The organism is Rhizobium sp. NFR07 (assembly GCF_900111905.1).
Taxonomy (GTDB): domain Bacteria; phylum Pseudomonadota; class Alphaproteobacteria; order Rhizobiales; family Rhizobiaceae; genus Neorhizobium.
In genome coordinates this window covers 165,721-221,058 of sequence record NZ_FOKM01000012.1, presented here as the reverse complement: position 1 = coordinate 221,058, position 55,338 = coordinate 165,721, and the positions used below count along the sequence as shown (strand labels likewise).

At 61.0% G+C, this 55,338-nt stretch carries 58 protein-coding genes, 1 tRNA gene and 1 pseudogene (2 of these 60 cut by a window edge); 41 read left to right on the top strand and 19 right to left on the bottom strand.

Features of this window, described 5'->3' with window-relative positions; all coding sequences use genetic code 11:
• Window positions 1-312: the 3' portion of a hypothetical protein gene (locus tag BM216_RS23730; RefSeq protein WP_093001688.1), read on the top strand. Its footprint begins 42 nt before the window's first position; 312 of the gene's 354 nt are visible here — the last part of the coding sequence; its start codon lies beyond the left edge, outside the window; its stop codon occupies window positions 310-312.
• A gap of 106 nt (window positions 313-418) precedes the next feature.
• A complete protein-coding gene (locus BM216_RS23725; protein WP_244530291.1) occupies window positions 419-1,264 on the top strand; it encodes an MBL fold metallo-hydrolase in 846 nt (281 codons plus the stop codon).
• A 20-nt stretch (window positions 1,265-1,284) separates the two neighbouring features.
• Here BM216_RS23725 and BM216_RS23720 read toward each other — a convergent pair whose 3' ends face one another.
• A complete protein-coding gene (locus BM216_RS23720) occupies window positions 1,285-1,797 on the bottom strand; it encodes a pyridoxamine 5'-phosphate oxidase family protein (protein ID WP_093001686.1) in 513 nt (170 codons plus the stop codon).
• Window positions 1,798-1,968: 171 nt separating this feature from the next.
• Here BM216_RS23720 and BM216_RS23715 point away from each other — a divergent pair, with 171 nt between their 5' ends.
• Complete coding sequence (locus BM216_RS23715; protein WP_093001685.1) at window positions 1,969-2,715, top strand: YebC/PmpR family DNA-binding transcriptional regulator; 747 nt, start codon at window positions 1,969-1,971, stop codon at window positions 2,713-2,715.
• A 60-nt stretch (window positions 2,716-2,775) separates the two neighbouring features.
• Here BM216_RS23715 and BM216_RS23710 read toward each other — a convergent pair whose 3' ends face one another.
• On the bottom strand, window positions 2,776-3,771 hold the full coding sequence (locus tag BM216_RS23710; RefSeq protein WP_093001684.1) for an LLM class flavin-dependent oxidoreductase: 996 nt from the start codon (window positions 3,769-3,771) through the stop codon (window positions 2,776-2,778).
• Window positions 3,772-3,885: 114 nt separating this feature from the next.
• On the bottom strand, window positions 3,886-5,226 hold the full coding sequence (locus tag BM216_RS23705; protein ID WP_093001683.1) for a methyl-accepting chemotaxis protein: 1,341 nt from the start codon (window positions 5,224-5,226) through the stop codon (window positions 3,886-3,888).
• Between the two features lie 174 nt (window positions 5,227-5,400).
• Between BM216_RS23705 and ruvC the strand changes: the two genes are divergently transcribed.
• From ruvC to BM216_RS23665, 8 genes are all read left to right on the top strand, one after another.
• Window positions 5,401-5,910 (top strand): crossover junction endodeoxyribonuclease RuvC, encoded by a 510-nt coding sequence (gene ruvC, locus BM216_RS23700; protein WP_093001682.1) that lies wholly within the window; start codon window positions 5,401-5,403, stop codon window positions 5,908-5,910.
• An 89-nt stretch (window positions 5,911-5,999) separates the two neighbouring features.
• Window positions 6,000-6,614 carry a Holliday junction branch migration protein RuvA gene (gene ruvA, locus BM216_RS23695; RefSeq protein WP_093001681.1) on the top strand — a complete coding sequence of 205 codons (615 nt, stop codon included), beginning with the start codon at window positions 6,000-6,002 and terminating at the stop codon, window positions 6,612-6,614.
• A 57-nt stretch (window positions 6,615-6,671) separates the two neighbouring features.
• Window positions 6,672-6,932 (top strand): AbrB/MazE/SpoVT family DNA-binding domain-containing protein, encoded by a 261-nt coding sequence (locus BM216_RS23690; RefSeq protein ID WP_093001680.1) that lies wholly within the window; start codon window positions 6,672-6,674, stop codon window positions 6,930-6,932.
• On the top strand, window positions 6,929-7,327 hold the full coding sequence (locus tag BM216_RS23685) for a PIN domain-containing protein (RefSeq protein WP_093001679.1): 399 nt from the start codon (window positions 6,929-6,931) through the stop codon (window positions 7,325-7,327). The genes BM216_RS23690 and BM216_RS23685 overlap by 4 nt, the downstream gene beginning before the upstream one ends.
• Window positions 7,324-8,364 carry a Holliday junction branch migration DNA helicase RuvB gene (ruvB, locus tag BM216_RS23680; RefSeq protein WP_093001678.1) on the top strand — a complete coding sequence of 347 codons (1,041 nt, stop codon included), beginning with the start codon at window positions 7,324-7,326 and terminating at the stop codon, window positions 8,362-8,364. The genes BM216_RS23685 and ruvB overlap by 4 nt, the downstream gene beginning before the upstream one ends.
• Window positions 8,357-8,887, top strand: coding sequence for an NUDIX hydrolase (locus BM216_RS23675; protein WP_093001677.1), 531 nt, complete (start codon window positions 8,357-8,359; stop codon window positions 8,885-8,887). The genes ruvB and BM216_RS23675 overlap by 8 nt, the downstream gene beginning before the upstream one ends.
• Before the next feature lie 53 nt (window positions 8,888-8,940).
• A complete protein-coding gene (locus tag BM216_RS23670) occupies window positions 8,941-9,162 on the top strand; it encodes a hypervirulence associated TUDOR domain-containing protein (RefSeq protein WP_093001676.1) in 222 nt (73 codons plus the stop codon).
• Complete coding sequence (locus BM216_RS23665) at window positions 9,155-9,553, top strand: hypothetical protein (protein ID WP_244530285.1); 399 nt, start codon at window positions 9,155-9,157, stop codon at window positions 9,551-9,553. The genes BM216_RS23670 and BM216_RS23665 overlap by 8 nt, the downstream gene beginning before the upstream one ends.
• On the opposite strand, the gene BM216_RS23660 is transcribed toward BM216_RS23665, so the two are convergent.
• The 3 genes from BM216_RS23660 to BM216_RS23650 form a co-directional block, all read right to left on the bottom strand.
• Window positions 9,537-10,418 (bottom strand): NAD-dependent epimerase/dehydratase family protein, encoded by an 882-nt coding sequence (locus BM216_RS23660; protein WP_093001675.1) that lies wholly within the window; start codon window positions 10,416-10,418, stop codon window positions 9,537-9,539. The genes BM216_RS23665 and BM216_RS23660 overlap by 17 nt on opposite strands.
• Window positions 10,415-11,227 carry a glycosyltransferase gene (locus tag BM216_RS23655; RefSeq protein ID WP_093001719.1) on the bottom strand — a complete coding sequence of 271 codons (813 nt, stop codon included), beginning with the start codon at window positions 11,225-11,227 and terminating at the stop codon, window positions 10,415-10,417. The genes BM216_RS23660 and BM216_RS23655 overlap by 4 nt, the downstream gene beginning before the upstream one ends.
• Window positions 11,228-11,338: 111 nt before the next feature.
• Window positions 11,339-12,559, bottom strand: coding sequence for an NAD-dependent epimerase/dehydratase family protein (locus BM216_RS23650; RefSeq protein WP_093001674.1), 1,221 nt, complete (start codon window positions 12,557-12,559; stop codon window positions 11,339-11,341).
• Between the two features lie 121 nt (window positions 12,560-12,680).
• Here BM216_RS23650 and ybgC point away from each other — a divergent pair, with 121 nt between their 5' ends.
• The 11 genes and pseudogenes from ybgC (at window position 12,681) to glmM (ending at window position 25,548) form a co-directional block, all read left to right on the top strand.
• Complete coding sequence (gene ybgC, locus BM216_RS23645; protein ID WP_093001673.1) at window positions 12,681-13,130, top strand: tol-pal system-associated acyl-CoA thioesterase; 450 nt, start codon at window positions 12,681-12,683, stop codon at window positions 13,128-13,130.
• Between the two features lie 31 nt (window positions 13,131-13,161).
• Window positions 13,162-13,961 (top strand): annotated as a pseudogene (locus BM216_RS23640) (endonuclease/exonuclease/phosphatase family protein).
• Between the two features lie 646 nt (window positions 13,962-14,607).
• Entirely contained in the window at window positions 14,608-15,327 is a 720-nt protein-coding gene (gene tolQ / locus BM216_RS23635; RefSeq protein ID WP_093001672.1) for a protein TolQ, read from the top strand.
• 24 nt (window positions 15,328-15,351) lie between these two features.
• Entirely contained in the window at window positions 15,352-15,843 is a 492-nt protein-coding gene (tolR, locus tag BM216_RS23630) for a protein TolR (protein ID WP_093001671.1), read from the top strand.
• Between the two features lie 5 nt (window positions 15,844-15,848).
• Window positions 15,849-16,967 carry a hypothetical protein gene (locus BM216_RS23625; RefSeq protein ID WP_093001670.1) on the top strand — a complete coding sequence of 373 codons (1,119 nt, stop codon included), beginning with the start codon at window positions 15,849-15,851 and terminating at the stop codon, window positions 16,965-16,967.
• Between the two features lie 11 nt (window positions 16,968-16,978).
• Window positions 16,979-18,283 (top strand): Tol-Pal system beta propeller repeat protein TolB, encoded by a 1,305-nt coding sequence (tolB, locus tag BM216_RS23620; protein ID WP_093001669.1) that lies wholly within the window; start codon window positions 16,979-16,981, stop codon window positions 18,281-18,283.
• 205 nt (window positions 18,284-18,488) lie between these two features.
• The gene (gene pal / locus BM216_RS23615; RefSeq protein WP_093001668.1) at window positions 18,489-19,022 is read left to right on the top strand and encodes a peptidoglycan-associated lipoprotein Pal; all 534 of its coding nucleotides are present in this window, start codon (window positions 18,489-18,491) and stop codon (window positions 19,020-19,022) included.
• A 207-nt stretch (window positions 19,023-19,229) separates the two neighbouring features.
• Complete coding sequence (gene ybgF / locus BM216_RS23610; RefSeq protein WP_093001667.1) at window positions 19,230-20,246, top strand: tol-pal system protein YbgF; 1,017 nt, start codon at window positions 19,230-19,232, stop codon at window positions 20,244-20,246.
• Window positions 20,247-20,260: 14 nt separating this feature from the next.
• Window positions 20,261-21,631 (top strand): tRNA lysidine(34) synthetase TilS, encoded by a 1,371-nt coding sequence (gene tilS, locus BM216_RS23605; protein WP_177230885.1) that lies wholly within the window; start codon window positions 20,261-20,263, stop codon window positions 21,629-21,631.
• A gap of 103 nt (window positions 21,632-21,734) precedes the next feature.
• On the top strand, window positions 21,735-23,669 hold the full coding sequence (gene ftsH / locus BM216_RS23600) for an ATP-dependent zinc metalloprotease FtsH (protein WP_093001665.1): 1,935 nt from the start codon (window positions 21,735-21,737) through the stop codon (window positions 23,667-23,669).
• A gap of 523 nt (window positions 23,670-24,192) precedes the next feature.
• The gene (gene glmM, locus BM216_RS23590) at window positions 24,193-25,548 is read left to right on the top strand and encodes a phosphoglucosamine mutase (protein WP_093001663.1); all 1,356 of its coding nucleotides are present in this window, start codon (window positions 24,193-24,195) and stop codon (window positions 25,546-25,548) included.
• On the opposite strand, the gene BM216_RS23585 is transcribed toward glmM, so the two are convergent.
• Complete coding sequence (locus BM216_RS23585; protein ID WP_244530284.1) at window positions 25,549-27,381, bottom strand: glycoside hydrolase family 15 protein; 1,833 nt, start codon at window positions 27,379-27,381, stop codon at window positions 25,549-25,551.
• Window positions 27,382-27,594: 213 nt separating this feature from the next.
• Between BM216_RS23585 and BM216_RS23580 the strand changes: the two genes are divergently transcribed.
• From BM216_RS23580 to BM216_RS23555, 6 genes are all read left to right on the top strand, one after another.
• On the top strand, window positions 27,595-27,843 hold the full coding sequence (locus BM216_RS23580; protein WP_093001662.1) for a tautomerase family protein: 249 nt from the start codon (window positions 27,595-27,597) through the stop codon (window positions 27,841-27,843).
• 231 nt (window positions 27,844-28,074) lie between these two features.
• Window positions 28,075-28,905 carry an outer membrane protein gene (locus tag BM216_RS23575; protein WP_093001661.1) on the top strand — a complete coding sequence of 277 codons (831 nt, stop codon included), beginning with the start codon at window positions 28,075-28,077 and terminating at the stop codon, window positions 28,903-28,905.
• 74 nt (window positions 28,906-28,979) lie between these two features.
• On the top strand, window positions 28,980-29,573 hold the full coding sequence (locus BM216_RS23570) for an NAD(P)H-dependent oxidoreductase (protein WP_093001660.1): 594 nt from the start codon (window positions 28,980-28,982) through the stop codon (window positions 29,571-29,573).
• Between the two features lie 204 nt (window positions 29,574-29,777).
• Window positions 29,778-30,959, top strand: coding sequence for a phosphoserine transaminase (locus tag BM216_RS23565; RefSeq protein ID WP_093001659.1), 1,182 nt, complete (start codon window positions 29,778-29,780; stop codon window positions 30,957-30,959).
• A 78-nt stretch (window positions 30,960-31,037) separates the two neighbouring features.
• Complete coding sequence (serA, locus tag BM216_RS23560) at window positions 31,038-32,633, top strand: phosphoglycerate dehydrogenase (RefSeq protein ID WP_093001658.1); 1,596 nt, start codon at window positions 31,038-31,040, stop codon at window positions 32,631-32,633.
• A 282-nt stretch (window positions 32,634-32,915) separates the two neighbouring features.
• Complete coding sequence (locus BM216_RS23555; protein ID WP_093001657.1) at window positions 32,916-33,980, top strand: Tim44 domain-containing protein; 1,065 nt, start codon at window positions 32,916-32,918, stop codon at window positions 33,978-33,980.
• Between the two features lie 10 nt (window positions 33,981-33,990).
• Here BM216_RS23555 and BM216_RS23550 read toward each other — a convergent pair whose 3' ends face one another.
• A complete protein-coding gene (locus BM216_RS23550) occupies window positions 33,991-34,425 on the bottom strand; it encodes a DUF1810 domain-containing protein (RefSeq protein WP_093001656.1) in 435 nt (144 codons plus the stop codon).
• Between the two features lie 98 nt (window positions 34,426-34,523).
• Between BM216_RS23550 and BM216_RS23545 the strand changes: the two genes are divergently transcribed.
• On the top strand, window positions 34,524-35,645 hold the full coding sequence (locus BM216_RS23545) for a mechanosensitive ion channel family protein (RefSeq protein ID WP_093001655.1): 1,122 nt from the start codon (window positions 34,524-34,526) through the stop codon (window positions 35,643-35,645).
• Between the two features lie 7 nt (window positions 35,646-35,652).
• On the opposite strand, the gene greA is transcribed toward BM216_RS23545, so the two are convergent.
• Complete coding sequence (gene greA, locus BM216_RS23540) at window positions 35,653-36,135, bottom strand: transcription elongation factor GreA (RefSeq protein ID WP_093001654.1); 483 nt, start codon at window positions 36,133-36,135, stop codon at window positions 35,653-35,655.
• A 303-nt stretch (window positions 36,136-36,438) separates the two neighbouring features.
• Between greA and BM216_RS23535 the strand changes: the two genes are divergently transcribed.
• The 4 genes from BM216_RS23535 (at window position 36,439) to BM216_RS23520 (ending at window position 40,046) form a co-directional block, all read left to right on the top strand.
• A complete protein-coding gene (locus BM216_RS23535; protein WP_093001653.1) occupies window positions 36,439-36,759 on the top strand; it encodes a hypothetical protein in 321 nt (106 codons plus the stop codon).
• Complete coding sequence (locus BM216_RS23530; protein ID WP_093001652.1) at window positions 36,759-38,378, top strand: methyl-accepting chemotaxis protein; 1,620 nt, start codon at window positions 36,759-36,761, stop codon at window positions 38,376-38,378. The genes BM216_RS23535 and BM216_RS23530 overlap by 1 nt, the downstream gene beginning before the upstream one ends.
• Window positions 38,379-38,615: 237 nt before the next feature.
• Entirely contained in the window at window positions 38,616-39,812 is a 1,197-nt protein-coding gene (gene mnmA, locus BM216_RS23525) for a tRNA 2-thiouridine(34) synthase MnmA (RefSeq protein WP_093001651.1), read from the top strand.
• Window positions 39,813-39,969: 157 nt separating this feature from the next.
• Window positions 39,970-40,046: transfer RNA gene (locus BM216_RS23520), tRNA-Met, on the top strand.
• A gap of 160 nt (window positions 40,047-40,206) precedes the next feature.
• Here the strand turns inward: BM216_RS23520 and BM216_RS23515 are convergent.
• Together BM216_RS23515 and BM216_RS23510 are read right to left on the bottom strand one after the other, a co-directional pair.
• Window positions 40,207-40,812 carry a hypothetical protein gene (locus BM216_RS23515; protein WP_093001650.1) on the bottom strand — a complete coding sequence of 202 codons (606 nt, stop codon included), beginning with the start codon at window positions 40,810-40,812 and terminating at the stop codon, window positions 40,207-40,209.
• 160 nt (window positions 40,813-40,972) lie between these two features.
• Entirely contained in the window at window positions 40,973-42,319 is a 1,347-nt protein-coding gene (locus tag BM216_RS23510; protein WP_093001649.1) for an amidase, read from the bottom strand.
• Between the two features lie 173 nt (window positions 42,320-42,492).
• Between BM216_RS23510 and BM216_RS23505 the strand changes: the two genes are divergently transcribed.
• The 3 genes from BM216_RS23505 (at window position 42,493) to BM216_RS23495 (ending at window position 43,647) form a co-directional block, all read left to right on the top strand.
• On the top strand, window positions 42,493-42,768 hold the full coding sequence (locus BM216_RS23505) for a hypothetical protein (RefSeq protein ID WP_093001648.1): 276 nt from the start codon (window positions 42,493-42,495) through the stop codon (window positions 42,766-42,768).
• Between the two features lie 128 nt (window positions 42,769-42,896).
• The gene (locus BM216_RS23500; protein ID WP_093001647.1) at window positions 42,897-43,280 is read left to right on the top strand and encodes a DUF983 domain-containing protein; all 384 of its coding nucleotides are present in this window, start codon (window positions 42,897-42,899) and stop codon (window positions 43,278-43,280) included.
• Window positions 43,281-43,386: 106 nt separating this feature from the next.
• On the top strand, window positions 43,387-43,647 hold the full coding sequence (locus BM216_RS23495) for a hypothetical protein (RefSeq protein WP_093001646.1): 261 nt from the start codon (window positions 43,387-43,389) through the stop codon (window positions 43,645-43,647).
• Window positions 43,648-44,123: 476 nt separating this feature from the next.
• Here the strand turns inward: BM216_RS23495 and treY are convergent, their stop codons facing one another.
• The 5 genes from treY to BM216_RS23465 form a co-directional block, all read right to left on the bottom strand.
• The gene (gene treY, locus BM216_RS23485; RefSeq protein ID WP_093001717.1) at window positions 44,124-46,661 is read right to left on the bottom strand and encodes a malto-oligosyltrehalose synthase; all 2,538 of its coding nucleotides are present in this window, start codon (window positions 46,659-46,661) and stop codon (window positions 44,124-44,126) included.
• An 8-nt stretch (window positions 46,662-46,669) separates the two neighbouring features.
• Complete coding sequence (treZ, locus tag BM216_RS23480) at window positions 46,670-48,484, bottom strand: malto-oligosyltrehalose trehalohydrolase (protein ID WP_093001644.1); 1,815 nt, start codon at window positions 48,482-48,484, stop codon at window positions 46,670-46,672.
• Between the two features lie 81 nt (window positions 48,485-48,565).
• Window positions 48,566-49,252 carry a metallophosphoesterase family protein gene (locus BM216_RS23475; RefSeq protein ID WP_244530290.1) on the bottom strand — a complete coding sequence of 229 codons (687 nt, stop codon included), beginning with the start codon at window positions 49,250-49,252 and terminating at the stop codon, window positions 48,566-48,568.
• A gap of 71 nt (window positions 49,253-49,323) precedes the next feature.
• On the bottom strand, window positions 49,324-50,118 hold the full coding sequence (locus BM216_RS23470) for a nucleotidyltransferase family protein (RefSeq protein ID WP_244530289.1): 795 nt from the start codon (window positions 50,116-50,118) through the stop codon (window positions 49,324-49,326).
• Between the two features lie 179 nt (window positions 50,119-50,297).
• Window positions 50,298-50,516, bottom strand: coding sequence for a hypothetical protein (locus BM216_RS23465; protein ID WP_143102846.1), 219 nt, complete (start codon window positions 50,514-50,516; stop codon window positions 50,298-50,300).
• Window positions 50,517-50,666: 150 nt separating this feature from the next.
• On the opposite strand from BM216_RS23465, the gene BM216_RS23460 reads away from it, so the two are divergent.
• Window positions 50,667-50,855: a DUF3008 family protein gene (locus tag BM216_RS23460; RefSeq protein ID WP_093001716.1), complete on the top strand. Its 189-nt coding sequence runs from the start codon at window positions 50,667-50,669 to the stop codon at window positions 50,853-50,855.
• A gap of 133 nt (window positions 50,856-50,988) precedes the next feature.
• On the top strand, window positions 50,989-51,219 hold the full coding sequence (locus BM216_RS23455) for a hypothetical protein (protein WP_093001640.1): 231 nt from the start codon (window positions 50,989-50,991) through the stop codon (window positions 51,217-51,219).
• A gap of 56 nt (window positions 51,220-51,275) precedes the next feature.
• Here BM216_RS23455 and hutX read toward each other — a convergent pair whose 3' ends face one another.
• Together hutX and BM216_RS23445 are read right to left on the bottom strand one after the other, a co-directional pair.
• Complete coding sequence (gene hutX / locus BM216_RS23450; protein ID WP_093001639.1) at window positions 51,276-51,794, bottom strand: heme utilization cystosolic carrier protein HutX; 519 nt, start codon at window positions 51,792-51,794, stop codon at window positions 51,276-51,278.
• A 3-nt stretch (window positions 51,795-51,797) separates the two neighbouring features.
• The gene (locus BM216_RS23445) at window positions 51,798-52,145 is read right to left on the bottom strand and encodes a heme-degrading protein HmuQ (RefSeq protein ID WP_093001638.1); all 348 of its coding nucleotides are present in this window, start codon (window positions 52,143-52,145) and stop codon (window positions 51,798-51,800) included.
• Between the two features lie 199 nt (window positions 52,146-52,344).
• Between BM216_RS23445 and BM216_RS23440 the strand changes: the two genes are divergently transcribed.
• From BM216_RS23440 to BM216_RS23430, 3 genes are read left to right on the top strand one after another with little or no spacing between them, the layout of a single operon-like run.
• The gene (locus tag BM216_RS23440) at window positions 52,345-53,205 is read left to right on the top strand and encodes a heme/hemin ABC transporter substrate-binding protein (protein ID WP_348272011.1); all 861 of its coding nucleotides are present in this window, start codon (window positions 52,345-52,347) and stop codon (window positions 53,203-53,205) included.
• Window positions 53,205-54,290 (top strand): FecCD family ABC transporter permease, encoded by a 1,086-nt coding sequence (locus BM216_RS23435; protein ID WP_093001636.1) that lies wholly within the window; start codon window positions 53,205-53,207, stop codon window positions 54,288-54,290. Before BM216_RS23440 ends, BM216_RS23435 begins: the two co-directional genes overlap by 1 nt.
• The gene (locus BM216_RS23430) at window positions 54,287-55,093 is read left to right on the top strand and encodes a heme ABC transporter ATP-binding protein (protein ID WP_244530283.1); all 807 of its coding nucleotides are present in this window, start codon (window positions 54,287-54,289) and stop codon (window positions 55,091-55,093) included. Before BM216_RS23435 ends, BM216_RS23430 begins: the two co-directional genes overlap by 4 nt.
• Window positions 55,094-55,103: 10 nt before the next feature.
• Here BM216_RS23430 and BM216_RS23425 read toward each other — a convergent pair whose 3' ends face one another.
• Window positions 55,104-55,338, bottom strand: the 3' portion of a protein-coding gene (locus tag BM216_RS23425) for a YbaN family protein (protein ID WP_093001635.1). 122 nt of this gene lie beyond the right edge of the window; the window shows 235 of its 357 coding nt (coding positions 123-357); the start codon falls outside the window, past its right edge; the stop codon is at window positions 55,104-55,106.

Here is a 55,338-nt window from a genome sequence, read left to right as displayed (position 1 = left end):
CTGGTGACGCCGATTGGCGTGGCCTCGGCGCAACAGGGTGCGGGACCCGGGCACAAAACCTGGCAGGAGAGGAAGTGCGCCTTCTACGCCGAGGCCTGGCGCGAGCTTCTGGCGTCATCGCGCGAGACGGGGGTGACCGAGGAGTTCATTCGCGGCAACGAGGCGTTCATTGCGGCCGGTTGCTCGAATGGCGCGGATATATGCTCATCGTCTCCGGCCGACATCGCGCTAGCCAACAAGCTGACCATCGCGGCGATGAATTTCGGTACCGCAAGCACCTTCCTGCCTTTCGTCTGCCGTCAGCCGCAATGACGGAATCGTGAGGATCTGCCTCGCATTCGCCGCTGGACGGTCGGTAGAGGTTCCCGCATCCTTCTTCCCGGAATGAGCATGAACGCAGTTCACGGGGTGTGGCATGATGCTGCGAACTCTCGCATTCGGTATTCTCAGTCTTTTTCTCTCCGCCTTTTCAGTCTTTGCCCAGGATGCCGGTCTGCCGGTAAGCCAATGCCAGGCGATTGCCCAGAAGCTGCCAAACGTGCGGTTTGCCAGCTTCAAGCCTTCTGACCTCCAGTTCGTACAAGCGAAGAAGGAGCTTTCGCTTGCCGATAGGGAAGAGGTGAAAATCACCTTCGTCGGGCACTCGACCTATTTCATCGAGACGCCGGGCGGCATCGGTATCGCCACGGACTACAGTGGCGTCTACCAGCCGGACCGAATGCCGGATGTGGTGACGATGAACCGGGCACATTCGACCCATTACACGCTAAGCCCTCCGGCGGGCATCAGGCATGTCCTGCACGGGTGGAGCGACGTACCGGGTGAGAAGGCCAAACATCAGGAGATGATCGGCGACGTCTATATCCGCAATGTCGTGTCGGATATCCGCAACTGGGGAGGGGGGATCGAAGAAAACGGCAACTCGATCTTCATCTTCGAAGTCGCGGGACTGTGCATCGGTCATCTCGGCCATCTGCATTTCGAGCTCAACGAATCACAATATACGGAGATCGGCAGGCTCGACGTCCTGATGGTGCCGGTCGATGGCGGGTTGACGATGGGGGCCGACAGCATGAGCCGAGTGGTCCAGCGCCTGCGGTCGTCGTTGATCCTGCCGATGCATCGGTTCGGACCGCCTCTCGACACGTTTCTCGCAATGTTCGACGGAAAGTTCGATATCGCCTATGCGAAGGACAAGACGCTGAAGGTCTCGATGCGATCGCTGCCGAAGAAGCCGACGATCATGGTGCCGCAGGGCCTGTAGGCCCCACGGCATGTTCAAATTCAGTGGTAGGCCGGGAAGGTGAGGTGCTGCTTGACGCCGACTTCCGGCATCTTCTCTTCCTTCCAGTTGGCCTTGGCAATTTCCCAGCCGAATTTCAGCGAGCTGTCGGTGGAGGCCCAGATTTCCGCGTCATCGACGCGAAGGGCGAGCATGGTCAGCGTCGGATCTTCCTTGCCGTGTTCGAACCAAGCTGCGGTCACCGCGCTCCAGTATTCATCGATCTTGTCGCGGTCGGGGCGGATTTCCAGAACGCCCGACAGGCAGGCGTGATAGTCGTGGTTCTTGCCGACGACGCAGAAATGTGCGCGGCTGCCGGCCCGGATGGCGCGGACGAGATCGGTATCGGTCTTGGTGAAGAACCAGATCGTATTCGTCTTGCGGTCGATATTCGGCGCCATCGGCTGGAAATGCATGTGGGCGCCTTCAAGTCCGAGCATGCCGGCGTGGACAGCGGTGATCTCATCCCAGAGCTGGCGTTCGGGGGCTTCGCGGGCTTCGGTCAGGCTGGCCATATTCGCATGTCTCCTTGTTGTTTTCCTCGAGTGACAAACGACAAGATGCGGGCCTTTGTTCCTGCTGTTCAAAAGCAGACGGGCGGCGGCGAGGATTGAAATGCCTTGAACGCACGCATCTTCGAAACTATAAGGCGCCATTCCCAAACAGACTAAAGCATCAGGGGTGCCATGGCTGGCCATTCACAGTTCAAGAATATCATGCACCGCAAGGGCAAGCAGGACGGTATCCGCTCCAAGCTGTTCTCCAAGCTTGCGCGTGAAATCACCGTTGCCGCCAAGACCGGTCTGCCTGACCCGGACATGAACGCAGCATTGCGCCTGGCCGTACAGAACGCCAAGGCGCAGTCGATGCCGAAGGACAATATCGACCGCGCGATCAAGAAGGCCTCCGGCGCGGACGCCGAGACCTATGACGCAGTTCGCTACGAAGGTTACGGCCCGGGTGGCACGGCGGTCATTGTCGAAGCGCTGACCGACAACCGCAATCGTACCGCCTCCAACGTCCGCTCGATCTTCTCCAAGGCCGGCGGCGCGCTTGGCGAAACCGGCTCGGTTTCCTTCTCCTTCGACCACGTGGGAGAGATCACCTACAAGGCTGAAGTCGGCGATGCCGACAAGGTCATGGAAGCGGCGATCGAAGCCGGTGCCGAAGATGTCGTCTCGGATGAAGACGGCCATACGATCTATTGCGGCTTCGAAGACATGAACGAAGTGTCCAAGGCGCTGGAAGCGACGCTCGGCGACGCCGAGACCGTCAAGGCGATCTGGAAGCCTCAGAACACGATCGAAGTGGACGAGGAAAAGGCTCAGTCGCTGATGAAGCTCATCGGCAACCTGGAAGACGATGACGACGTGCAGAACGTCTATTCGAACTTCGAGGTCTCCGAGGAAGTCATGGCCAAGCTTTCGGCCTGATCTTTGTTAAAACCTGAATAAAAAACGGGCCGGTCTGACCGGCCCGTTTTCGTATCGGCTTTAAGCCTTCTTCATCATCGGAAGGCTGGCGAACAGTTCGACGGAGCGCAGGCGCTTGTCGATGTCGTGGATCGGCATGGAGATGATCAGCTCGTCCGCCTCTGTTTCTTCGAGGAAGTCCCTCAGCTGCGCCTCGACGGTCGGGACGGAGCCGACCGCTGCGTAACGCAGCGTGTGCTCTACGCTCATCTTCTCCATCGGGGTCCAGAAGCCTTCCATGCTGTCCACCGGCTTCGGGAAGCGGCTGCGGACATTCTTGCGCAGGTTGACGAATTGCTGCTGCGATGAGGTGAACAGCTTTTCGGCTTCCTCATCCGTATCGGCCGCAACGCCCATCACGCCGACCATGACATAGGGCTTCTCAAGCTCGGGAGAGGGCTGGAAACGCTCGCGATAGATGGCGATCGCATCCATCAGCATGTCGGGCGCGAAATGCGAGGCGAAGGCGTAGGGCATGCCCAGTGCCGCCGCGAGATGGGCGCTGTAGAGACTTGAGCCCAGCAGCCAGAGCGGCACATTTGCTTCGGTGCCCGGAACCGCGATCACCGCCTGGTTTTCGATCGGCGTGCCGAGCAGATGCTTCAGTTCGACAATGTCATGGGGGAAGTTTTCAGCACCGGCATCGATATTGCGGCGAAGCGCATTGGCTGTGCGCATGTCGGTGCCCGGCGCACGGCCGAGGCCGAGATCGACGCGACCCGGCAGGAGCGCTTCCAGGGTGCCGAATTGTTCGGCGATGACGAGTGGCGAATGGTTGGGCAGCATGACACCGCCGGAACCAACGCGGATCTTCTGCGTGGCAGCGCCCACATGGGCGATGACGATCGCGGTGGCGGCGCTGGCAATGCCCGGCATGCCGTGATGTTCGGCCAGCCAGACGCGATTATATCCCTGTTCCTCGGCCTTCACTGCCATCTTGCGAGACTGGTCGAGGGCGTCACGTACGGAATATCCTTCGCCGATCGGCGAAAGATCGAGTATCGAGAACGGGATCATGGGGCTACCTTGAAAGGGATTGAACAGGATAGTCCCTATCTAGGAAGGCTGTCGGTGGGATGCGACCCCCCGTTTGCGCCTGCCATGAGAAAAGGGTGCCGAGGCACCCTTTCTTCACGTCTTGATCAGTCTGAGATGATTGCGCGATCTCGGCGGACGATCCTGGGGCGGCGGGCCATCCTGCATAACCGTAACCTTCATGAAGCGCCCGCAATGCTGATTGATCATCGCAAGCTCATGGGTCATGCGGTCGAACATCTCATTCCATTCGCGGTCGGAGGAGGAGCGCTCGCTCTTCGCTTTCACCAGCTCTTCGAGAACGGTGCTCGTGCGATCCATCATCGCGGTGGAGCTTTCGAACGTGTCGGAAATCGAAGCGATCCGGCTTTCCATCGTCTCCAGCCCGGCGGAGACGCCGTCGCTTTCGCGAACAAGCTGATCGATCGATGAGCGGGCTTCGGCGGCGGAAATGCCGAGGTCCCGCTCAAGGACCGAAGCCTCCTTGGCGATTGTGGCGGCATTTTCCGCCAGCTCACGCAATTCCATGGCGAAGGTCTTCAGGACGTCATCCGGTGTGGAGCCGTTGGCTGCGGCAACGCTGGCGTTGACCGACAGCATGTTGGCGCGGAAGGCGATATCGCGCATGCTGGCGACTGCCGAGCTGATCCGGCCGTTGCTGCCCGCCACGCTCGTCAATGCTGCGGTCGCAGCCTTCGCCACTTCTCCCTGGCGCTCCAGGCGTGCCGCGGCGTCGCCCGCCATGACCGATACTTGCTGGAGGCCGGTTGCCCTGTTGCGGATCGCCGAGGATGCATTCCTGAGGTCGTCACCTGCTGCAGCGAGGATCGGCGTTTCATCCACGGCGGTCAGCAGCTGCTGGTCACGATGGAAGCGTGCCGCGGAACATTCACCATGCATCCGGCTTGCCGATCGTGAGATTGCGGCGACACTGTCATCCAGCAGGCGCAGCGCACGATTGAAGTCGCCGCGCATGCCTTCGAACTCCTGCGGAAGCGGTGTCTCCAGCCGAGTGGAGAGATCGGCGGAGGCGAGCCTTCTCAAGCCGGCATCGAACACGTTCATCGCGAACTGCGTGTCCTCGGCCTCAAGCTGGCCGGCAAACGCCGTGTCCACCTTTTCCGACCGAAGTTCGACGACATCCGCGCGAAGCGGCACAAGCGAGATCGGCTTTGCGTCCACCTCCCGAGGTGGCTCCTTGCGGATCGACAGTGCCGCAGGTGCGGTCGATATCGATGAGGATTGGAGAAGAGGGCTGGCGAGGCGGGCGGCCATCATGGCCATCGCCACCGGTAGAACGATGACGCCCGCCGCCAACGCGGCCATCATGGTCGCGGATAGTCCTGGAGATAGGTGCAGCATCAATGCCGCCAGAAATCCGTTCTGCAGCGCAAGCAGCGGCCACAGCCTAAGAAACAACTCACGGCGTTGGGACATCGCCTATCTCCTCTCGTATCATTCGAGCGGTGGGTTAACGCGCAGGATAACCCCGCGTTGCATCATGATCCAAAAGCAATCAGCTCTTGGTTAGTCAAAGGTTAAGAGCGGGGTTCGTTTCTGTTTTGTTCATATTTTGATGGCACTTCATTGCCTGCAACGGTAAGGTGAAGCATGGCAGACGCTATTCGAATCATCGGCATCGACCCGGGTCTGAGGCGAACCGGCTGGGGGGTCATCGAGACGCTCGGCAATTCGCTGCGCTTCGTGGCGTCCGGCACGGTGACGTCTGATGGCGACATGGATCTCGCTTCGCGTCTATGCCAGTTGCATGACGGGCTCGCCGAGGTCGTTCATGCCTACAAGCCGGACGAAGCGGCCGTCGAGCAAACCTTCGTCAACAAGGATGCCGTTGCGACGCTCAAGCTCGGGCAGGCCCGCGGGGTGGTCATGCTGGTTCCGGCGCGGGCGGGCCTTCCGGTTTCCGAATACGCGCCGAACGCCGTGAAGAAGTCGGTGATCGGTGTCGGCCACGGCGAAAAGCAGCAGATTCACATGATGCTGAAGATCCTGATGCCGAAGGCCGAGTTCAAGGGCAATGATGCGGCCGATGCACTGGCGATCGCCATCTGCCACGCCCATAATCGCGGTGGAAACCGCATGCGCCAGGCTTTGGCCGGGTGAGGTGTGCGGATGCAGTGCGCCACGGCTCATCCGCGGTGATGACCTTTCGATAAACCCAATTCTTTTCATCTCAGGCGACGGACGCATCCATGATCGGCAAGCTCAAAGGTACTATCGACGAGATCGGTGATGACTACGTTCTCGTGGACGTGCATGGCGTCTGCTACGAGGCTTTCTGCTCCTCGCGAACACTGTCGCGGATGAATGTCGGTGAGGCGGCGGTGCTGTTCATCGAAACTTATGTGCGCGAAGACCAGTTGAAGCTGTTCGGCTTTGTTTCGGCCCTGGAACGCGAATGGTTCAACCTGCTGCAAAGCGTTCAGGGTGTCGGAGCAAAGGTCGCGCTTGCGGTTCTTTCGACCTTGACGCCGTCGGAACTGGCCAATGCAATCGCACTGCAGGACAAGGTTGCGGTTTCCCGCGCCCCTGGGGTCGGCCCGAAGGTTGCCGTGCGCATTGTCACCGAATTGAAGAACAAGGCTCCCGCTTTTGCCGGCGAAGCTTCGGCCAATATCGGGCTCAAGCAGGAGATCGGCGAGGGCGTCGCCTCAGCGCCGGTGGCCGATGCCGTCTCGGCGCTCACTAACCTCGGCTATTCGCGCGATCAGGCGGCTAATGCGGTTGCCGCGGCGATGAAGACCGCAGGCGAAGGCGCAAACAGTGCGAAGCTGATCCGGTTCGGCCTTAAGGAATTGGCGCGGTGATTTCCTTGCTGAATGACGCTTTCCTTACTATGCTGAGAATGTAAGGAGACCGCCAAGATGAGTGTCTTTTACGGGACCATGACGTCTAAGGGCCAAACCACGGTACCGGCTGAAATTCGTGATATTCTGAAGCTCAAACCGGGCGATAAGATCCGTTACATCGTCCGAAACGGCGAGGTGGCGATCAAAGCCAAGAACAAGCGCCTGGCTGACCTCGCGGGCCGTTTTGCCGATCCTACGGGCGCGACTTTTACGGAAGACGAATTGCGTGATGCCATCGCGGATTCCGCAACCGAACACTTGGTGGGTGAGCGTTGATCGGCCTTGATACGAACATTCTTCTGCGGCTTGTTCTTCAGGATGATCAAGTACAATCTCCGAGGGTTGTGCAGTTCTTGGATGATCTCGACAAGGATGGACCTGCCTATATCAACTGCATATCCCTGATGGAGTTCGCCTGGTTCCTGCGTCGCCGTCTGAAAATAGCGAGAGCGGAGGTGGCCGCCGCCATCGACGATCTGCTGGAATCGCAGGATCTGCTCATCGAGGATGAGCCTCTGGTTGAGGAGGCGTTGTGGCTGATGTTAGATCAATCCGTCGAGTTTGCCGACGCCTTCATCGCATTGCGTAATCGTTCGGCGGGTTGCAGCAAGACAATGACCTTCGACAATCAGGCCGCCGCCCGCGTGCCAGGAATGGAACTTCTCGCATGACCGATGATACCCGCCTCATCTCGCCGGAAAAGCGGGGCGAAGATCTCGATACGGCTCTGCGTCCGCAGTCGCTGGACGAGTTCACCGGCCAGGCCGAGGCGCGCGCCAACCTGAAAATCTTCATCGAGGCGGCAAAGAACCGTGGCGAGGCGCTGGACCATGTCCTGTTCGTCGGTCCTCCGGGTCTCGGCAAGACGACGCTGGCGCAGATCATGGCGAAGGAACTCGGCGTCAATTTCCGCTCGACCTCCGGGCCGGTGATCGCCAAGGCGGGTGATCTGGCGGCGCTGCTGACCAATCTCGAGGAACGCGACGTTCTGTTCATCGACGAGATCCATCGCCTCAATCCCGCGGTCGAGGAAATCCTTTATCCGGCGATGGAGGATTTTCAGCTCGACCTGATCATCGGCGAGGGACCGGCGGCGCGGTCGGTGAAGATCGACCTGTCGAAGTTCACACTTGTTGCCGCGACGACCCGGATCGGGCTTCTGACCACGCCTCTGCGTGATCGCTTCGGCATTCCCGTCCGTCTTTCCTTCTACACGGTGGAGGAGTTGGAGGGCATCGTGCGCCGCGGGGCGCGGCTGATGGGGCTCAACATGACGGATGACGGCGCTCGTGAGATTGCCCGACGGGCGCGGGGGACACCGCGTATCGCGGGCCGCCTGCTGCGCCGTGTGCGCGATTTCGCGGAAGTGGCTCGTGCGGAGGCTGTAACCAAGGAGATCGCCGACGAGGCGCTCGTCCGTCTGAATGTCGACCATGCCGGCTTCGATCAGCTCGACAAGCGCTATCTCAACATGATCGCGGTGAATTTCGCCGGTGGCCCTGTCGGCATCGAGACAATCGCGGCCGGTCTGTCCGAGCCACGTGATGCCATCGAGGATATCATCGAGCCCTATATGATCCAGCAGGGGTTCATACAGCGCACGCCACGCGGACGGGTGCTGACGGCCATCGCCTGGAAGCATCTCGGGCTGCAGCCACCGAAGGATATGGAAGCGGCGCAGTTCAGGATGAGTTTGGAAGATGACTAAGAAGGACAAGGCGCAGGATCTGCGCCTGCGCATGAAGTTCAAGCCGAAACGCATCTTCCAGATGCGTATCGCGGGCCTCGCATTCCGCAACGACCATGTGCTAGTGCATCGGGCGATCCACGAAACCTTCTGGACATTTCCGGGTGGTCGCGCCGAAATGGGCGAGACGTCCGAGGAAACCCTGAGGCGGGAGATGGTCGAAGAGCTCGGTGCCAGAGCCGAGATCGGTCCACTGCTATGGGTGGTCGAGAACTTCTTCCATTATGAGGAGAAGGACTGGCACGAGCTGGGCTTCTATTACCGGATGGAACTGCCGGAGAGTTTTCCCTTCCATCCGACGGACATCGTCCATCGCGTCGTTGACACCCATGAACTGGAGTTCAAATGGGTTCCGGCCACGACCGAAGCGCTCCGGGCGCTCGACATACCGCCCTATTTCATCGCGGAAGAGATCGAGACATTGCCGAGCAGCCCCCGTCACGTCGTCTGGCGCGACGGGGACCTCGACCTGAAGGGCGACTGATTTCGGAACATGATCCGGCTCCTTGAGTTCCCCCTAGAGGAAAGGAGCCGCATATGCAGAAGATCCAAGTCGGAAACGATGTCGAATGGAAGTGGGGCCGCTCGAAAGCCGAGGGTAAGGTGACCCAAAAATTCACCGAGGATGTCGAACGCCAGATCAAGGGCAAGGTGATCAAGCGGAAGGCGGACGGGAAAGAACCGGTCTTCCTGATTGAACAGGAAGACGGAGACCGGGTTCTCAAGAGCCAGTCCGAACTCCGGAGGTCCCATGACTGAGAAGGATCTCGATCATCGTCCTCCGGCCGAGGTCGCTGCGGCCGCCGAGAAAGGTCTGAAGCTTCGCGCCAAGCATAGGCGTGGCGGGACCACCGTCGGCATCGCGCGCGCGCGCGATCTGCAGCACCGGAAATCGCTTTCGGATCTCACCGTGAAGCGTATGGCGAGCTATTTCGCCCGCCACAAGATCGACAAGCGCGCCGATAATTTCGGCAATGACGACGATCCTTCGACAGGCTATATCGCGTGGCTGCTATGGGGTGGCGATGCGGGTCAGAAATGGGCCGAAGAGCATTTGAAGATGATCGAAGCCCGCAAGAAGGATACGCGTCGGCCAAGCCGAAACGCACTGGACGGCAATGTCCAGCGACACTTCAATTCGCAGCATTGAGCTGACGCGCCAAGGACGTCATCGTCTTTTCAAACCGTCGCATTCCACCGGGCTTCCAGCCGATGCGGCGGATTTTCTCGGTGACCATTTCATTGGCGGCGAGAGTGGCAAAGGCAAGCAAGTCTGCCGGCATGCCCAGGCGTTCCAAGATCATCCGCGTATCGACGGTAATGTCGGAGAGGTTGAAGGACTGGCCAGAAATGTCTCGCGGCTCGGCTTCAAGCATGAGGCGAACGGCCTGTGCAACGTCAACGCCGTGAACTTCTGTGCCCGCTCGCGGTACTACCGGGCGCCCGGCCGACACGTCGGCAACCAGCCCGTCCCACTTGTTCGGAAGGAAGTCGCCATAGACGCCGGTTGCGCGTAGCGATGAGGTCACGAAATCGGGCCCGGACATGGCTGCTAATGCGCTCTCGCAGGCGAGCTTCATTTCTCCGTAGAGCGAGGTCGGCGACAGCTTAAGGTCTTCGGTCAGTGCTGTGCCGGGCGGCAGGCCGTCGTAGACTGCGCGGCTCGAAAGGAAGACGGCGCGTTTGACGCCCGCACGTTTTGCTGTCTCGAACAGCCTCACTGTTCCATCGAGATTGAGCCGCCGAAAGCGCTTCGGGTCGCTGCCTTCGCCGCCGCGATATTTGCCGGGGATGTGGTCGAAAGCGGCGTGGACGAAGGCATCCATGTCATCGAATGCCGAGGTCTGGTCGCGTCTGGCGGCAAGGTCCAGGGATACGAAGCTGACGGTGCGAGAGAAGAAGTCGCCTGCCGGCGGTTTTCGCGCGCCGACACGAACGTCATAGCCGGCGTCCAGCAGGCCTTCCACAATGTAACGGCCGACAAGCCCGGTTCCGCCGGAAACGAGCACCTTCAAGATGCAGCTCCGGGGTTGGCGAAGCCGGTTATGTCCGGAATATCCCGGCCTTCGTGAAAAGCGTGCCAGAGATCGATCAGCGGGCTCAGTTGTTCGGCCTTCGGATGGTTGCTTTCCCAAGGTTTTTCATACTGGTAATGAAGGATGGAGATGGCCTTCCAGTCCCAGAGGGCCGGCATGTTGAACCAGACATATTGCAGCATGTTCATGAAAACGGGCAGGCCGTGCCAGTCGGGGAAGAAGCTCTCCAGAAACGTCTGGTCGGTGCGCCGCCAGAATGCGTCCGGCTGGTCGAGAGCGACGAGCATGCGCTCGAACGTTTCGGTCGATGGCCTTGCGACGAAGACGCCGGAGTTCAGCCGGTGAAAATCCGCGAGGCTCTCATAGACATTCGGGGCCGCGGAGAATTCCGGGTAGTCGAACAGCTTGTCGATGTTCTTCAGCACGACCACGTCGGCGTCGAGGAAGACGACCGTGCGGTATTCCGTCAGTTGCCAGAGACGTAGCTTGCAGAAATTGTCGAGCGGCGTGTGGAAGTCAGGCTTGCGTCCCTTGGTGAAGGGAGCGGCACCATGCAGGTTCCTGCGGGCATGGCGTTGGTTGAAGCCGTCCGACAGGGGCAGATGGTCGACCGCGACGATCCGGCAGCCGAGTGCCTTGAGGCCGACCAGTGCATCCTGCTCGACCGCACCGGTGTGGAGGACGACGACATCGGCAGAGGTTCTCGTCCGGCGCAGGGAATGGGCGAGGGCAGTCGCCCCCATGATGTAGTCGGCGTTGGTCACGAGCGTGACGAAGGCGTTATGCATGGCGAGTGCGGCTTCCAAAGGCCGTTGACTTCGTCATCCTCGGGCTTGTCCCGAGGATGACGAAGGAGGCGTGATAGGCATGCGGCATCCTGGATGCCGCATCGTTGATACTTACGAAACCGACTTCAGGCGCGTGCCTTCCGGGTCGCGCTCGAGCGTGGCGGCGATGTCCTTGGTCCAGGCGGAAACGGCCGGAACGCGGGTCCGATCAACGCGATAGGCATATTTCTTCGCAACGTCGACGATCTCCGACAACAGGCCTTCGCCAAGCGTCGTCGGCTGCAGGCCAAGCTCGAGGAACTTTTCGTTCTTCACAACGAGATCGTTTTCCGGGGCTTCCTTGCGCGGGTTCGGCAGCCAGGCAATCTTGGCGCCGGTCATTTTCGAGATCATCTTGGCCAGATCGCGGACGCGGTGCGTCTCGGTCATCTGGTTGAAGATCTCGACGCGTCCGCCGCGGGCCGGTGGATTGTTGAGTGCGATCTCGATGCAGCGGACCGAATCCTGGATGTGGATGAAGGCGCGGGTCTGGCCGCCCGTGCCATGCACCGTCAGCGGATAGCCGATTGCCGCCTGGATGAGGAAGCGGTTCAGGACTGTGCCGTAGTCGCCGTCATAGTCGAAGCGGTTGATGAGCTGTTCGTGGATGCGCGTCTGCTCGGTGTGCGTGCCCCAAACGATGCCCTGGTGCAGGTCGGTGATGCGCAGACGGTCGTTCTTGGCATAGAAGGCGAACAACAGCTGATCCAGGCACTTGGTCATATGGTAGATCGAACCCGGATTGGACGGGTAGAGGATTTCCTGGGAAACCGTCTCGCCGCTCATCGTCTCGATACCGACCGGCAGATAGCCTTCCGGGATTGCCGCGCCGACGGTGGAATAGCCGTAGACGCCCATCGTGCCGAGATGGACGAGATGGGTGTCGAGGTCGAGCTCCACCAGCGCGTTCAGCAGGTTATGCGTCGCATTGACGTTGTTGTTGACCGTGTAGTTCTTGTGGCGGTCGCTCTTCATCGAATAGGGGGCGGCGCGCTGTTCGGCGAAATGCACGATCGCATCGGGGCGATGCTCGGCAAGCCAGTTCTTCAGCAGCTCGTAATCCTTGGCCAGATCGATCAGGCTGAAATGGATCCGACGACCGGTCTCGGCATGCCAGATGCGCGTGCGTTCCTGAATCGAATCCATCGGCGTCAGCGACTGGACGCCCAACTCGGTATCGATCCAGCGGCGGGACAGGTTGTCGAGAATATGGACCTCGTGACCCGCATGGGAGAGGTGCAGGGATGTCGGCCAACCGATGAAACCGTCGCCGCCCATGACTGCAATCTTCATAAAAATTCTCCGGTGGTTTTATAAGAATTTCCTGTTAGGGAGGAAATATTACGCCCGTCCAATTGTGGGGCACCATGCTCCCAATATCCAGAGCACGATAAGGTTTTTCCAAGGCAAGCCGATGAATAGCGATAATTTTCTCCTCGCGGGCGAGCTGACCGAGCGCGGGCATCGCCTCGTCCAGCGCGTCTATTATGAGGACACGGATTTCTCCGGTCTCGTCTATCACGCTCGCTATCTTCACTTCCTCGAGCGGGGTCGGACCGACTATCTGCGCTGCCTCGGCTGTGAGCAGAGCGCGTTGCTGTCCGCCGACGAAGAAGGCCTCGTCTTCGTCGTCCATCGGATGGAGATCGACTTCAAGCAGCCGGCACGGATGGACGATATTCTGACGATCACCACCGCGACAGAGAAGGCCGGCGGTGCCAAGATGGTGCTCAACCAGGAAATTCGTCGTGGTGACATTTTGTTGATCCAGGCCAAGGTGGTGATCGCGGTCATCAACAAGCACGGCCGCCCGCGGCGGCTGCCGGAAACGATCGCGGAGAAATTTCTGGGGCATCCGGTCTGACAGTTTGGCGGAAGTAGCCGGGGACGGTGCCTTGAAGATCATCTGCCTGAACGGCTGGGGCGGCAAGCTGCACGGCGAACTGATCGATTACATTCGTCATGCAGATCCCGACATCCTGTGCCTGCAGGAAGTGGTCCACAGTCCGAAGACTGTGAAGGACTGGCTGACCTACCGCGACGGCGACCATGTGCTGCCACAACAGGCCAACTTCTTCCGGGATGTCGCCGAGGCCTTGCCACGGCACGCGGCCTTTTTCTGCCCGGCAGCGCAGGGTGTGCTTGGGATGAAGATACGGCAGTCGCTTCGCAATGGGGACTTGCCACTTTCGTCCGGCAGGAATTTCCGGTGATCGGGCAGGCACAGGCCTTCGTCCACAAGTCCTATTCACCGCATGGATATGGTGATCATCCCCGCTCACGGGTTGCCCATGCAGTGCGGGTCTACGACTATGACCAGGACCGGCCGGTAGCGGTGGTGCAGATGCATGGCCTGCGGGATCCTCTCGGAAAAATGGATACGCCGGCACGTCTTGCGCAGGCGCAGAGGCTTGCGGACCTTGCCGCCAATATCTGTCCGCCATCCGAGGCTTTGGTTGTCTGTGGCGACTTCAACGTCGAACCTGCAAGCGAGACATTCTCAGTGCTTGGCAGGATTGGGTTGCGGGATCTAGTGACCGCCGGCGGTTATCAGGGGACGCGCACTTCCTACTACGAAAAGCCGGGGCGTTTCGCCGACTACATGCTCGTCAACGACGCGGTGGATGTGAAGCGGTTCGAGGTCGTGACCGATCCGGAAGTCTCCGATCATTGTCCGCTACTGCTGGAGCTGTAGGCGCCGGGTGAGGATCGTCATTTGCTGATGATGATTCCTGTCCGCCGCATCTTCTTCGTGTCGGGCCTCAGTTCGACTGGGCACTCCCCGTGGAACGCGGCGCTTGCCTTGGTCGCCTGAGTCACCTGTTCGCCGGCCCGGTGTGCGTGAGGGGATGTCGGCAAGAGCGGCCGACGCGGCAAGAAACGAAGCGAGCGTGGCGAATGCGGGCAGCGCGCGGGCGAACGCAAACATTTGAAACCTCATGTGAAAAATAGAAACTGGCCTGATGCCGAAGATGCGGCGGCATTATTCGGCTAAGGATGGGGAGCAAGCCGGTTCGCGGATGAAGCGGTTCCGGCCGATGCCTTTTCATCCGATTTGCCGGGCGGTCCGCACGCGCGATCGGGAATTTCCGAGTCATCTCAGATGGATGATCGGCCCTGTTGTAACACTTTCTTAACGATAATGATGTCTTACTGAGCGGTGAGGAATTTGTGCAACGCACGCCTTCCTTTGACCAAATTTGAAAGCGAGAAGCCAAGCTGAAAACTCAGGACATCTTGGGGTTAGGGCAACGCTCTTCGTGATCGAAAACAGTTTCGCGAGAGCGCGCTTTGGAACCCGCCCGGTCGTCAAGCCGGGCGTTTGGATTCGGGGATAGTGGATGGAACAGGCAGCTTTGGAAGCCGCGACGCACGACGTCAGTCTTTGGGCGTTGTTTATGCAGGCCGGATTGATCGTCAAACTGGTGATGGTCGGCCTTATCGGCGCGTCGGTCTGGACCTGGGCGATCGTGATCGACAAGTATCTGAATTTTGCGAAGGCGCGCCGCCAGTTCGACCAGTTCGAACAGGTGTTCTGGTCGGGCCAGTCGCTGGAAGAGCTTTATCGCACGCTCTCCGACCGGCAGAATAACGGCCTCGCCGCGATCTTCGTCGCCGCCATGCGCGAGTGGAAGAAGAGCTTCGAGCGCGGTGCCCGTTCGCCGATCGGGTTGCAGATGCGTATCGACCGCGCCATGGACGTGACGATGTCTCGTGAAGCAGAAAGCTACGAGGCGCGCCTCGGCTCGCTTGCAACGATCGGCTCGGCCGGTCCGTTCATCGGTCTCTTCGGTACCGTCGTCGGCATCATGACCTCGTTCCAGGCGATTGCCGGTTCGCAGTCCACGAACCTTGCCGTCGTCGCGCCGGGTATCGCCGAGGCGCTGCTCGCCACCGCGATCGGCCTCGTTGCCGCTATCCCGGCCGTCATGGCCTACAACAAGTTCACAGCCGACGCGGGCAAGCTGTCGTCGCGCATGGAAGGTTTTGCGGACGAGTTCTCCGCCATCCTGTCGCGCCAGATCGATGAGAAGCTGCAGCCCCGCCAGGCTGCGCAGTAACCTCGCGACTAAGGAGACACTCTCATGGGCATGTCTGCCGGAGGATCCAAGGCATCGGGCGGTGGCCGCCGCGGGCGTCGCGGCCGGCGCGGCGGTGCCATCAGCGAAATCAACGTGACGCCGCTGGTCGACGTCATGCTCGTGCTGCTGATCATCTTCATGGTCGCCGCACCGATGATGACGGTTGGCGTGCCGGTCGACCTGCCGCAGACGCAGGCCTCGTCGCTGAATTCCGAGACGCAGCCGATCACCATCAGCGTCAATGCGAATGGCCAGATCCATCTGCAGGAAACGCCGATCGCGGCCGAGGAGGTCGCGGCGAAGCTGCAGGCGATTTCCACCACCGGCTATAACGAGCGCATCTTCGTGCGTGCCGACACGACCTCCGCTTACGGCGTGGTCGCGGACGTCATGGCGCGCATCCAGGGCGCCGGATTCCGCAATATCGGCCTCGTAACCCAGCAGCGCCAGGGCGCAGCCGCCGCAGCACCCCAGGGCGCACCGAAGAGCAACTGACCTAGATGAAGGCGAGCCTCACCACATCCGCGATCCTGCACGTAACGGCTCTCGCCTTTGCGCTGGTATCGCTTGGCTCGCCGGAACCGCTCGATGTCGCCAATACCGAGACGCTACCGGTCGATCTCGTGCCGATCGAGGAATTCACGCAGATCCAGCAGGGCGATAAGAACGCGCCGATGACGGAGACGGCGGCACCTGTGCCGACCACGCGTCCGGACATCGTCGAGAACGCCCAGAACGTCGGCGACAACAAGGTGGACATCAAGGCGCCACCGATGCCGACGGCCAAGCCGAGCGACAACGAATCCGCCGCCGCCCCGCCGAAGCAGGAAAAGCCTGCGCCCGTGGTCGATACCAAGCCGACCGCATCGACCGAGGTTGCCAAGGAAGACACAGCGCCTCCGCCGCAGGAAGTCGCGGCACTTCCGCAGCAGAAGCCCGACCCGACCCCGCCGAAGCCGACACCCGAACCGACCCCGGAGCCCGAGGCTGCCGCGCCTGAAGAGGCGATGCCTCTGCCGGACAACCTGCCTGTGCCGGCCGCCAAGCCGAAGCCGGAGCCGCCGAAGGAACAGGCGAAGCCCGCCGAGAAGCCGCCGGAAAAGAAGCCGGAGCCGAAGGCTGCCGAAAAGCCGACCGACAAGAAGGTCGCTGACAAAAAGCAGGAAGTTGCGAAGACCGCGTCCTCTAAGGAAAGCGACTTCAACGCCGACGACATCGCCGCGCTTCTGAACAAGCAGGCGCCGGCAAACGGCGGCGCCAAGCGCTCGACCCAGACGGCATCGCTCGGCGGCAAGACCAATACCGGCGGCTCGAAGCTCAGCCAGAGCGAGATGGACGCATTGCGCGGCCAAATCCAGAACAACTGGTCCTATATCGCCGGGATCGAGGGCGCCGACGGCGTCGTCATCCGGGTTCAGATGAAGCTCGACCAGTCCGGCGCGATCGTCGGAGATCCCGAGGTTTCCTCCAGCGGCGGTTCGGACACGGCCCGCAGGACGCTGGAATCGAGCGCGCGGCGCGCCGTCCTGCGCTCGTCACCGTTCAAAAACCTTCCCGCCGACAAATATGACGCTTGGGGCGATGTCGTCGTGAACTTCACTCCAAGCGACCTGCTGTGAAAGGCCCAATCATGATCAGACGTAACTTCCTCGGCCTCATGATGGCATCTGCCAGCGCGGCTGCGTTCTCAAGCCCGGCAAATGCACTGGTCGAGCTCAACATCAGCAAGGGCAATGTCGAGCCTCTGCCGATCGCCATTACCGACTTCCTGTCGAACAACGAGCTCGGACCGCAGATCTCCCAAGTGATCGCGGCCGACCTGCAGCGTTCCGGGTTGTTCGCTCCGGTCAACAAGGCGGCCTTCATCGAGAAGATCACCGATCCGAACCGGGCTCCGCGTTTCCAGGACTGGACCACGATCAACGCCCAGGCGCTCGTCGTCGGCCGCGTCAGCCGCGAAGGCGACGGCCGCCTGCGCGCTGAATTCCGTCTGTGGGACACGTTTGCAGGCCAGCAGATGACCGGCCAGCAGTTCTTTACCCCGCCGGAAAACTGGCGTCGTCTGGCACATATCATCGCAGACGCGATCTATGAGCGCATCACCGGCGAGAAAGGCTATTTCGATACCCGCGTTGTCTTCGTTTCCGAGAGCGGCCCGAAGACCGCCCGCCAGCGCCAGCTCGCGATCATGGATCAGGACGGCTTCAACGTCCGCATGCTGACCAACACCAAGGACCTGGTTCTGACGCCGCGTTTCTCGCCGAGCCGCCAGGAAGTCACCTACATGTCTTTCGAGGGCAACCAGCCGCGCGTCTATCTGCTGCAGCTGGAGACCGGACAGCGTGAGGTGGTCGGCAACTTCCCGGGCATGACTTTCTCGCCGCGCTTCTCGCCGGACGGGCAGAAGGTGATCATGAGCCTTCAGCAGGAAGGCAATGCGAACATCTACACGATGGACCTGCGATCGCGCACCACGACGCGCCTGACCTCTACGGCGGCGATCGATACGGCGCCCTGTTATTCGCCGGATGGTGCGCGAATCACCTTCGAAAGCGACCGCGGAGGACGCCAGCAGATCTACGTCATGGGCGCGGACGGCTCCGGCCAGCAGCGTGTTTCCTTCGGCGACGGTTCCTACTCGACCCCGGTCTGGTCGCCGCGCGGCGATCTCATCGCGTTTACCAAGCAGTCGGGCGGAAAGTTCTCGATCGGCGTGATGCGCCCGGACGGTTCCGGCGAGCGTATCCTAACCTCGGGCTTCCATAACGAGGGGCCGACCTGGGCGCCGAACGGCCGCGTACTGATGTTCTTCCGTCAGAACGCCGGTGCCGGCGGCCCGCAGCTCTTCTCGATCGACCTCACCGGTTACAACGAACAGGCAATCAAAACGCCGGCCTACGGTTCCGACCCGGCCTGGTCGCCGCTGCTTGAGTAATGGATCGGCGGGGAACACGCCTTCGTGTGAACGATTGCAAACAAAGGTGAGGCGGTTTCGCCTCCCTGCTGCCTCATTTGACTGGAAATGGGGCAGATAAGGGACACCGGAAGACTTTGTTAACCATAGATGTTTGATGATGGTTAACCGAGTCCGGTTAGAGTCTGGCAACTCTGAATATACTGACCTCAAGGAGAGACCGGCCATGAGCCGCACTGAAACCTCGGCGATGAGCCGCATGCAGCAGATCGCACGCAATCCCGCAATCCTCGCCCTGACGATGGCTCTGGCACTCGCCGGTTGCGCGAACAAGAAGAACCTGCCGAACAATGCAGGTGACCTCGGCCTCAACGGCGCCGGTTCGGCCACTCCGGGCTCGAGCCAGGACTTCACCGTCAATGTCGGCGACCGCATCTTCTTCGATACGGACTCGACTTCGGTTCGCGCCGACGCGCAGCAGACGCTCGACCGTCAGGCTCAGTGGCTCGGCCGTTACCCGAACTACGCGATCACGATCGAAGGCCATGCCGACGAACGCGGTACCCGCGAATACAACCTCGCACTCGGCGCTCGCCGTGCGGCTGCCACCAAGGAATATCTCGCATCGCGCGGCGTTCCGGCCAACCGCATGAAGACGATCTCCTACGGCAAGGAACGTCCGGTCGCAGTCTGCGACGACATTTCCTGCTGGTCGCAGAATCGCCGCGCCGTTACCGTTCTCGGTGGCGCCGGCATGTAATTCGGTGCGAGCGGACCGAAAGGTCCGCTGTCTTCCGGATGACAATTCGTTAATAAAAGGTGGTCTTCGGGCCACCTTTTTTGTTTTTCCTTAGTTTGGCCCCGATTCCCTAGATTTTGAATGACGGCTTGGTTGCTTTTTGGCGGCAGGTAATAAAAATCCGTCTCGCGCCAATCCGGCGCAAATCAGAGAAGCAGGACGAACGACATGAAGAAAATTGTCTTGGCAGCAATGCTGGGGCTGGCGGCAATGGCAGGACCCGCTGGGGCCTTCCAACTCTCATTGCCGAAACTCTTCCAGGGCGAGCAAAGCGCTCCGCGACAGCCACAAGCCGAACAGGGCGAAGTGATCCTGGCGCAGAGCAACGATGCTGTTCGTAGCCAGCAACTCCAGGAGGAAATCCGCCAGCTCAACGGCCGGATCGAGGAAATGAGCTATCAGCTGCTGCAGATGCAGGAGCAACTGCGCAAAACGCAGGAAGATAACGAATTCCGTTTCCAGGACCTGGAAAAGAAGAAAAGAAGCGATTTGGGCGACACGGGCGGGCAACCGGCCGTGGCGTCCAACCGCCCCTCTTCGTCCGAACCGTCCGCCAATAACGGAGATGATATCAGCCGCATCATCGAGCAGCCTTCCGACAACGGCAGCAACGGTGCAGGGCAGGGCGGCAACGCCGCGCCGGCTCCGACGACGCTCGGCTCGATGGAATTCGATCAAAATGGTAACCCTGTCGGCGCTAACCGAAACGAAAGCGCGCGCAATTCGTCCGCGCTGCCCGGCGTCGATACCGGTACTCCGCGCGCGGGCCAGGGCCGTGACCCGCAGCAGACCGCCTCTCTCGGCAGCGAGAGCGATGCCTACAAGATCGCCTATGACCATGTGCTGACAGGCGACTATGCGCTCGCGGAGACGGAATTCTCGAGCTACATCTCGTCCTACCCGAAAAGCACCCGTCAGCCGGACGCCAATTTCTGGCTCGGCGAGGCGCAGTATTCCCAGGGCAAGTATAACGAGGCGGCCAAGACCTTCCTCAACGCCCACCAGACCTACGGCAAGTCCGCCAAGGCACCTGAAATGCTGCTGAAGCTCGGCATGTCGCTTGCCCAGCTCGACAACAAGGAAACGGCCTGCGCCACGATGCGCGAGGTGCCGCGCCGCTATCCGAGCGCTGCCAAGGCCGTGCTGAGCAAGGTCGCCACCGAGCAGAAGCGTCTCGGCTGCTGATCGGCGGGCGTGGCGTGCCCGGCGATCTTCCGCAATTTCCAACTCTCCCCGAGGCGGTGGACGAGTTCCTTTCCTCGCTTCTGCGCCCAACGACGCTTTTGGTTGCCGTGTCCGGCGGAAGTGACTCGGCCGGATTGCTGATCGCTCTCCATCGCGCGCTTTCTTCAGGGACGGACAGTAAGCATCGGCTGGTGGCCGCAACGGTGGACCATGGCCTTCGGCCGGAAGCGGCAGCGGAGGCAGAGGCCGTTGCCCGGCTCTGTGACGAGCTTTCCATTCCCCATCGGATACTGCGCTGGCAGGGTGAAAAGCCCAAAAGCGGTATTTCCGCCGCGGCCCGTGAGGCGCGCTACCGGCTGCTGCGCGAGGCAGCCGAGTTGTTCGGTGCCGACGCCATCGTGACAGGTCACACATTCGACGATCAGGCGGAAACGATCGCCATGCGCGCCGCCCGCAGCGCCGATGATGGCAATCTCGGCCTGGCCGGCATGGCCGAAGCAGTGCTGCTCGATCGGCGGTGGTGGCTGCTGCGTCCTTTGCTTCGCACGCGGCGCGAGGCCATCCGCGATTTTCTGCGAGAGCAGGGCAGGGGATGGATCGACGATCCCAGCAATGTCGACCGGCATTATGAACGGGTCAGGGTGAGGGGATCCCTTCGGGACGAAGCCACATTGTCACCGGAGGCTATCCGCGAGGCCGGGCTGAGGCGGTCCCGGCTTGCTGCTGAGGCGGCAGGTCTTGCGCGCCGCTATCTACAGGTTCACTGCGGCGTGTTGGCGCATCTAGACCCCCATGTGCTTGGCGAGGAAGTGATGGCGGTGCGCCATCTGCTCGGCACGCTCGCCGCGATCCTCGGCGGGCGGGCTCATATTCCGGCTGCCGGAACGATGGATCGCGTCATGGCGATGCTGTCTGGGGGGCATGCGTTCGGCGGACGGCCAGACCGGATCACCGCTGGGCGCGTGATCTTCGACTTGAGGCGGCAGGGGCTCTTCATCCACCGCGAAGCCCGTGACGTACCTTCAACTCATGTCCAACCGGGTGGCCGGATTATCTGGGACGGCCGTTTCAGAATCCAGAATCGCAGCGGTAATGATCTGATCGTCGGGCCGGCGCCGCCTGATCGGGAAATGGCGCACGCCATGTTCGAGAATGTGCCGCCGGCAATTGCCATGCGCGCGATGGGCGCGATTTTTCATCTTGAGGTTGCGTCTCGTCTCGCCGGAACAATCGATAAAGCGAGTGTGATCACCGCGCCGGTGCTTGCGCCTTACGACTGCTTTTTGCCGCAGTTCGATCTTATTCTCGGCCGTGAGCTTGGGGTTTTGTTCGGATGCGACGAATTTCCCGCCGCGCCGATTAAGGTTTTCGGGCGGAAAAGCTAAACAGGTATGCCACCTTGCCTTGGCAAGGGCGTGACGCAACCTTATGTTATGGGACAAGAAAGGTGGCCGCTTCATCGGCGGCCGTCGCAGTCCGGGGAGTTCGATGAACCCAAACTTTCGTAATTTTGCCCTCTGGGCTATCATAGCCCTGTTGCTGATCGCACTGTTCAGCATGTTCCAGACGGCGCCGACGCAGACCAGTTCGCGGGACGTTCCGTATTCGCAGTTCCTCAAGGATGTGGATTCGGGTCGCGTGCGCGACGTTGTCGTAACGGGCAACCGTCTCATGGGCACCTATGCCGAGAACGGCCAAAACTTTCAGACCTATTCTCCTGTGATCGACGACTCGCTGATGTCGCGCCTGCAGGAAAAGAACGTCACGATCGTTGCACGGCCGGAAACGGATGGTTCGTCCGGCTTCCTCAGCTATCTCGGCACTCTTTTGCCGATGCTGCTGATCCTCGGCGTCTGGCTGTTCTTCATGCGCCAGATGCAGGGCGGATCGCGCGGCGCGATGGGCTTCGGAAAGTCCAAGGCCAAGCTTCTCACCGAAGCGCATGGCCGTGTGACCTTCGAAGACGTTGCTGGCGTCGATGAAGCCAAGCAGGATCTTGAAGAAATCGTTGAATTCCTGCGGGACCCTCAGAAGTTCCAGCGCCTTGGCGGTCGCATTCCGCGCGGCGTGCTGCTTGTCGGTCCTCCGGGTACTGGTAAGACTTTGCTCGCCCGCTCGGTTGCCGGCGAAGCCAACGTGCCGTTCTTCACCATTTCCGGTTCGGACTTCGTTGAAATGTTCGTCGGTGTGGGTGCATCTCGTGTGCGCGACATGTTCGAGCAGGCGAAGAAGAATGCACCCTGCATCATCTTCATCGACGAAATCGATGCCGTCGGCCGCCATCGTGGCGCCGGTCTCGGCGGCGGTAACGACGAACGCGAACAGACGCTCAACCAGCTTCTGGTCGAGATGGACGGTTTCGAGGCGAACGAAGGCATCATCCTGATCGCCGCCACCAACCGTCCCGACGTTCTCGACCCCGCACTTCTGCGTCCGGGCCGTTTCGACCGTCAGGTCGTGGTGCCGAACCCGGATATCGTCGGTCGTGAGCGCATCCTGAAGGTTCATGCCCGCAACGTTCCGCTGGCGCCGAATGTCGATCTGAAGACGCTCGCCCGCGGCACGCCCGGTTTCTCCGGTGCGGACCTGATGAACCTCGTCAACGAAGCTGCCCTGATGGCTGCGCGCCGCAACAAGCGCCTCGTCACCATGGCCGAATTCGAAGACGCCAAGGACAAGATCATGATGGGCGCGGAACGCCGCTCGTCCGCCATGACCGAGGCCGAAAAGAAGCTCACCGCCTATCACGAAGCCGGTCATGCGATCACGGCCCTCAAGGTCGCGGTTGCCGATCCGCTGCACAAGGCGACGATCATTCCGCGTGGTCGTGCGCTCGGCATGGTCATGCAGCTTCCGGAAGGCGACCGCTATTCCATGAGCTACAAGTGGATGGTGTCACGCCTCACGATCATGATGGGCGGCCGCGTTGCCGAAGAATTGACCTTCGGTAAGGAAAACATCACTTCGGGTGCATCCTCGGATATCGAGCAGGCCACCAAGCTTGCCCGCGCCATGGTCACCCAGTGGGGCTTCTCCGACGTGCTCGGCCAGGTCGCCTATGGTGAAAACCAGCAGGAAGTATTCCTCGGTCACTCGGTGTCGCAGTCGAAGAACGTTTCGGAAGCGACCGCGCAGAAGATCGATACTGAGGTGCGCCGCCTGATCGACGAGGCTTACACCGAAGCCCGCCAGATCCTCACCGATTACCACAACGAGTTCGTGGCGATTGCCGAAGGCCTGCTCGAATACGAGACGCTGTCGGGTGAGGAAATCAAGGCACTGATCAAGGGCGAAAAGCCGTCGCGCGATCTCGGCGACGACTCTACGCCGAGCCGCGGTTCTGCCGTGCCGTCTGCCGGCACCAAGAAGGACGAGCCGAAGGGCGATGCCACCGAAGGCGGCATGGAACCCCAGCCGCATTAAGGTTGCTGAATGCAATCAGACAGGCCACCCTTGCGAAAGTGAGGGTGGCTTTTTGTTAGGTAATCTTCGCGAGCCTTCGGAGAGAAGTTGAATTGAGACTGCTCAGGATCACAGCTTCGCTCGCACTGGTCGCAACGCTCTGCATTCTTCTGGGATATCAGACTGCCCTCTGGACGGGCGGCGGCGGCTTTTATACCTGCCAGGATGTTGGATGCCCATTTATGCTCATGTTTGTATCCGGGCCGCTTTTCAAGATCGGTTATCTGTTGACCGCCGGCGCAATCTTCTTCATTCGGCGACGGGTGCGGCGGTAGGCTGTTCCAGATCGCTCAGGGACTGTGTATTCCACGGTAACGAGATGTAATCCTTTTTGACGCTATTTTACGTGTTTGCCGCTTTAAAGTATGGCATGAGCGTAATTCCGGCCGCGCTCACATGAATAGCATTACCGCTTGCTGATACGGCCAATGCCGGCAAGACAAAGACAACGCGCTCCAAACTGCGCGAAGACCAAGGAGCTCCCATGACACGCCGTTACTTCGGTACCGATGGTATCCGCGGACATTCGAACGTATTCCCGATGACGCCAGATCTCGCCATGAAGGTGGGCATTGCGGTTGGGACGATCTTCCGCAACGGTAGCCATCGCCACCGCGTCGTCATCGGCAAGGATACGCGCCTTTCCGGTTACATGCTGGAGAATGCGATGGTCGCGGGCTTCACGGCTGCCGGCCTCGACGTCTTCCTGCTCGGCCCGATCCCGACGCCGGCGGTTGCCATGCTCACGCGCTCCCTTCGTGCAGATGTCGGCGTGATGATCTCCGCGTCTCACAACCCGTATGAGGACAACGGCATCAAGCTGTTCGGCCCCGACGGCTACAAGCTTTCCGACGAGCTTGAGACCCGGATCGAGGATCTGCTCGACAAGGACATCTACGGCCAACTGGCGAAGTCCGGCGAGATCGGCCGCGCCAAGCGCGTCGAGGGCGACATCTACCGTTATATCGAGCATGCCAAGCGTACCCTGCCGCGCGATGTGACGCTGCATGGCCTGCGCGTCGCGATCGACTGCGCGAACGGCGCTGCCTACAAGGTCGCCCCGCTGGCGCTGTGGGAACTCGGCGCCGAGGTTGTCACGATCGGCAACGAGCCGAACGGCACAAATATCAATCTCGATTGCGGTTCCACTGCGCCGGAACGGCTGCAGAAGAAGGTGCATGAAGTGCGCGCCGATATCGGCATCGCGCTCGATGGTGACGCCGACCGCGTCATCATCGTCGACGAGAATGGCGAGATCATCGATGGCGACCAGCTGATGGCTGTGATCGGCGAAAGCTTCGCCGATGACGGCAAGCTGACCGGCGGCGGCATCGTTGCTACCGTCATGTCCAATCTCGGCCTGGAACGTTTCCTCGGCGACAAGGGCCTCACGCTTGCCCGCACCAAGGTCGGCGACCGCTATGTCGTCGAGCATATGCGTAACCACGACTTCAACGTCGGCGGCGAGCAGTCCGGCCATATCGTGCTGTCGGATTTCGGCACGACAGGAGACGGTCTTGTGGCCGCGCTGCAGATCCTTGCACGGGTGAAGCGCCTCGGTCGGCCGGTCAGCGAAATCTGCCGCCGCTTCGAGCCCGTGCCGCAGCTCCTGAAGAATGTCCGTTTCTCGGGTGGCAAGCCGCTGGAGGATGCGGTCGTGCGTCAGGCGATCGCCGATGCGGAAGCCGAACTCGGCTCCAGGGGACGCCTCGTCATCCGCCCGTCGGGCACGGAGCCCCTGATCCGCGTCATGGCGGAAGGCGACGATCAGGCGCAGGTCGAAAAGATCGTCAACGGCCTGGTCGAAGTCATCGCGAACGCCCGTTCGGAAGCTGCCTGATCAGGGCCGCCATTCCCTGAATTTTCCGTCCAGCGCGCCGTCGAGATAGAAGGCGGCGCTGATCAGGGCGAGGTGCGTCAAGGCCTGCGGGAAGTTGCCGAGGAATTCGCCGCGCGGGTCGAATTCTTCTGCATAGAGCTGCAGGTGGTTGCCGAAGAGCAGCAGCTTTTCCATGTTGATCTCGGCTTCCTGCAGGCGGCCGGCGCGGGCAAGGCATTCAACGAACCAGAAGGAGCAGGCGCCGAAGAAGCCTTCGCGGCCGTCGAGCCCATCCTGCCACTTGTAGCGCATGACAAGGCTGTCGTCGGCCAACTCGTTCGAGATGGCATCGAGCGTCGCAAGCCATTTCGGGTCCGTGGCGCTGATGAAGCGGACGAGCGGCATCATCAGCATCGAGGCGTCAAGTTGCGTTCCACCCTTGCTGTGGACGAAATGGCCGTGCTCCTCGTTCCAGAAATTTTCCCAGATATCCTCGGTTATCGCGTTGCGCGTCTCGATCCAGCGGCCAAAGGGAGCGGCTAGCGAGCGCTTCTGGGCAAGGCGCAGGGCACGGTCGACCGCCACCCAGCACATAAGCCGCGAGTGCAGATGTTCCTGTGGTTCGCTGCGGGCTTCCCATATGCCGGCATCCGGCTGGCGCCAGACCTCGCAGACATGATCGACGATGCGCCGCACGCTCAGCCAGTTTTCGTGCGAGATCGAGCCACCGTATTTGTTGCTGATATAGACCGAGTCCAGCAGTTCTCCGTAGATGTCCAGCTGCGTCTGGTCGGTCGCGTCATTGCCTATCCGCACCGGCTTGGCACCGCCATAGCCGGACAGATGATCGAGTGACTGCTCGCGCGCAACCTTGGTGCCGTCGAGATTGTACATGATCTCAACATCACCCTTCGAACGGTCGGTTCGCTCGGTCACCCAGCGGCCGAAGGCGCTTGCCTCTTCCAGATAACCGAGCCGCATCAGGGCGTAGATCGAAAAGGATGCATCGCGGATCCAGGTGGCGCGGTAATCCCAGTTGCGCGGCCCGCCCGGGGCTTCGGGAAGGCCGAAGGTGCCCGCCGCGGCAATCGACCCGTATTCTGCCGAAGTCAGCATCTTCAGTGCGAGCGCCGATCGCGTGACGGATGATCTCCAGCGGCCGCGATAGGTCGATTTCTTTGACCATCCCTGCCAGTATTCCGCAGTCTGGCGGATGATCGCATCGACCTCCTGGCGCTTCGGCACATCCTGGTCGTCGCAATCCAGAATGAAATCGCAGCTCTCGCCGCTCTTCAGCGTGAAATGCGCGGTCGCGGCGCCATCGCGGTTCTTGAACTCGACGCTGCTGGAAAGGCGGAAGGTGAAGTCGCCGCATTGAAAATGCACGGCGCCCTTCCTTATCGAGACTTTCGGTTTGCGGCGCGCATAATCGAAACGGGGCCAGCACTTGAGCTTGAAGCTGACCTCGCCGCGCGTCACGCTCACGCGGCGGATGAGGCGCGATGGGTCCTTGTCGCTTTTGGGCACCGGCATGAGGTCGACGATCTCGGCGCTCTCATGGCGACCGAGCCAGCGCGTCAGGAGAACATTGCTTTCCGGCACGTACATCTGCAAGCGCCGTGCGCCGTCGATCTGCGGCGTGAGTTCGAAGGCGCCGCCCTTCTTCGGGTCGAGCAGGGCGGCGAAGACGCTGGGACTGTCGAAGTTCGGCCAGCAGAGATAATCGATTGTACAGTCCTTGGCGACGAGCGCGATGGTCCGCATGTTTCCGATGGCGCCATGTTCGGCGATGGGGCGGGGGACATCGACCGTCTCCACGATCGACTTGCCCGCATCGTCTCTGGGGTGCTTCACGGCAGATCCTCTCTCGATGCCAAGGTCAAGGCCAAGCTCAACGCGAGATGAGAGGATCGGTTTCCGCAATCGGCAAGATTAAGTCCCGCCTTGGCAGTCGGACGTTGCCGGCAGTTACTTCTGAAACCGGAAGCCCATGGCTGAAATGTTCCGGAAGCTCGGGTCCTTCAGACAAATCATGTGCCATTCCGGTTCTGTAGAGGAGAGTGTGCGATGCCCGTAATTTCCATCAAGGCCCTGGCAGGGGTGTTCGATGCCGATCAGAAGGCGCAGATCATCAAGGGCGTCACGGACGCGATCGTCGAAGTTGAAGGCGAGCGCATGCGGCCGCTGACCTGGGTTCTGTTCGAGGATGTGCCGGAGGGCGACTGGGGTATCGGCGGTATCGAACTGGAGGTCCGACATGTGAGGGCGGTACAGAACGGTTCCGTGAGGCTGAGCGATGCGATCGGCATCAAATAGGCCGGAAACGAACGACCGGGTCGTTCATGCCGGCAGCAAGCTCCGGTGATATCCGGTGATAAATGAAGCGCCGATAGCGTGGCAAAGCGGCTTTACTTGTCGCTTTGCTCGTATCTGACTGGCTGTTGTTTTTATGGTTAAGCGAGACTTAACCATTCTTCTTCATTCTTAGGGTCAAAGAGGGTGCCGCACGCCATGCGGCGACGCCCGTGAGAGCCCGGAGAACCCACTATGAAGAAGCGCTTTTTAGCAGCGGTAGCGTTGATATTATCGACAGGCGTGGCCCATTCGGCCGATCTTTACCAGCCGCAGCCCGAGCCGATGATGGATGCGCCGGAAGTGACGGTGCAGGAAGCGAGCGGCTGGTATCTGCGCGGTGACGCGGGATACTCGTTCAACCGTCTTCGCGGCGCCGAGTTCTTCCAGGGCTCGAATGACAGCCTCGTCGATTTCGACGATACCGACCTGAAGGACAGCTTCATCCTCGGCGCCGGTATCGGTTACCAGATCAACAACTACCTTCGCACCGATCTGACTTTTGACTACATGGGCAAGTCCGATTTCCGCGGCAGCACGAGCGGCTTCTGCCTCAACGGCGTCGATACCTGCACCTCGTCCGACCGGGCATCGATGCGGGCCTATTCGCTGATGGCCAACGTCTATGTCGATCTCGGCACCTATTCCTACTTCACGCCCTATGTCGGTGCCGGTTTCGGTGCCTCCTACGTCAAGTGGGACAAGCTGCGTAACCGTATCTGCGACGATCCGGATGTCGACGGCTGCTACGGTTCCGACCACGACGGCAAGGGCAAGTGGCGCGCGACGGCTGCGATCATGGCCGGTGCCACGATCGACGTAACCTGCAACCTGAAGGCCGATGTCGGCTACCGCTTCCGCTATATCGACGGCGGCGACATGTTCGGCTTCGCTTCCGGCGGCGGCCCCGGCAAGGACAAGGGCATCTACAGCCACGAAGCCCGCGTCGGTGCCCGCTATCTGTTCAACGGTTGCGACACACCCGTCGCCTACGAACCGGCACCGGAACCGATCGTCTACAAGTGAGTTTATCCCACACATTCATCAAAGCCGCCTTCGGGCGGCTTTTTTGTTTTCGGACAACCATTGAGGAGCCGAGCATGCATGCTCTCATCGTTCTGTCGCATCCCGGTCCCACGTCGCTGAGCCACGCTGTCGCCGGCCGCGTAGGGGAGGGCATATTGCAAAGGGGCTCCGGTAATACGTTCGAGATCGCCGACCTTATGGCGGAAGGATTCGATCCGCGATTCTCGGCTGGGGACTTTGCAGCTCATCACAGGGAGGCTGTCTCGCCGGTGGATGTCGTTGTCGAGCAGGCGCGAATCGAGCAGGCGGATGCGCTGGTGCTGGTCTTCCCGGTCTATTGGTGGGCCATGCCCGGATTGCTGAAGGGCTGGATCGACCGTGTCTTCGCCAATGGCTGGGCCTATGACGACAGTGGCGAGAAGGTCATCAAGAAGCTCGGCCACCTGCCTGTCCATCTCGTCGGAATCGGCGGCGCAGACGCCGGGACTTACGAACGGCACGGCTATTTCGGCGCGATGAAGACGCAGATCGATCACGGCATCTTCGATTATTGCGGCGCTCCGGTTGTGACATCAGAGTTGCTGCTCGAGTCGGACGGAGAGGATCAGACCGCCAATCTTGAAGCGGCGGAGGCTATCGGCCGAAAGATTTTTACAGAACAGAAATAAGCGGATAGCTCGATATCGGGGCGTTGAGGGTTCACTCGCCGCCGGTTGGATCAGGCTGTTGCATTCCCGCCATCGTGATGCGCCGACGGCAAAATATCGTCCCGTCGCGACATCACCCGCTTGACTGTGAAAGCCGACAAGAATATCCACGGCGGCGGGACACCTCTCCCCAACGAGAGGCTAATTACCTGGAAGGGTATACATATGGCCAATGGCACCGCAAAGCCGGACGTACGTCCGAATAACGCCCACTTTTCTTCTGGCCCCTGCTCGAAGCGCCCCGGTTGGTCGCTCGACGCTCTCTCCGACGCCCCGCTCGGTCGTTCGCACCGCGCCAAGGTCGGCAAGGACAAGCTCAAGCAGGCCATCGATCTCACCCGTGAAATTCTGAACGTTCCGGCGGATTACCGCATCGGCATCGTTCCCGCCTCCGATACCGGCGCTGTCGAAATGGCGATGTGGTCGCTGCTCGGCGAGCGCGGCGTCGACATGGTCGCCTGGGAAAGCTTCGGTGCCGGCTGGGTCACCGATGTCGTCAAGCAGCTGAAGCTCAAGGACGTCCGCAAGATCGAAGCCGATTACGGTCTTCTGCCCGACCTTTCCACGGTGGATTTCGACCGTGACGTGGTCTTCACCTGGAACGGCACCACCTCCGGTGTGCGTGTCCCGAACGCCGACTTCATCCCGGCAGACCGCAAGGGCCTGACCATCTGCGACGCCACGTCCGCCGCCTTCGCGCAGGACATGGACTTCGCCAAGCTCGACGTCACCACCTTCTCCTGGCAGAAGGTTCTGGGCGGCGAGGGCGGTCACGGCATGATCATCCTTTCCCCGCGTGCGGTCGAACGTCTTGAAAGTTATGTTCCGGCCTGGCCGCTGCCGAAGATCTTCCGCATGACCTCCGGCGGCAAGATTTCTGAAGGCATCTTCAAGGGTGAAACGATCAACACGCCTTCGATGCTCTGCGTCGAGGACTATATCGATGCGCTCAACTGGGCAAAGTCGATCGGCGGCCTGAAGGCTCTGATCGCCCGTGCCGATGCCAACGCCAAGGTCATCTTCGACTTCGTCGCTGCCAACGACTGGATCGCCAATCTGGCGCAGGTCGACGAGACGCGCTCTAACACCTCCGTCTGCCTGAAGATCGCTGACGCTGGTGTCGCCGCTCTCGATGCCGATGCGCAGGCTGCATTCGCCAAGGGCGTCACCGCCATTCTCGAGAAGGAAGGCGTCGCGCTTGACGTCGGTGCTTATCGCGACGCGCCGTCCGGTCTTCGCATCTGGGCCGGTGCCACGATCGAAGAGGCCGACATGAAGGCCCTGATGCCGTGGCTCGCCTACGCATTCGAAACGCAGAAGGCCGCGCTTAACAAGGCTGCCGCCTGATCGATTCCCGGTCCCGCAATTGGCGGGACCGTCTCATCCCGAATTCAGAGACTGAACCCTTTATCAGGAGCCCAAACAATGGCACCTCGCGTACTCGTATCCGACGAACTGTCTGAAACCGCCGTCCAGATCTTCCGCGATCGTGGCGTCGAAGTCGATTTCCAGCCGAAGCTCGGCAAGGACAAGGGCAAGCTCGCCGAAATCATCGGCAACTATGACGGCCTCGCCATCCGCTCGGCCACCAAGGCGACGGAAAAGCTGATCGCCGCCGCGACCAACCTCAAGGTTATCGGCCGCGCCGGTATCGGCGTCGACAATGTCGATATCCCGGCCGCGTCCAAGCGCGGTATCATCGTCATGAACACCCCATTCGGCAACTCGATCACGACGGCCGAACATGCCATCGCGCTGATGTTCGCCGTGGCCCGCCAGTTGCCTTCCGCCGATGCCTCGACCCAGGCCGGCAAGTGGGAAAAGTCCAAATTCATGGGTGTCGAAATCACCGGCAAGACGCTCGGCGTCATCGGCGCCGGCAACATCGGTGGCATCGTCTGCCGCAAGGCGATCGGCCTCGGCATGAACGTCATTGCCTATGACCCCTTCCTGTCTGCTGAACGTGCGCAGGAAATGGGCGTCGAAAAGGTCGAGTTGGACGAGCTGCTGCCGCGTGCCGACTTCATCACGCTGCACGTGCCGATGACCGACAAGACGCGCGGCATCCTCGGCGCCGAAAATCTCGCCAAGACCAAGAAGGGCGTGCGCATCATCAACTGTGCCCGCGGCGGTCTGGTCGATGAGGCCGCACTTGCCGAAGCGATCAAGTCCGGCCACGTCGCTGGTGCCGGCTTCGACGTGTTCGAGGTTGAGCCTGCCACCGAAAGCCCGCTCTTCGGCCTCGACAATGTCGTCTGCACGCCGCATCTCGGCGCTTCCACCACGGAAGCCCAGGAAAACGTTGCCCTGCAGGTTGCCGAACAGATGTCGGATTACCTCGTCAAGGGTGCAGTCTCGAACGCCATCAACATGCCGTCGATCACCGCCGAAGAAGCGCCGATTCTGAAGCCGTTCATCCGTCTCGCTGACGTTCTCGGCGCATTCGTCGGCCAGGTTTCGGATGATCCGATCAAGGAAATCGAGATCCTGTTCGACGGTGCGACCGCCAACATGAACACCAAGGCGCTGACGTCGGCGCTGCTCGCCGGCCTGATCCGCAACCAGGTGGCCGATGTCAACATGGTCTCGGCGCCGATCATGATCAAGGAAAAGGGCATCGTGCTCTCCGAGGTCAAGCGCGACAAGACCGGCGTCTACGACGGCTACATCAAGCTGACGGTCACGACCGAGAAGCAGAGCCGCTCGGTTGCCGGTACCGTCTTTTCCGACGGCAAGCCACGCTTCATCCAGATCAAGGGCATCAACATGGACGCCGATGTCGGCGCCAACATGGTCTACATCTCCAACACCGACGTTCCCGGCATGATCGGCTTCATGGGCACGACGCTCGGTGACGCCAAGGTCAACATCGCGAACTTCCAGCTCGGCCGCGAGAAGGACGGCGGGGATGCCATCGCTCTGCTTTACGTCGATGGGCCGGTGTCGCAGGAAGTTCTCGACAAGCTGACGGCAAACCCGGCAATCCGCCAGGCCCGCCCGCTGGTGTTCAACGTCGACTAAGGCTTGCGGGCGGCGACGCTCGGATAAATAAAAGCAAAAATCCTCCCAGGGGTGACTGGAAAAGGCTCGGTGCGTCAGCGTCGGGCCTTTTTCCGTTTCGCTCGCGGTTATGTGATCGGATGATGTTGCGAAACATCTTTTGGTTGTGTTTTTGCCGATTGGCTCCCGCGATGAACTTATGTAGCTACTAGAGCGGGAAAAATTGGAGGAGGATCTAAAATTCCCTTCCGCTCTTCCCCATATGAGTGCAGAGACCGCATAGGGCGGCCACAGGAGATATTGATGTTATCCAAGCTTCGGCGTTTCCAGAAACTCTTCGCGATCGCAGCGATCGGAATGGCAGTTTCGCTAACAGCCGTCGATTTTGCGGAAGCGCGTCGCGCAGGCGGCGGTTCTAGCTTCGGCAGCCGCGGCACCCGCACATTCTCCGCTCCTCCGACAACAAACACGGCACCGGGCGCCGCCAACGGCATCCAGCGTTCGATGACGCCCAATACCCAGCAGAACGCCACCCGTCCGGCCACAGGCGCCGGCCAGCAGGCAGCCCAGCAGCGCCCCGGAATGTTCGGCGGCATGTTTGGTGGTCTCCTCGGCGGTCTCGCCCTTGGCGGCCTGTTCGGCATGCTGATGGGTAACGGCTTTGGCGGCATGGCAGGCTTTATGGGCATGCTTCTGCAGATCCTGCTGATCGGTGGTCTTGCCATGCTGGCATTCCGCTTCTTCGCGCGTCGCCAGCAGCAAACGGCGGGTCCCGCCGGCGGCCGTAACGGCTTCGGCGCGGGCAACAACCGCGATGACCAGCAGAACAACCACGCCTATCAGGCGCCGCAGCAGAATCAGGGCGGCTTCCAGATCCCGAAGATCGGCTCGATGGGCGCAGGTGCCGCTGCAGGCGCGGGCTATGACGATGCGCCGCGTCAGGCCGGTTCGGATACCGACGAGATCGGCATCACCAACCGTGACCTCAGCCAGTTCGAAAAGCTGCTGACCGACGTTCAGGGCGCTTATGCCGACGAGGACTATGCCAAGCTGCGCAGCCTCACGACGCCGGAAGCCATGTCCTACCTTGCCGAAGAACTCGGTGAAAACGCCACCAATGGCGTTAAGAACGAGGTCAAGGACGTCAAGCTGCTGCAGGGCGACCTGTCCGAGGCATGGCGCGAAAACGGCCAGGAATACGCGACCGTCGCGCTGCGTTATTCCTCGATCGACTTCCTGCGGGACCGCAACAGCGGCGATGTCGTTGAAGGCGATCCAAACCATGAGACGGAAGCCGTCGAGGTCTGGACCTTCGTGCGCAAGCCGGCCAATGACTGGAAGCTCTCGGCGATCCAGTCCGCCGCGTAAGGCTTGCGGCCTAGACCTTCAGGAGCCCGACGGTGACATCGTCGTGCTCCCCACGGTAAAAAATCTCAAGGGCTCGCTCGAAAGGCGAGCCCTTTTCGCTGACCAGATGAAACAGCGTCATCGAACTGCGAAACTTCATATCGTCGACCGAGCCGAGAATTTCGTCGGCACCGCGGCCCTCATGGGCGAGCATGGCGGTGGTGCATTCGGCAAGCCTGAAACCCAGAAGCGGATGGGCAAGATAGGCGATGGCCTCCTCACGGGAACGGATGGCAAAACGCTGTGACATGTCCGACCTGCCCAGACCGTCGAGCTGCGGGAAGATATACCACATCCAGTGACTGCGCTTTTGTCCGTCGCGCAGTTCCGCAATGACCTGATTATAGATCGAGGCCTGAGCGTCGACGAAACGCGTCAGGTCCAAGGTCACACTGCGATCATTCATCAAATTCTCCTCACCCCAATTGAGACATAAAGGCGGAGAAAGATGATATTTTTGCGGCCGCTCTTTTCCATGCTGCATTGCACCCTAGCTGGAATGGAATGAACAATTTCATTGCAGAGTTTCGTCAATATACGGACTGGCTGCCGAACTGGATCGTCAGCATCGGTCTTCTCGTCGCCGCCATTCTGATCGGGCTGGCAGTTCACCGTCTGACGTTTCGCATCTTTACCCGCCTGGTGGAGAACAAGGATCTGTTCTGGCGCTCGGTGGTGTCGCGCGGACGTCGCCCGTTGCGGGTTGCGATACTGACCTTCACCCTGTCGGTTGCCGCCACGATCGCGCCGCTTGCGGCCCGGCCTGCGGAAATCATCCGCCATGTCCTGCTGATCGCGTTCATTCTGGTTCTCGGCTGGTCGGCAAAGGCTGCGCTGCATATCTGGATGACCGTCTACCTGCGCCGCTTCAAGCTGGATGCGGAGGACAATCTGCTGGCACGCGCCCACGTGACGCAATCACGCATTGCCGAGCGCATCGCCGGCGCGATGATCGTCGTGCTCACCATCGCCGCCATGCTGATGACCTTTCCGGCCGTCCAGCAGTATGGTGTGAGCGTACTCGCTTCCGCCGGTGTCGCCGGTATCGTGCTCGGTCTCGCGCTGCAGCCGATGCTGAAGAACATCTTCGCCGGCATCCAGCTCGCCATCACCCAGCCGATCCGCATCGACGATGCGCTGATTGTGGAAGGGGAGTGGGGTAATGTCGAGGAGATCACCTCCACATATGTCGTGGTAAAATTGTGGGACTGGCGGCGGATGATCCTGCCTCTGTCCTATTTCATCGAGAACCCGTTCCAGAACTGGACCCGCGAAGGCTCGGCCCTCATCGGAACGGTGATGATCTATCTCGACTACACGATCCCGGTCTCGGTAATCCGCAAGAAAGTGGAGGAGATCGCCGCCGCCTCGAAGATATGGGACAGGCGCGTTGTCAACGTGCAGGTCACCGATTTCCGCGAAAGCGTCATGGAGATCCGTATTCTCGTCTCTGCGAACAACGCACCCAAGACCTTCGACATGCGTTGCGAGATGCGAGAGAAGCTGGTCGAATTCATCCAGCTGGAATACCCGAACGCGCTGCCGAAGGTGAGGACAGATCGGCATCTCGACGGCAGTGGCGCTGCGGTTCTGGGCGCCGCCTCCCACGCTTCCCTGCAATCCTGACCAACGGTCAGGCGATTGCGGTAATCTCAAACTCCTGGTCGCCGAAAGTCATCACGTCGCCGACTGCCTTGCCCATCAGCACGCGTGCGACCGGTGCGACATAGGAGATCGACCCGGCCTTGGGATCGGCCTCGTCCTCGCCGACAATGCGATAGGTCTGTATGCGGCCATCGCCGCGTTCGAAGGTGACGGTGCTGCCGAAGGCGACGACGCCGGTCGAGGTCGGGGCAGGGACCAGCTGGGCCGTGCGCAGCCTCTCGGAGAGATAGCGCATGTCCCGCAGCGGGCCGGCCGATTGCTGTCGCTTCTCGTTGACATCCTCGATCGCCTGGGCGGCCGTGTAAGCTGCGCGTGCTTCCTCCATCTGGCTCTCAAGCGCCTTCAGCCCGTTTTCGGTCACGAGATTCGGATGCTGAGAGATCGGACGGTCCGGCAGCATGGTTTCGGCGGCCGTTTCAGCGCTTTCTTCCTTGGTGAAGGCGACACTCAATATTCTGCTCCGTCATTCTCTCTGCGGCATGCGTTAGAACAACGTTCAGGATAACGCCATGGCGACGATCGCGGAACCCGCTATTGTTCAAGCTCATTAAACGCCTTGATGGCGGATTTCGCGCGACGATTGCAAGAATAAACGAATATCGCAACGTAACGGATAGATGAACTTCAGGTCGCTATCTGTAAAACCTTCGCCTTAATCCGAGTGATGATTACATTTAACGATCAATAGGTTAGTGTAAGGCTGCGTAAACCATTCGTGTCTATTTTACTGTTGATCGAAACTGGTTCAACTTTCATGGCGATACGCTCATCTCGCTTAAGCGACGGAAAGATTATTGTCGCGAGCGTCGTCATCTTCATCTCACTTCTGACGTGGATGTGGCTGAGCCCGCGCGGATCGTTCTTTCTCGTCGTCGCGCAGCCGTTCGCATCCGAGCAGACCGTCCTTTCGATCATCGGCAAGGCGGATGGCAGCTATGTGGCGGGCGGTAGCCTGCCGTGGATCGCCATTGCTCAGTCCGACGCACCTTCCTTTCCCGCTCAGTTGAGGCGCGCCGGTGCTATCTTCGTCCTCAACGCCAATCTCAAATCCATTTGCTCGCAGGAGATTTTTTAATGAACGCGCTGGAGACCATTCGTCAGAAGGCTTCGATGGGGATTGTTACACTCCTGTGGATCAATGTCGCGCTCATCATCGCCCGCAACTTCTATCTGCCCGATGGCATGGATATCAGCGCGATGGTCGCGGCGGTTGTCATCGGCGGAATGGGAACGCTGCTGTGGCTCAATGACCGGACCGGCGCGACCACCCGCGTCGTGACCTCGATGGCGCATGCAGCGCAGGTCGGCATTCTGGTCTTCCTGTTCTCCGGCTCGCCGCTGCAGATCGACGTCCATATGTATTTCTTCGCCAGCCTCGCCATGTGCGCGGTCTGGGTCGATCGTCGCGCCATCTTCGCCTATGCAAGCTTCGTCATCGTCCATCACCTCCTGCTGTTCCTCTTCGCCTCGGCGGCCGTCTTCCCCGGCCAGTCCAGCTCCATGCGGGTCGTGCTGCATGCCATCATCGTCATCGTCATCGGCCAGGCCGGCGTTCTGCTCGCCCTGATCAAGGCGTTGACGGATACGCTGGTTTCCGCCCAGTCGGCGACAGACAAGGCACAGGCCGCACAGCAGGCGACCGACGAGATGTCGAAACAGGCCCGCGAAGCCGATCAGCGCATGGATGCCGATCGCCAGCGTGCCCGCAGCGAGGCGGAAATCGCAGCACAGCAGCGTCTGCGCCAGGCGACCGACGGCCTCGGTCGCGGCCTTCGTCAGCTTGCCAATGGCGACCTTACCGTACAATTGGACGAACCGTTCTCGGAAGAGTTCGAGGCGTTGCGCCATGATCTCAACGCTGCCGTCAGGCAGCTGCGCGATACGCTGAATGCGGTCGCCGAATCCGTCACTGTCATCGACGACAGCAGCAAGGAGCTCAGCCGCAGCGCCAATGATCTCGCCCGGCGGACCGAGCAGCAGGCGGCAACGCTGGAAGAAACGGCGGCGTCGCTCGGTACCGTCACCGGCAACATTCATGATGCATCAAAGCGCACCCAGGACGCGCGCGGCGTCGCGGCCGATGCCGCGAGCAGCACGGTCAACTCGGCCACCATCGTGGCAAGCGCGGTCGATGCGATGAGCAAGATAGAGGGCTCGTCCGCCCAGGTCTCCACCATTATCGGCGTGATCGACCAGATCGCCTTCCAGACTAACCTGCTGGCGCTCAACGCCGGTGTGGAGGCGGCGCGTGCCGGCGAAGCCGGCAAGGGCTTTGCCGTCGTTGCCCAGGAAGTCCGCGATCTCGCCCAGCGCTCTGCCGATGCGGCCGGCCAGATCAAGGAACTGATCCGTCTTTCCGGCGTCGAGGTGGAAAACGGCGTCGGCCTGGTGCGCGAGACGGGCGATGCCCTGAAGGCGATCGAGGGTTATATCGTCGACGTCAACCGCCACATGGAGATGATCGCCAGCACGACGAGGGAACAGTCAAGCGTGCTCGGAGAGGTCAACTCGGCGGTCGGCCAGATGGACAAGGCGACGCAGCAGAACGCCGCGATGGTGGAAGAGACCAGCGCCGCCGTCTCCCTGCTTACCGAAGAGACTACCAAGCTCTCTACGCTGATCAGCCGCTTCACGCTGGGTGGTCGCCAGGGCGCTTACGCATCGCAGGCTCATTCCTACGGACGGGCGGCCTAGCGGGCGTCTGCCTCTACGGTAAATCGGGACAATGCCGGCGGCGGCGGGGAGATCTGCCGCCGCCGGCGTCTTCAGTTGGCCGTATCCCTGCATCGGCGATATCTTGCGCTGGCCGTCATTCCTTTCTATATCCGGCGATAACCGAGCTCTCAGGCGGCCGATCCCGCCTGCCTGCCATTCCGTTTGCCGGAGCCATGCCTGAAGCATAGCGCCGGGTGAAAAGCGAAAGAGTAACCCGTGAATACGCTGGATTTTGACAAGAGGCCGGAAGACACGCGCGTTGTCGTCGCCATGTCGGGCGGCGTGGATTCCTCCGTCGTGGCGGGGCTTCTGAAGCGCCAGGGCTATGACGTGCTGGGCATCACGCTGCAGCTCTACGACCATGGCGCCGCCGTCCACCGTGCTGGCTCCTGCTGCGCCGGCCAGGATATCGACGATGCGCGCAGGGTTTCCGAAACGCTCGGCATTCCGCATTACGTGCTCGATTACGAAAAGCGTTTTCGCGAGACGGTGATCAATCCGTTTGCCGAAGCCTATGCGATGGGGGAGACGCCGGTTCCCTGCGTGGCCTGCAACCAGACGGTCAAGTTCGCCGATCTGCTCGCGACCGCCAAGGAACTCGGCGCTGATGCGCTGGCGACCGGCCACTACATCCGCTCGGCCGCCAACCCGACCGCGGACAATCCGAACCGTCGCGCGCTCTATCGCCCGATCGACAGCGACCGCGACCAGAGCTGGTTCCTGTTCGCCACGACCCAGGAGCAGATCGACTATTTGCGCTTCCCGCTCGGCGGCATGTCGAAGGCGCAGGTGCGCGATCTGGCGGAAGAAATGGGTCTTGTCGTCGCCAAAAAGGCCGATAGCCAGGACATCTGTTTCGTGCCGGCCGGCAAGTATGCCGACATCATCAGCAAAGTGAAGCCGAACGCGGCTCTCGCCGGCAATATCGTGCATATGGACGGGCGCGTGCTCGGCCGCCACGAAGGCATCGTGCATTACACGATCGGCCAGCGGAAGGGCCTCGGCGTCGCGACCGGCGAGCCGCTCTACGTAGTCTATCTCGATGCACGCTCGCGCCGGGTCATCGTCGGTCCGAAGGAAGCGCTCGATACTCACCGCGTCTATCTGCGCGACATGAACTGGATCGGCGATTCGTCGCTGGAGGCCGATGCAGAGGCAGGGTTCCCCTGCTTCGCCAAGGTGCGCTCCACCCGCCCGCCGACACCGGCGACGCTGAATGTCGATGAACTCGGCGTCTATGTCGATCTCGCGATCGGCGAAGCAGGCGTAGCCCCCGGCCAGGCCTGCGTGCTCTATTCCGCACCGGGACCGGACGCACGCGTCTACGGCGGCGGCTTTATCGAGCGTTCGGAACGGGCGGCGGAAGCGGAAGCCTCGCTGAAGGAATTGCTCGCCCAGCCGGTTGCGGCCTGAAGGGCGGACTTTGCTGCGGTGGGGATAGGCCGGAAATCACAAGGATTTTCGTCTTCCCGGATTTTTGCGGAAAGCCTGCTTGACACTTCGGTGACACGGGTCTTATAAGCCGCACATCAAAACGGCGGGACGATTTAACGGTCGTCCTAACCGGTGTGGCTGGGTAGCTCAGTTGGTGAGAGCGCAGGATTCATAACCCTGAGGTCGGCGGTTCAATTCCGCCCCCCGCTACCATTTTTCTTATAGCTTCTGAGTTCGACGAAACGCTTTGATGAGCCTAATCGGGTGGCGTCTAGGGCCCTAGGTTTCTGTTAAGCCGTATAGCGAACTTCCGCTGAACGATCAGAACAGTTTGGCGAGACTAGTTGAGCTTTAAATGCGAAAGCCCTAATCGTCACATGTCGAAGGGATCCGAAGCGTTGCGTGTATTCGGCGCCGCACTGAACGGATCCTGCGGAGATGGGGCGGGCGTCGTCGGCTGTTGAGGTTTGCCCGACGTCACTTCATTTACGGTAGTCTGGCAAGCAATCATCTCGTCAATCGCTTTCGATGACCCCTTCAGGCGAAGGTTTACAATCTCCCGGCCATTATAGTGCACCCTCACGCTATGCTTGCGAGCAAACTCGTTAGCGAAACTACCCTTTAGCCCATTAATGAAAAGCCATTTTGCTGATGCGAAATCGGAGCCTACAGCTGCCGCCTTCCAAGGCGTTCGGTTATCGAATGTGACGCTGATTTCGTAGTCTTTGCTATCTTCTAAGGACTTCCATTTCGCATTGCCAATTGCAAGGTACATAGTTCTCTCGTTCTCCAAAAAATTGAAGCCCAGTCGAATAACTGTCCCATCCTCGTACGCGGCAGTTACGTAACAGGCGTTCCCCATGGTTTGATCCATGAGGATGTCCCAATCGCCAGAGGACTTCCAAGGAATAGCCTGCTGCGCTGCAGCAGGAGTAACTGAACAGACAAGCAGCAACGCAATAAACATGCAGCGGGACATGTGGCCTCTCCCAGAGATAGGCCTTAAATTACTGCATGGCCTCAACAAAGAGTCGAGAGATGGGGAGTCCTGGATGCTTTTTTATTTTCAAAAAAGTTAAGAGATACATCGCTTGGCAGGCATCTGTATCTCGATATCCTTTGTGCTGCTCATCCGGAAATTAACCCCGCACAGTCTCTTCCCACCGCAGTGCTGCCCCCAGCACCTTATCATCCTCTCCCGCCGCACCCGACAGCAGCAACCCAACCGGCATCCCCGCATCCCCGGTACCACAAGGGATCGACACCCCGCACCAGCCCAAGAAGTTGCCGAAGCCGGTGTTGCGGAGGGTCTTGCCGTTCGTGGCGAAGAACAGGTCGTCGTCCTGGAGGAGCGGTTCGATGGCGGGCGCCACATGGGCGACGGTGGGCATGGCGACGAGGCGGCCGGCGAGGAGGGCTTCGGTCTCCTTCGTGAGGCGGCGGCGGGTGTTGAGGATCTCGATATAGTCGGCCATGGCGATATTGCCGCCAAGACGGATGCGGGCGACGACGCGCGGGTCGATGCCGTCGGCCTGCGGGCCCGACAGGCGCTCGCGGTGCAGGGCGAAGGCTTCCGCCGTCACCAGCGCGCCGCGGCTCTTCACCAGGTCGGTGATGGCCTCGAAGGCCGGGATGCGCAGGCGGACGATCTTCGCGCCTGTCTTTTCGAGACGCGCGATGGCAGCTTCGAAGGCTTTCACGACGCCGGGCTCGGCGCCGTCGAAGACGGCGTTTTCCGGGACGACGATTTCGATCGCGCCCTCGGGGGCGGGGCTGCGCATGACGTCGGGCCGCGTGGCGCCGCGCATGGCGGCATCGACCCATATCGCATCCTGCACGCTGCGGCAGAGCGGGCCGAGCGTGTCGAGGCTGGTGGCCAGCGGGAAGACGCCGTCCGTCGTGTAGCGACCGCTGCTTGCCTTGTAGCCGACGATGCCGTTCAGCGCCGCCGGGATGCGCACCGATCCGCCGGTATCGGTGCCGATCGCCACAGGCACGAGGCCTGCCGCCACCGCCACCGCGGAGCCGGAGGAGGAGCCGCCCGGTACGCGCGGCACATCGGTGCTGCGCGGATTGTGCGGCGTGCCGTAATGGGGATTGATGCCGATGCCGGAAAAGGCGAATTCGCTCATGTTGGTGCGGCCGATCGCGACCATGCCGGCCTGGCGTAGAAGATCCACCACGCCCGCGTCACGCTTTGCCGGGGTAGCGTTTCTGAGAATGTCGGAGCCGGCCGGTGTCGGCATGTCCTCGATGTCATACAGGTCCTTCCAGGCGACCGGTACACCATCCAGCCAGCCAAGGGAGCGGTTTTCCGCAACGCGTTTTGCGGCGGCCTTTGCCTCGGTGAGTGCCCGGTCCTTCGTCAGGGCGGTAAAGATCGCCTTGTCGGGATGGCGGGCGATGGCGTCGAAGACGGATTCTGCAATTTCGACCGGGCTCATGATGCCCGAATGGATCAACATCGACATTTCGGCAATCGACATGCCGGCAACGGGTCTGCTCACGGGTATTTCCTAGGCTCAACTGTCTGAGGTCACAGGTGTAACGGATCTTTGCCGGAAGGGTAGCGGAATTATCCGCATGGCCCTATTTCCGTCTGGAGGTTATCCGGCAGATCCATCGCGCCGGTGCCAACGTCCGATTGGAGGACACGAACATGAAATCGACCATTGTTCTCGCTGCCGCCGCACTTGCCCTTGCCGGGTGCACGACCTATTCGGTCAACAGCGCCGGCCTGGAGCCTATCCCCGGCAGCATCACCTATGGCGGCCAGCCGCGCAGCCGCCTGATGAAGGCGCCGATCGGCAGCACCGTGCCGCACGAGTTCCGCAACCAGTGGGGCGAGCGCGTCAGCGAAACCTACATAATCCAGCCTGACCGGAGCCTGAAGCTCGTCGAGCGCCACAAGATCCCCGAGCCGATCTGGGACTGAGTTGCACGCGGGATCGCTTGCGCGCCAGACCGGGGCAGATTGACGCGCCGGCCCGGAAAGCCTTGATGGAAGCCAAGTATCGGGAGTACGAGATTTGAAAGATCTCATTCTCGGAAAGGTTGAATCCCATGGCGCAGGATACACAATGGCCGCCGCTTTCGCCTTACAGCACGGGGATACGCGGTCACTGCCCCCGCTGCGGCCAGGGACATCTGTTCAGCGGCTTCCTGCAGCTGCGGCCCAATTGCGAGGTCTGCGGCCTGGATTACGGTTTCGCGGATCCCGCTGACGGGCCTGCCTTCTTCGTGCTGTGCTTTGCCTGCGTGCCCAGCGTGGCGCTGGCGGTCTGGATCGAGGTGGCATTCCAGCCGCCGTTCTGGATCCATCTTCTGATCTCGCTGCCTTTCCTGCTTTTAACCTGCATCCTTCCCCTGCGGCCGCTCAAGGGGTGGTTGGTGGCGAGCCAGTACTTCTACAAGGCCGAGCAGGGCAGGCTGGACCGGGGGACCTAGCCGATCTCCAGGCGATCCTCCTCGCAGCGATTCGTTTGCCGATAGCACTTTCCATTCAGGAACATTTTAAGGTGCAAACCATTCCAAGCTAAAGCGAGGAATTGGAATGCCTGACCTGAATGAAATGGATAATGAAGCGCGGCGACGCTCCCTGGCGCTGGAAGGCGCCATGATGCTGCTTATCGATGGGCTCGCCGCGCGCGGAACGATTTCCATCGACGAGGCGGAAGATAGCTGCGCATTCTGGCCAGCAGTTCCGACTCTTCCGCTGCCCGCGCTTCGAGCTCGCTGCGCATCGTTGGCCAGCTTAAACAGTTACGGCGTGGCGACGGTCTTTCGACGCCGGGCGCCTGAACCTTTTTCGTAAAAAGCTGGTCTACAGAAATCGTCGGTCGACGCGGGGCAAAGGTCTGTGCGGCGGTCATTGTTCGTTGGGTGAAAAGGCCCGGAATCCCGGCTCTTTCGAGTTGGTTGCGCTGCGAAAAACTTGAGGTCCGAAACGTGATCGATTGGAACCTTTTACACTTGCAGCCGTTCAATTTTTCGACATCAAAAGGAGCACTAAAATGAACAGCATCATTTGGTTGGTTGGAGCGGTCGTGATCGTTATCGCGGTTCTCAACCTTGTCGGATTTGCCTGAGCCCCAGCCCGCTCAATACTTAAATTTTCAGGAGAGCTAAAATGAACAGCATCGTCTGGCTCGTCGGAGCCGTTGTCATCGTCCTCGCCATTCTGTCGTTTTTCGGCCTGCGCTGATCCAAACGATAAGATGCGCCACATACGCAAACCGCCAGGCCTTAAGGCCCGGCGGTTTTCTTTTGCCCGAAGATTTCTGATCCGAGCTATTCCGCGACCAGAACCGAGAAGGGATGGTCGGCAAACAGCCAGTTGACGGCGGTATGGTCACGCAGATCGAAGCTTTTACCTGAGAAAAGATCCCGGTAACGCCTTCCGGACAAAGGCTGCGGCAGGGCGATCTGGGTTTCCGTCCATTCACTGGGACGGGTGCGTGACGTATCGTGCAGCGCTTCGAGCACCCGCCGCGGCGCGATGACGAGAACGGCATGCTGCTGGTCATGCCGCGCAAAGGCGATGATGTTGTCCTGGCGCTTGCCGGAGACCTCGAGAGGCAGGTATTCGCCGGTGCGGAAGAGATCGGGGAGCCGTGTGCGCAGGTGCAGCAGGCGTGCCGTCACGTTCTGCTTCAACCAGCCATTCTGCCATTCACCCTCTTCGGAAGACGAAAGGGCCTCATTCTCCGAAAGCTGTCGTTGCAGCATCTTGAAGTCCGGCTCCCGGCGGTTGTCCGGATCGACGAGAGACAGGTCCTTGGCTTCACTTCCCTGATAGATATCGGGAACGCCCGGTGCCATGAGCTTGATCAGCGTCTGGCTCAGGCTATTGACGTGGCCGGCGCGCAGGACGGGGCGGATGGTGGCAACGAAATCGCCGAGGAAGTCCTGGTTGTCCGGCGACAGCATCTGCCCGACATAGTCACGCACAGCAGTCTCGTAGGCCGCGTTTCCGTCACTCCAGTTGGTCCTGAGCTTTGCCTCGCGCAGCGCTTTCTCGACATAGGCCTGGAAGCGTTCCTCAAGTTTCTGCAGCCCATCGCTGTCGTCTGACATGAGCTCCGATGACCAGACGCCGGCAAGCGCCTGGTAGAGCATCCATTCGACGGAGGGTTCGGGAGCAGGGCCATCATTCAGTCGTGTGACGGCGGAGGCGTTCATCCGGCGCCAGCGCGCCACCGCGTCGGCCCAGACCTGCGGTGCCTCGCTCAAGGCATAGAGCCGGGCGCGGGCATCCTCGCCGCGCTTGGTATCGTGGGTCGATGTGCCGGACAGGGCTTCCGGCTGAAGCCGCTGCCGGTCCTTCATCTGCTGGTGGAAGCGATCAAGCGAGAAGTCACGCGGCAGAGGCTCGGCGCCGACCTCGTTCAGGGCGAGCAGCATATGGTGGCGGAAGAACAGCGTGTCCTCGACCGATTTCGCCATCAGCGGACCGGTCAGCTGCTGGAAGCGGGTACGGAAAGTCGCGGCGCGGCCGGACATGGCGTCTGGGACATCGCCGTTGAGGATGGTGGCGAGAACGGGCAGGGCGGAAAGATCGGCCACGGGTTGGGCCCGCCTCACATGGGCGATCACCTTCTCCAGCATCTGCCGGCCTTCCGGCGGCATGCCCTCGCGGGTGCCATAGGTGCGGTAGACCGGAAAGGCGACGAGCAGTTCGCGCAGGCCCGCCCGGATCGTATCGGTGGACAGGGCGGCGGCGTTGGGCAGCTCTTCACAGATCGATTCAGCGAGTTTTACGAGCGTAGAAACTTCTCCCGCGAAGTTATTGTCCGCCATCAGCAATTTGGCCGAGCGCAGTTCCTTTTCCATGTCCGGCGCGGCACCGGTCGCGGCCGTATAGGCGGCCTGCAGGTCCTTCAGCTTTGCTCCGTCAACCAGCGCATCGCTGAGGCTGGCTATGAATTCATAGCCGGTGGTGCCGGAGATCGGCCAGTCGGGCGCGATGTCCTCGCCCTCGCCAAGGATCTTCTCGACGGTGATGTAACAGTCCGGACCGGCCTCGTGACGCAGCCGCTCTAGATAGGCCTTAGGATCGGCAAGCCCATCGACATGGTCGACACGCAGGCCGTCGACGGCGCCGGAGTTGACGAGTTCGAGGATCAGACGATGGGTGTCATCGAAGACGTTGTCGTCCTCGACGCGGACACCGGCAAGCCCGGTGATCTCGAAGAAACGCCGGTAGGAAAGATCACGCGGCGCGTCCCGCCAGGACATCAGCCGATAGGACTGCTGCTGGTGAAGCTCGGCGATGGCCGCCTTGTCGGTCAGCGCAAGAACCTGCTCTTCGCGCCCGGTGTAGGTATCCGGGTTCAGCGGGTAAAAAGTCTCGTAATAGGCAAGAACCGGTTTGTCCGTTTGCGGATCTCGCTTTACCGAAATCTCACCGGCGTCGAGCACCTTCTCGAACGTATCGCCGAGGAAGGGCAGCGTCATGCGGCGCGACCAGTCGATGTCGAAATGGCGGGCATAGGGGCTCTTTTCGCCATGCTCCACGACATCCCGCCACCACGGGTTTTCCAGCGAGGCGGCCATGTGGTTCGGCACGATGTCGAGGATGAGGCCGAGGCCTTCCGCCTTCAGGGCGTAGACCATGCGGTTGAAGCCTTCGCGCCCGCCGATCTCGGGGTCGATCTCGTTGGCGTCGGTGACGTCATAGCCGTGGGTCGAGCCTGACGTCGCGGTAAAGACCGGCGAGGCATAGAGATGGCTGATCCCCAGGCGTTTCAGATAGGGCACGAGACCGGCGGCGCGGTCGAAGGTCATGCCGTTGCGAAACTGGATGCGGTAAGTTGCGGTCGGAATCATGCGGCGGCTCATGCCTTTTCAAAGCTGACGAGGATCGAGTTCGGCGGCAGTTCGGTCAGTTTTTCCGGGTGGTCCTTGCGGGGATAGGCGAAGACCGCCTTGCCGGGCATGGAGGGCACGGGGTGAGCGCCCTCACCAATGTTGAGGGCAACAGCCAGTCTGCCTTTCGGGAAGTCCCAGGAGACGGACAGAAAGTCTTTGCCTGTCTCGATCACCTTGCCGGTGCCGCCGGGTGCATCAGCCAGCATCGGGACGACGATCTCCCGGCGCAGTTCCAGGAGATCCCGGGTCAAGGTGAGCCATTCGCGGCCCTGCGGCGATTTGAGCTTGTCCCAATCCAGCTTCGATGTCTCGAAGGTCTTTTTTGCATTGGGGTCGGGAACCTTGTCGCCCTCGTGTCCGGCATGGCCCTTGAACTCGTTCGCCCGGCCCTCGCGCACGGCCTTGGCAAGGTCGCCATGGAAGTCGGTGAAGAACAGGAACGGGTTCGTCTCGCCATATTCCTCGCCCATGAAGACCAGCGGGATATGGGGCGAGAGCAGCAACGTCGCGAAGAGCAGCTTGGTGCGGGTCTCGCCGGCAAGCGAGATCAGTCGCTCTCCCAGAGCGCGGTTGCCGGTCTGGTCATGGTTCTGGATGAAGTCGACAAAGGCTGCGGGTGGTTGGCCGTTTGAATCGACGCCGCGTTTTTCTCCCGATTGCGGGGATACTTCGCCTTGATAGGCAAAGCCTTCGGCGAGGCATCGAGCCACCAGCCTTTCAGGCTCCCTGGCAAAGTCCTGATAATACGCATGGGTCTCGCCGGTGGCGAAGACATGCACGGCGTTATGGAAATCGTCGTTCCATTCGCCGGTAAAGAGCGGTGCCGAGCCATCCTCGTCGCGTGGATGGAGGAAGGTGACGTTGCGGCAATCCTCGGTCGTCAGGTGGATCGGCCGGTCGGTGAATTCGGCGCGGATGCGTTCGGCGATCTCGATCAGGATATGCTTCTCCGATGTGTCCTCGATCTGGTCGATCGCATCGAAGCGCAGGCCGTCGAGATGATATTCCTCCAGCCAGTAGAGCGGGACCTCGGCGATATAGCGCCGCGCGGCATCAACATCGTATGCGATACCGGCCCCCCAGGGCGTCATCCGCTCCTTGTGAAAGAAACCGGGCGCCAGGATTGGCAGGTAATTGCCCTCCGGGCCGAAATGGTTGAGCACGATATCGAGGACGACCGACATGCCGAGGCCGTGAGCCGCATCGATGAAGGCCTTGAAATCCTCCGGCGCGCCGTAGGCGGAATGGGGCGCGTAGAGCAGCACGCCATCATAGCCCCAGCCGCGCTTGCCGCCGAACTGCGCAACCGGCAGGACCTCGATCATGGTGATGCCGAGATCGGCGAGATGGCGCAGCTTGTCGATCGCCGAGCGGAACGTGCCTTCGGCCGTGAATGTGCCGACATGCATTTCGTAGACGACCGTCTCTTCCCATGGCCGGCCTTTCCAGTCACCATCCTGCCAGTCGTAATTGGTCGGATCAATGACCAGAGAGGGGCCATTGACGTCGCCCTTCTGGGCGCGGGAGGCGGGGTCGGGCACGACCATGCCGTCTGCCAGGACGAAATTGTATTCCGCGCCGGCATGGACACCCGTTGCCAGAAGCTCGAACCAGCCGTCGCCGCTCTCGCTCATCTCGGTGTCTTCGCCGTCGAGCCGCAGGATCACCTGTTTCTGGCCGGGCGCCCAGACACGGAAGCGGACCTCGCCGACGGCGACATATTCTGCTCCCCATGTCTTTGGAAAAACGCGAAACTCCGTGGCGGCATTGCTATCCGTCATATGACCCGGTCCCTCATTGAAAGAGACCGGCAAACGGAAAAGCGGCTCGGTAGTTCCATGCCGGGCCGCGGTTATTTCGCCTTACATCTCCAGAAGCGCATAAGGCTTGCCGGTCGGCTTCTCGATATGGGAGGCGACGTTATAGACCGGAGCGCCGCCCGGGGTCTTGCCTTCATAGGTGCCGCGATGGGCGTGGCCGTGGACAACGGCCTTGACCGGGAAACGATCGATCGTTTCGGCCAGTCGCGACGAGCCGAGGAAGGGGAAGATTTCCGGCGGCTCACCTTCGACGGTCTGCTGGATCGGCGCATAGTGAAGGACAACCATGGCGCGCTCGGAGCGCACCTGTCGAAGCGCGTTTTCAAGCCGCATCGTCTCCTCGACGCTTTCGGCGACCATCGCCTTGATCGCAGGCTCGCCGAACGAACCGAGCATGTAGCGGCCGAAGCCGCCGGCAAAACCCTTCACACCTGCAAAGCCGATGCCGTTTATCTCAATGGCCGTACCTTCGAGCAGGTGAACGCCGGCATCCTTGATGATCTGCCTGACCTCGTCCACATTGCCGCATTCGTAATCGTGATTGCCGAGAACGCCCACCATCGGGATCGAGCACGAGCGCAGATCTCCCGCCAGAAGCTCGGCTTCCGCCGGCTTGCCGAGGTCCGTCAGGTCTCCTGTCAGGACCAGTATATCGGCTTCTTGGGAAATTTCGGTGAAGAGTTCCTTATAGGACGCCGAGCCGTGCTCCTTGACATGCAGGTCGCCCATGGCTGCGATCCTTTGCTTGCCATTGGCCTTTTTCGCGTCGGCCCTTGCTTCCTTCTTTTCCGCCGCGCTAGTCATACGGGGCCTCCTTCTCGTGTTGCTTCATCCACGCCATCGCGCAGATCGCCTTCACCACCGACATCGGCAAAGCCCCATTCCTTGACGTCGATCTCGAAATCGACGCGGCTGAACATGCGGCCACGGCAGATCTTCATCTGCGGAAGGGGCAGTTCGCGCTGGGCCTTCAACCGGTCGAGCAGTTCGTCCAGCAGCCAGTCCGGCACCTTGTCGCGCTCTGTTGGGTAGATCCAGCGGAAGTTCATCAGGTGGATGAACAGCACCTCCCAATGGACTTCCATATGGTTCAGCAGGCGTTGCCAATCGATCTGGTCATGGGCCCGCAGGATCATGTGTACGATGTCGCCGCCGTCATAGCGATGACGGAGCTGGACGAAGCATTTCGACCAGATGAGCTCGGTCGGCGCGATGATGCGCACCTTGTGGCCGTTCATCTCTATCTGGCGGGCATTGTCGAACCAGCTGTCGCTGATCGGCATCGTGCCGTTCGAGGCGGCGAAGATCACGTCGAAGAAGTGCCGGCCCTTCTTCACCTTGCCGAGCCAGCGGTCGTCCTCGACCTCGATCTCGTAACCCTTCTCCTTGAAATGCGCGAGAATGCGGGCGTAATCACCCGCCTTGCAGAAGATATCGAGATCCTTGGTGGGGCGGGTAATGCCCGTATAGGCGCTAATCGCAAACGTGCCCGCCAGAAGGAACGGGATGTGACAGGCCACAAGATCCTCCAGCGCCTGCGAGACGAAAGCCTCGGCTTCCGCATCCGCAAGCGTCGGGGCCGCCATCACCTCCATGTCGGGCATGGCGTCGACAGGATGCGCGTGGCGTTCCTGGCCGGCAGAGCCGGCTTCCGTCTCGGGCATCAGGGTCTGCGCTGTATTCACGTCGGCATTCATCGATTGTCTCCGAATGTCAGTTGCGCAGGGTAACAGTCGGAGGCGATGGTAGGTTCCCGCCGAGGCGGTTCTGACGCTTAAGACTGTTCCTGATTGTCGGCGTTCGCCATCGGGCTCGGGCGCCCGTCCGGCTGGTCGCCATCCTCGCGCTGGTCGGCATCTTCCAGGTCGGTTTTAACAAGGTAATTGTCTTCCTTGCCGAGCCTGGCTGCCTCCTTCAGCGCTTCCGGATTGGTGGTGTTGAGCTGTTCGTGCTCGATGTCGTTCTCGATCGATTTTTTGGACGGTCCGCTCATCTTTCCCTCCTTGAGAGTACCTTCATGCTCGCAGGTTTCTGCGGGCTCGCGAGGAAAACCCATCGCAGGGAGAGAGGTTCCGTGCTTGTCGATTGGAACGAAAATCAACACTGGCCGGTTTGATCTGTACATTCACAAATGGAGGCAGAGATGCCGGCAAAATCCAAGGCACAGCAGAAAGCGGCCGGAGCCGCATTGGCCGCGAAGCGCGGTGAGATCAAGAAGGGGGAGCTGAAAGGCGCTTCGAAGGGCATGGAGAAATCCATGAGCGAAAAGCAGTTGGAAGATTTTGCTTCCACCAAGCGCAAGGGCAAGCCCGAACACGTCGCCCATCATTGAGCCAGATCGATTTCCGGTCCGAACCCGGACTTCCCGGAAAGGCGGGTGCTGCAGCAGGCGCCCGTCTTTTCCTATTTCCGTCCATCTTTACCGCTAGAGCAGCGCTTGGCCACTTCTATGGGAGGGAGAGAAGATGTCACCGCAGGAACTCGATCAGACCTTGCAGGCGTTGCCGCTGAGAGCAGGTGTCTACGTGCCAGAAGACCTTCTCGAGGACTGGTTTGCGCCGGGAACCGGCATGAACCCGGTCAGCAGCGAGGCGCTGGATGCCGCGGAAGCATACGGAAAGCGCTTCGAATGCGAGTTCAAATATTATCCGGAGCGCATGGAGGGCGTGTTCTGGAAATGGGTTCCGGCGATCTGACACTACCGGTTTTTCGGAGGAGGAAGGGCGACATCGGAATGCCGCCCATATCCAGTTTACAGATAGTGCGCGCGTAGAGCCTCGAACTTCGCAAGCTGGTCGGCCAGCAGCTCGCGCGCTTCGTCGCGGCGGACGAAGACCTTGAACATCGGGGCGCCCTTGCCGTTCATGAACCATACTGAACAGGAACGGCGGCCGTGGAAAGCGCGGTCGACGAAGGTGACCGAGGCGCAGTTGTCTTTCTTGATGTGACCGCCGATCGGGCTGTCGCCATGGATGTTGAACCAGCCGTGGCTTTCGGAGCCGGCGGGCAGAACGCCGTCGATCTCGGCCACGACATCTTCCGTGTGGACGAGAAACAGAACGACGCCCCAGCTGGTGAGCTCGGCCCAGATATCATCGAAGCTTTCCTTCGGCGCGATGACAGCCGAACCCTTGGGCAGGATTTCGAGGATCTCGGCGGCGGTCACGTCAGCTGCTGCAGCGATGGACTCCACGATGCCATCAGGCTTTTCGGCAAGTGCTGCATGCGCACGCTCGCGGCGATCCGGGTTGATTTCAGCGATCGCATCCATGGTTCACGCTGCATCGGCGACACGGGCGCCGGTCTTGTCTTCGTGGATGATGACCTCAAAACCCTCGAAATGCGGGCCGGAGAGATATTCGACCTTGCCGCGGTTCTCGCCGGCATTGGCATGGGCAGCGCGGAACTGTTCCGAGGTTGTCCAGGCCTTGAAGTGATCAAAGCTTTCCCAGACGGTGTGGGATGCGTAGAGCGTATGGTCTTCCGCCGTCGGACCCTTCAGCATGTGGAATTCGACATAGCCCGGCAGTTCCGCAAGGCGGCCCTGGCGGCCGCGCCACATGGCTTCGAAGGCCTCCTCGAAGCCCGGAACGACGCGAAAACGGTTCATTGCGATATACATGAAAACATCCCTCACTTAAGTTTCATTTGCCGGTCAAGATATCTGTCGGGCCTCCCCTTGAAAAGCCAAAAAAACTTGCGTAGTCAACTCAAGTTATTGAATTTTACGGCGTTGAACGTCTCATTGTCTGAAGACCTGCAGCAACGCGATTGGGTGGATCACAATGGCTTCCTTTTCCAGGCTCGGACGTTTGTTCGCGATGATTTTAGTCGGCTCAAGCCTCGCAACCGGCAGCGTATCCGCTGCCGACAAAGGCAATCCCGAGGCGAGGCGCATCGTATCGATCGGCGGCACGATCACCGAAATCCTTTATGATCTCGGCGCTCAGGACCGTATCGTCGCGCGCGATTCCACGAGCTTCTATCCGGCGGACGCCAACTCGAAGCCTGATGTCGGCTACATGCGGGCTCTTTCGGCAGAGGGCATTCTCGGCCAGAAGCCGGACCTGATCCTGATGGAGGAGGGCTCCGGCCCGCCGCCGGTTCTTGAGATTTTGAAGGCCAGCGAAGTGCCGATGGTGGTCGTCCCGACCCCGCCGGAAGCCAACAAGATCGGCCAGAAGATCCGCGACGTCGGTGCCGCGGTCGGCCTGTCCGACAAGGCCGAGGTGCTGGCCGCCGAGACCGAGGACGACCTGAAGGCAGTTGCCTCAGAGGTCGCCAAGATTACCGAGAAGAATGGCGGCGCGAAGAAAAAGGTCCTGTTCGTTCTCTCCGTATCCAACGGCCGCCTGATGGCCGGTGGCGCGGATACCGAGGCAGGCGCGATCATCGAGATGGCCGGCGGCGTCAACGCCGCGCCGTCGATCAACGGTTACAAGCCGCTTTCCGACGAAGCCGTCATTGCAGCGGCACCGGACGTCATCCTCTCCATGTCCCGCGGTGACCATTCCATCACGCCGGAACAGATGTTCGCGCTGCCTTCGATGCAGACGACGCCCGCCGCCGCCGACAAGGCGCTGGTCTCGATGGATGGCCTGCTGCTGCTCGGCTTCGGCCCGCGCACGCCCGAAGCGGCCCGTGCGCTTGCCGCCAAGATCTATCCGGGCGCGATCAACTGATGAAGGCGCTGGCCATGCCGTTCCGGCGGACGGGCGAGGGGGATCGGACGTCGCAGGGCGTCCTGGTTCTCTTTCTCCTCGTCCTTCTGCTGATCGTCGCGTGTCTCGTGTCGCTGCATGTCGGCCCGACCGGCGTCGGCCTGCGTGACCTCTGGGCCTATGCGACCGGCAATGGCGACAGCCTGACGGTGCAGGAGCGTGTGATCCTCGAAGCGGTTCGCCTGCCGCGCACGGCGCTCGGGCTGCTGGTCGGCGCGGGACTCGCCGTGTCCGGCGCGATGATGCAGGGCCTGTTCCGCAATCCGCTGGCCGATCCCGGCATTGTCGGCGTCACTGCCGGCGCGGGGCTTGCTGCCGTTGCGGCAATCGTGCTCGGTGCTACGGTGCTCGCTCCGCTTGCCATGCTGCTCGGCGGACAGTTCCTGCCGCTGATGGCCTTCTTCGGCGGTCTCGCGAACACCTGGATCCTCTATGTGATCGCGACGCGTGACGGTCGTACGTCGACCACGGCGCTGATCCTCTGCGGCATCGCCATTGGTGCGCTCACCGGCGCATTGATGGGCCTGCTGATCGTCACTGCCGACGACCGCCAGCTGCGCGATATCACCTTCTGGAGCCTCGGTTCTCTCGGCGGCGCTACCTATGGCCGGGTGCTGTCGATCCTGCCGTTCATTTTCGTCGTGCTTGCCATCATTCCCTTCGTTGCCCGCGGTCTCGACGCCCTGGTCCTCGGCGATGCGGCGGCCTTTCACATGGGCATTCCGGTTCAGCGGCTGAAGCGGATCGTTATCGTGGCCGTCGCCGCCGCCTGCGGCTCGACGGTGGCTGTTGCCGGGTCGATCGGCTTTGTCGGGATCGTGGTGCCGCATCTCCTGAGGCTCGCTATGGGCCCGTCGCACCGGTTCCTTCTGCCGGGGTCGGCTCTCGGCGGAGGCGCGCTTCTGCTGATCGCCGACAGTGTGGCGCGCACTGTCGCCGCGCCCGCCGAACTTCCGATCGGGGTCATCACGGCGCTGTTCGGGGCGCCCGTTTTCCTGTTTCTGCTGATCGGCAAGAACGGCATCGGCATGCGGGATCTGCCATGACCCAGAGTATGAGCGATGCCGTCATCATTGCCGACAAGGTCACCGTTACCCGTTCCGGCCGCAAGCTCATCGACGAAATCACCATCGGGCTGAAACCCGGGCAGTTTACCGTGGTGATCGGCCCCAATGGCGCCGGCAAGTCGACGCTGATGAAGGTGCTGTCGGGCGAGATGAAGCCGGATAGCGGGCATGTCACCTATTACGGCACCGGCGTCGAACTCTGCCAGCCGGTTGATCTGGCCCGGCGCCGGGCTGTGTTGCCGCAGGCGACGCAGCTTGCCTTTCCCTTCACGGCGCTGGAAATCGCCCGCATGGGCGCGGTGGCGCAAGGTGCGCTCAATCCGAGCGAAGAGGGCCGAAAGGCGCTGGCGCGTGTTGGGTTGCGGGGTTTCGAAAGCCGGCCGTATCCTTCCATGTCCGGCGGCGAGCAGCAGCGGGTGCAGTTCGCCCGTGCGTTGGCCCAGGTCCCGCAGCCGGTCGTCGACGGTATTCCGCGGGCGCTGTTCCTCGACGAGCCGACGGCCAGCCTCGATCTCGGCCACCAGATTTCGGTGCTGGAGGAGGCGCGCGACTTCGCTGCCGGCGGCGGCATGGTTCTCGCCATCCTGCACGACCTCAATCTGGCGGCGGAGTTCGCCGACCATCTGATCGTGCTCAATCATGGCCGGGTGGTCGCCGAAGGCGCCTGCCAGGAGACGGTCAACGACGAGATCATCTCGACGGTCTACGGCATCGCAGGCGCCGTCGGACGCCTGCCGGCAGCACATATTCCTTACGTCCTGCCGCAGTCCCGGGATCGCTGATCCTTGAAGCTCAGGCGCTCGGCCTGGTCAGCATGAATATGGCCGGGCCGATCATCAGCGCCGCGACGAGCAGCGCCAGCCATGCGGACGGGTGCGAGCCGAACCAGAAACCGACATAGCTCACCGCCATCAGCGAGATCGCCATGATCTTTGCCTTGCGCGAGATTGCACCGCGCTCACGCCAGTCGCGCAGCGGCGGGCCGAATGTCTTGTGGTTCATCAGCCATGCTTCGAGCTTCGGTGAG

Bases quoted from the DNA above. Each gene is read 5' to 3' on its own strand.
- glmM (WP_093001663.1), top strand. From the start codon at position 24,193: ATGACACGCCGTTACTTCGGTACCGATGGTATCCGCGGACATTCGAAC.
- treZ (WP_093001644.1), bottom strand. From the start codon at position 48,484: ATGACGGATAGCAATGCCGCCACGGAGTTTCGCGTTTTTCCAAAGACA.
- BM216_RS23430 (WP_244530283.1), top strand. From the start codon at position 54,287: ATGACCCAGAGTATGAGCGATGCCGTCATCATTGCCGACAAGGTCACC.
- BM216_RS23435 (WP_093001636.1), top strand. From the start codon at position 53,205: ATGAAGGCGCTGGCCATGCCGTTCCGGCGGACGGGCGAGGGGGATCGG.
- BM216_RS23655 (WP_093001719.1), bottom strand. From the start codon at position 11,227: ATGCATAACGCCTTCGTCACGCTCGTGACCAACGCCGACTACATCATG.
- BM216_RS23720 (WP_093001686.1), bottom strand. From the start codon at position 1,797: ATGGCCAGCCTGACCGAAGCCCGCGAAGCCCCCGAACGCCAGCTCTGG.
- BM216_RS23530 (WP_093001652.1), top strand. From the start codon at position 36,759: ATGAACGCGCTGGAGACCATTCGTCAGAAGGCTTCGATGGGGATTGTT.
- tolB (WP_093001669.1), top strand. From the start codon at position 16,979: ATGATCAGACGTAACTTCCTCGGCCTCATGATGGCATCTGCCAGCGCG.
- ybgF (WP_093001667.1), top strand. From the start codon at position 19,230: ATGAAGAAAATTGTCTTGGCAGCAATGCTGGGGCTGGCGGCAATGGCA.
- BM216_RS23565 (WP_093001659.1), top strand. From the start codon at position 29,778: ATGGCCAATGGCACCGCAAAGCCGGACGTACGTCCGAATAACGCCCAC.
- ftsH (WP_093001665.1), top strand. From the start codon at position 21,735: ATGAACCCAAACTTTCGTAATTTTGCCCTCTGGGCTATCATAGCCCTG.
- BM216_RS23500 (WP_093001647.1), top strand. From the start codon at position 42,897: ATGGCGCAGGATACACAATGGCCGCCGCTTTCGCCTTACAGCACGGGG.
- pal (WP_093001668.1), top strand. From the start codon at position 18,489: ATGAGCCGCACTGAAACCTCGGCGATGAGCCGCATGCAGCAGATCGCA.
- BM216_RS23650 (WP_093001674.1), bottom strand. From the start codon at position 12,559: ATGAAGATTGCAGTCATGGGCGGCGACGGTTTCATCGGTTGGCCGACA.
- BM216_RS23465 (WP_143102846.1), bottom strand. From the start codon at position 50,516: ATGAGCGGACCGTCCAAAAAATCGATCGAGAACGACATCGAGCACGAA.
- ruvA (WP_093001681.1), top strand. From the start codon at position 6,000: ATGATCGGCAAGCTCAAAGGTACTATCGACGAGATCGGTGATGACTAC.
- treY (WP_093001717.1), bottom strand. From the start codon at position 46,661: ATGATTCCGACCGCAACTTACCGCATCCAGTTTCGCAACGGCATGACC.
- BM216_RS23715 (WP_093001685.1), top strand. From the start codon at position 1,969: ATGGCTGGCCATTCACAGTTCAAGAATATCATGCACCGCAAGGGCAAG.
- BM216_RS23575 (WP_093001661.1), top strand. From the start codon at position 28,075: ATGAAGAAGCGCTTTTTAGCAGCGGTAGCGTTGATATTATCGACAGGC.
- BM216_RS23675 (WP_093001677.1), top strand. From the start codon at position 8,357: ATGACTAAGAAGGACAAGGCGCAGGATCTGCGCCTGCGCATGAAGTTC.
- hutX (WP_093001639.1), bottom strand. From the start codon at position 51,794: ATGGATGCGATCGCTGAAATCAACCCGGATCGCCGCGAGCGTGCGCAT.
- BM216_RS23455 (WP_093001640.1), top strand. From the start codon at position 50,989: ATGTCACCGCAGGAACTCGATCAGACCTTGCAGGCGTTGCCGCTGAGA.
- ruvB (WP_093001678.1), top strand. From the start codon at position 7,324: ATGACCGATGATACCCGCCTCATCTCGCCGGAAAAGCGGGGCGAAGAT.
- BM216_RS23495 (WP_093001646.1), top strand. From the start codon at position 43,387: ATGCCTGACCTGAATGAAATGGATAATGAAGCGCGGCGACGCTCCCTG.
- BM216_RS23460 (WP_093001716.1), top strand. From the start codon at position 50,667: ATGCCGGCAAAATCCAAGGCACAGCAGAAAGCGGCCGGAGCCGCATTG.
- tolR (WP_093001671.1), top strand. From the start codon at position 15,352: ATGGGCATGTCTGCCGGAGGATCCAAGGCATCGGGCGGTGGCCGCCGC.
- BM216_RS23545 (WP_093001655.1), top strand. From the start codon at position 34,524: ATGAACAATTTCATTGCAGAGTTTCGTCAATATACGGACTGGCTGCCG.
- BM216_RS23550 (WP_093001656.1), bottom strand. From the start codon at position 34,425: ATGAATGATCGCAGTGTGACCTTGGACCTGACGCGTTTCGTCGACGCT.
- BM216_RS23440 (WP_348272011.1), top strand. From the start codon at position 52,345: ATGATTTTAGTCGGCTCAAGCCTCGCAACCGGCAGCGTATCCGCTGCC.
- BM216_RS23580 (WP_093001662.1), top strand. From the start codon at position 27,595: ATGCCCGTAATTTCCATCAAGGCCCTGGCAGGGGTGTTCGATGCCGAT.
- BM216_RS23705 (WP_093001683.1), bottom strand. From the start codon at position 5,226: ATGTCCCAACGCCGTGAGTTGTTTCTTAGGCTGTGGCCGCTGCTTGCG.
- BM216_RS23690 (WP_093001680.1), top strand. From the start codon at position 6,672: ATGAGTGTCTTTTACGGGACCATGACGTCTAAGGGCCAAACCACGGTA.
- BM216_RS23710 (WP_093001684.1), bottom strand. From the start codon at position 3,771: ATGATCCCGTTCTCGATACTCGATCTTTCGCCGATCGGCGAAGGATAT.
- BM216_RS23570 (WP_093001660.1), top strand. From the start codon at position 28,980: ATGCATGCTCTCATCGTTCTGTCGCATCCCGGTCCCACGTCGCTGAGC.
- BM216_RS23510 (WP_093001649.1), bottom strand. From the start codon at position 42,319: ATGTCGATTGCCGAAATGTCGATGTTGATCCATTCGGGCATCATGAGC.
- BM216_RS23625 (WP_093001670.1), top strand. From the start codon at position 15,849: ATGAAGGCGAGCCTCACCACATCCGCGATCCTGCACGTAACGGCTCTC.
- tolQ (WP_093001672.1), top strand. From the start codon at position 14,608: ATGGAACAGGCAGCTTTGGAAGCCGCGACGCACGACGTCAGTCTTTGG.
- BM216_RS23470 (WP_244530289.1), bottom strand. From the start codon at position 50,118: ATGGAGGTGATGGCGGCCCCGACGCTTGCGGATGCGGAAGCCGAGGCT.
- BM216_RS23515 (WP_093001650.1), bottom strand. From the start codon at position 40,812: ATGTCCCGCTGCATGTTTATTGCGTTGCTGCTTGTCTGTTCAGTTACT.
- ruvC (WP_093001682.1), top strand. From the start codon at position 5,401: ATGGCAGACGCTATTCGAATCATCGGCATCGACCCGGGTCTGAGGCGA.
- BM216_RS23505 (WP_093001648.1), top strand. From the start codon at position 42,493: ATGAAATCGACCATTGTTCTCGCTGCCGCCGCACTTGCCCTTGCCGGG.
- BM216_RS23555 (WP_093001657.1), top strand. From the start codon at position 32,916: ATGTTATCCAAGCTTCGGCGTTTCCAGAAACTCTTCGCGATCGCAGCG.
- BM216_RS23535 (WP_093001653.1), top strand. From the start codon at position 36,439: ATGGCGATACGCTCATCTCGCTTAAGCGACGGAAAGATTATTGTCGCG.
- serA (WP_093001658.1), top strand. From the start codon at position 31,038: ATGGCACCTCGCGTACTCGTATCCGACGAACTGTCTGAAACCGCCGTC.
- BM216_RS23445 (WP_093001638.1), bottom strand. From the start codon at position 52,145: ATGTATATCGCAATGAACCGTTTTCGCGTCGTTCCGGGCTTCGAGGAG.
- BM216_RS23725 (WP_244530291.1), top strand. From the start codon at position 419: ATGCTGCGAACTCTCGCATTCGGTATTCTCAGTCTTTTTCTCTCCGCC.
- BM216_RS23665 (WP_244530285.1), top strand. From the start codon at position 9,155: ATGACTGAGAAGGATCTCGATCATCGTCCTCCGGCCGAGGTCGCTGCG.
- BM216_RS23475 (WP_244530290.1), bottom strand. From the start codon at position 49,252: ATGGGCGACCTGCATGTCAAGGAGCACGGCTCGGCGTCCTATAAGGAA.
- ybgC (WP_093001673.1), top strand. From the start codon at position 12,681: ATGAATAGCGATAATTTTCTCCTCGCGGGCGAGCTGACCGAGCGCGGG.
- BM216_RS23670 (WP_093001676.1), top strand. From the start codon at position 8,941: ATGCAGAAGATCCAAGTCGGAAACGATGTCGAATGGAAGTGGGGCCGC.